The sequence below is a fragment of the Microbacterium sp. A20 genome (assembly GCF_004794515.1).
In the GTDB taxonomy this organism is placed as follows: domain Bacteria; phylum Actinomycetota; class Actinomycetes; order Actinomycetales; family Microbacteriaceae; genus Microbacterium.
Map to the genome: position 1 here is coordinate 57,672 of NZ_SSDF01000091.1, position 56,358 is coordinate 114,029.

Below are 56,358 nucleotides of genomic sequence, written 5' to 3' on the forward strand. Positions count from 1 at the left end.
GGGTGCGCTCGGAGCCTTCGGCCTGTCACCGGAGCGCCTGGTCGAGGCGCGGATCCTCGCCTCGGCCGGTTACCCGCGCATCCAGGTGATCGATGCGCCGTACAACCTCATCCGTCGTCAGCCGTTCGAGGGAGACCTGCGCCTCGTCGCCGGCGCTCAGAACCTCGCGGTCACTCCGTCGCATGCCCTCGAGCACGGCTTCCTCTCAGGGCGCCACCGCAACAAGGCGCTCACCTCGCGTGGTGTGCGCGGCGAGCAGCTGCGTGGGCACCTGAATCGGCGGGGAATCAAGATCTTGCGTGCGCTCGACCAGGTGGCCGAAGAGCTGGCCGTTCCCGTCGCAGCGGTCTCGATCGCCTGGTTGCTCGCTCAGCGCACGATCGCGGCTCCGATCGTGAACACCTTCGCGACCGATCACGTCGACGAGCTCATGCAGGGTGCGGGAGTCTCGCTCTCGCGGAGCCACGTCGCCGAGTTGACCCGGGCCGGCAACTGAGCATCGTCCCACCCGTGACATAGGGTGGGAGGGAGGCCCGGCGGATGCTGGCGATGAAGCGAGCGAGTTGTGACGCACTACATATATCTGGTCAGACATGGTGAACATCAGGATGCGGAGCATGGTCTCGCCGACGGACCCCTCTCTCCTCGAGGGCAGCGTCAAGCCGAGTTGATCGCCGACCGGCTGTCCGGGCTTCCGCTCGACGCAGTGTGGCATTCGCCGTTGCTCCGCGCCAACGAGACGGCTCGAGCGATCGCGGCTCGTCTGCCGTCGGTCGACCCGGAGCCCACCGCGCTGCTGTTCGATTGCGTGCCCACCGGGATGACCGAAGAGACTCCCGCCGTATTCGAACCGTTCTTCGGCTCGGTCACCGAAGCGGAGATCGAAGCGGGGCGCGCACAGATGTCGGATGCGGTCGAGGAGTTCCTCGTGCGCAAGACCGGGGATGTGCACGAGGTCCTCATCACGCACAACTTCGTGATCTCCTGGTTCGTCCGCGAGGTGCTCGCCGCACCCGAATGGCGGTGGATGACGCTGAACCAGTCGCATTGCGGCCTGACGGTGATCGCGCAGAAGCAGGGGCGGCCGTGGACCCTGCTCACCCACAACGACACCGGCCACCTTCCGGTGGAGCTCCGCACGGGCATTCCCGACGCGTTGCTCGTCTGAGATCTCTCAGGTCCGGGATGGGGTGTGATCCACCCCGCGCGCCCCGGCCGGAGGGAGTCGCCGCCGAAATAGACTGGACGCATGACCACGCAGGTAGCCCTCGTCGGCGGAACCGGGAAGCTCGGCACGATCATCGGTGCGGTGATCGATGAGCTCGAGGGCTTCGAGGTGAGCCGTGTGCTGACCTCGTCGAGCGATCTCTCCGAGCTGGATGGCGCCGACCTGGTCGTCGATGCCTCGACACCGCAGGTCAGCATCGAGGTCGTCCGAGCCGCCGTCGAACGAGGCATCAACGTTCTCGTCGCGACGTCCGGGTGGTCCTCGGAACGGATCGCTCTCGTGCGCCCGCTCGTCGAAGCCGCCGGCACCGGCGTGGTCTTCATCCCGAACTTCTCGCTCGGCTCGGTGCTCGGATCGGCACTGGCCGCCGCCGCCGCCCCGTTCTTCGGCTCCGCCGAGATCATCGAAGCGCACCGCGAGACCAAGATCGATTCGCCGAGCGGCACCGCTGTGCGCACGGCCGAGCTCATCGCAGCGGCACGGGCGGAGCAGGGGCCGGTCAGCGCTCCGCACGCCGATCAGCGCGCGCGGGGGCAGCAGGTGGGCAGCGTGCCGATCCATTCGCTGCGGCGCCCCGGAGTCGTCGCCAAGCAGGAGGTCATCCTCTCGGGACCCGGCGAGTCGCTGACCTTCACACACGACACCACGGACTCTGCGCTCGCGTACGCGCCGGGGATCCGTCTCGCCGTCCCCTTCGCCGCTCAGGCCAGCGGCGTGATCGTCGGCCTCGAGCACATGATCGATATCGGCATCCGCTCGTGATGTCACGGATCGGCGTCGGGCTGATGGCCGCGGCGCTCCTGGTCTACCTCGCCGTCGCGATCTGGCTTGCCGTGATGTTCATCTCGGTCGGCTCTCCGGTCTCGATCGGCATGGGCATCACGCTGCTGGTGCTGGCACCGATCGGGGCCTGGGCGCTGGTCCGGGAGATGATGTTCGGCTTCGGAGCGGATCGCCTCGGACGGCTCCTCGACAGCGAAGGCGGGATGCCTCCGGTGGAGACGGAGCTGACGCCGAGCGGTCGCATCGCACGGGCCGACGCGGATCCGCTCATCGCGCGATACGCCGCAGAGGCCGATGCGGCCGGCGACGACTGGCGCGCACGCTACCGACTGGGGGTCGTGCAGGACGCCGCCGGGCGTCGGAAGGATGCCAGGGCCAGCATCCGCGAGGCCATCCGCCTCTCGCGTCGCTGACCCCAGCCTCGTCCCTCAGGCGAGGGTGGCCTCGAGCGTGATCTCGATCCCTGCAAGCGCCTGAGACACCGGGCAGCCGGTCTTGGCGCCGGCCGCGATCTCCTGGAACGCCTCGGGCGTGAGGTTCGGCACCGTCGCGTTGACGTTCAAGTGACTGCCCGTGATGCCGACACCCGGCTTGAACGTGACCGACGCGGTCGTGTTGACGCGCTCCGGCGGGGTGCCGTTCTCGGCGAGCGCGTGTGAGAGCGCCATGCTGAAGCACGCGGAGTGGGCTGCCGCGATGAGTTCCTCGGGCGTGGTCGTGGTGTCGCTGCCCTCGCTGCGGGCCTTCCAGTTGATCGGGAAGGTGCCGAGGTTCGACGACGAGAACGCGACCGTGCCCGATCCCTCCATGAGCGATCCGGTCCAGGTGCTGGCGGCTTCGCTGGTGACGGGCATGATTCCTCCGCTTCTCGGGCCCCGCTCGGTGTGCGGGTCACGTAGCGGCCAGCCTACCGACGGGCCGGTCGGGACGGAACAGGAATCAGGCGGACGCGGCGCGACCGACGATGCCGGCGCGCTGCAACAGGAGGTAGAGCTGGCACCCCAGGCAGAAGGCGAACGCCGCGTTGAGGAAAGCGGCGATGAAAGCCGCTGCGGTGGCGATCGGAAGCGCCCACGGAACGCCGGCGAGATGCAGCAGGAGGCCGATGCCGACGACGAACAGCCCCACCCCCTGGGAGAACCGGGGCGGGCGCGGGTCTTCGAGCTCTGCCGGCGGGGAGAGTCGCGGGCGGACCAGCGTGCGGAAGACGACGCTCCACGGCGCGGTGCGCGGGGAGACGACACCCCACAGGAACAGGAGGGCGATCACGACCGCGAGCAGGAAGCCCGGGTCGAGCGCGCGTGCTCCCACGCTTGCGGAAGAGATGGCCCAGTCCCGGCCGGCGACGAATGCGAAGTCTGACGAGGGAGTGAGCGCGAACCAGCTGCCGGGGAGGCGAGCGGTCGATATCCCGATCAGCGCCAGGAACGTCGCCACGAGCAGCAGCAACGCGGTGATCGTCGCGGCGAAGCGCGGACCACGGGGATCGATGCCTGCGGGAGTGCTCATTTGTGTGCTCCGGTCTTCGCGCGTCAGACGGCGGCGAGGGCTTCTGCGAGGGCGTGCCGGTGAGGAACGCCATGGAATCGTGCGCGGACCGCGCCGGTGCCGTCGACGAGGAAGGTCGTCGGTGTCTGCAGCACGCGGTAGCGCGTCGAGAGATCGGGACGATGGGTCAGGTCGACCTCGACGTGCGTGAGCCCGTCCTGGTCGGAGACGTAGTCGCGCAGCAGTCGGCGCACCTGCGGGCACCGTGCGCACATCTCGGTACTGAACTGCACGAGGGTGGCACGATCACCGAGTCCGTTCGATGCCGCGTCGGCGGGATCGAATCGGAGGTTCCCGCCTCCGAGGCGTCTTCCGTCGCGACGCCGCAGCACGATGCCCACGACCGTCGCGAGCGCGAGGAGCGCAGCGGCGACGGCGAGAGCGAGGGCGGGCGACATGTGTCGAGATTACGTGCTCGGTCGGGGTGCGAGGCCGATGTTTCCGAGCATGACGAACCCTGATCCGCCCGGGGCGGTTCCGCCCGTGGCCCGGGGTGGGACGGTATCGTGGCTGTCATGAGCGCAGCCGTCCCGACTCCCTACGAAGACCTGCTCCGCGACGTCCTGGAGACGGGCACGCACAAGTCGGATCGGACGGGAACCGGGACCACGAGCGTCTTCGGCCGACAGATCCGCTTCGACCTGTCGAAGGGGTTCCCGCTCATCACCACGAAACGCGTGCACTTCAAGTCCATCGCCTACGAGTTGCTCTGGTTCCTCCAGGGCGACTCCAACGTCGGATGGCTGCGGGAGAACGGCGTCACGATCTGGGACGAGTGGGCGGATGAGTCGGGCGATCTGGGTCCCGTCTACGGTGTGCAGTGGCGGTCGTGGCCGACGCCCGACGGCGGCAGCATCGACCAGCTGTCCGAGGTGATCGAGCAGATCCGCCGCTCGCCCGATTCGCGCAGGCTGATCGTGTCGGCGTGGAACCCGGCCGACATCCCCGACATGGCCCTCGCGCCCTGCCATGCGCTCTTCCAGTTCTACGTGGCCGACGGCAAGCTCTCGTGCCAGCTGTATCAGCGCAGCGCCGACATGTTCCTCGGGGTGCCGTTCAACATCGCCTCCTACGCACTGCTCACGATGATGATCGCCCAGCAGGTCGGGCTCGAGCCCGGTGACTTCGTGTGGACCGGCGGCGACTGCCACGTCTACGACAACCATGTCGACCAGGTGCGCGAGCAGCTGAGCCGCGAGCCTTTCGAGTACCCGACGCTGCGCTTCGCTCGGAAGCCGGAGTCGATCTCGGACTACCGCTACGAGGACTTCGTCGTGGAGGACTATCAGCACCACGCCCCCATCCGCGCGGCGGTGGCGGTATGACCTGGGTCGGGCTCATCTGGGCCGAGGCTCACGGCGGCGTGATCGGCGCCGAGGGCGGCATGCCCTGGCACGTGCCCGAAGACCTGGCGCATTTCAAGGACGTCACCCTCGGAGCGCCGGTGGTGATGGGCCGCAAGACCTGGGACTCGCTGCCTGAACGGTTCCGGCCGCTCGCGGGGCGCGACAACATCGTGGTGACCCGACAGCAGGACTGGTCGGAGGATGGTGCTCGCCGTGCCGCCACCGTCGCCGAAGCCGTCCGCGGCCTGGACCGGGTGTGGATCATCGGCGGTGCGGAGATCTTCCGCCAGGTGATCGGGGACGCCGACCGACTCGAGGTGACCGAGCTCGATCTCGCTGTCGACGGTGACGCCTACGCGCCCGCCAAGACCGCGTGGCGACTCGTCGACGAGGGGGAGTGGCGGACTTCGCGCACCGGCATCCGCTATCGCTTCCTCGGATACGAGCGCTGATGCCCACCGCTCTTATCACGGGAGCCAGCGCCGGACTGGGGGCGGAGTTCGCCCGCCAACTCGCCAGGCGCCGAGCCGACCTCATCCTCGTCGCGCGATCCGAGGACGCGCTGCAGCAGCTGGCAGCCGAGTTGCGCAGTGAGTACGGGGTGGCGGTCGAGGTGCTCCCCGCAGATCTGGCCGATGAAGCCGGGGTCGAGGGCATCGCCGCACGGCTGCGCGACACTTCCGACCCGGTCGACCTGCTCGTGAACAATGCCGGGTTCGGGTTGCCGCTCCAGTTCGCCGACAACGACATCGACGACGAGGTCCGGCACCTCCGGGTGCACGTCGAGGCGTCGATGCGTCTCATGCATGCTGCTCTGCAGTCGATGCGCGGACGCGGAGGCCGCATCATCAACGTGGCCTCCGTCGCCGGCTTCATCTCCCGCTCCACCTATTCCGCATGCAAGTCCTGGCTGATCGGCTTCAGCCGCTGGGCGAACGCGGAGTACGCGCGCGACGGAGTGAGCGTCACCGCCCTCTGCCCGGGGTTCACACACACCTCATTCCACGAGCGGATGGGCTTGGCGGTGGGCGAGGAGGGCGTGCCGGGGTTCATGTGGTTGAACGCGCGCGACGTCGTCCGCACGGGGTTGCGTGATGCGGCCCGCGGCAAGTCCGTGTCCATCCCGTCGCTGCGATACAAGGCGATCGTGGGGTTGACGCGTGTGCTGCCCAGTTCGCTGACGTCGGGCGTCGCCCGTCGTGGTCGCGTCTGACGAGCGTCACCGCGTCCGCATGACGGTGACCCGAACCGATACGCTGGGTCTATGACGCACTCGGGCAACCCTTTCGGACAGGTTCTCGTCGCGCTCGTCACTCCGATGACGGCCGACGGAGAAGTCGATTGGCCCGCCGTCGAGAAGCACATCGATGACGTGATCACCGCAGGTGCGGACGGCATCGTCGTGACGGGAACGACCGGCGAGACCTCGACTCTGACGGACCCCGAGAAGCTCAAGCTCGTCGAGGTCGGCAAGTCGGTCTCGGCAGGCCGCGCCAAGATCATCACCGGTGGTGGCTCGAACGAGACGGCACACGCGATCGAGCTCTACAAGGCCAGCGAGAAGGCCGGCGCCGACGGCATCATGATCGTCACGCCGTACTACAACAAGCCCACGCAGGCCGGAATCCTCACGCACTTCCGCCTCGTCGCCGACGCCACCGACCTGCCCGTCATCCTGTACGACATTCCTGGCCGAACCGGTGTGCCGATCAAGTACGAGACGATCCTGCGCCTCGCGAAGCACCCGAACATCCTCGCGGTGAAAGACGCCAAGGGCGACTTCTCCGAGGTGAGTCGCGTGCTCAACCAGACCGATCTGATGTACTTCTCCGGCGACGATGCGAACGTGCTGCCGCACCTCGCGATCGGGGCCACCGGCCTCATCGGCGTCACGGCGAACGTCGCCGCCGCGCCGTACCGCACGATCATCGACGCGGTGAACGCCGGCGATCTGGCCACGGCGACAGCCGAACACAAGCGCCTCGAGCCGCTCGTACGCGCTGTCATGACGCATGTCCCGGGAACCGTCGCGGCGAAGTACATCCTGCACGGGCTGGGACGCATCTCGAGCCCGCGCGTCCGCCTTCCCCTGGTCGGTCCCGAGGAATGGGAGGCTGCGCTCATCGAGGATGAGCTCGACCTCGTCAAGAACGTTCCCGGAGCCGATTTCTCGAACTTCCGACCCGACCGCAACGCGGCTGCGGGTGGTGCCCTGCCGAAGGTGCACGGCACGACGCGCTGAGTCGCGTCCCCATGAACGAACGGACGCGCGGAGTGTCCGACTGAGGAGACAGCATGTCCATTCCCCTGGTAGAACCGGCCCCTCTCGCTGAAGGGACGCTGCGGGTCATCCCGATCGGCGGGCTCGGCGAGATCGGTCGCAACATGACCGCTTTCGAGTACGACGGCAAGATCCTGATCGTCGATTGCGGTGTGCTTTTCCCCGAGGAGCATCAGCCGGGCGTCGATCTGATCCTTCCGGACTTCGAGCCCATTCGTGACCGGCTCGACGACATCGTCGGTGTCGTTCTGACGCACGGACACGAGGACCACATCGGCGCCGTTCCGTACCTGCTGCGCCTGAAGAGCGACATTCCGCTGATCGGTTCGGGCCTCACGCTCGCGCTGGTCGAGGCGAAGCTCAAGGAGCACCGGATCAAGGCCTTCACCCTCACGGTGAAGGAAGGGCAGCAGGAGCGGGTCGGGCCGTTCGATCTCGAGTTCGTCGCCGTCAACCACTCGATTCCCGACGCTCTGGCTGTCGCCATCCGCACCCCCGCCGGCATGGTGCTCGCCACGGGTGACTTCAAGATGGACCAGCTGCCGCTGGACGGCCGGATCACGGATCTGCGGGCCTTCGCACGCCTCGGTGAGGAGGGCGTGGACCTGTTCCTCGTCGACTCGACCAACGCCGACGTCCCCGGCTTCACACCGACCGAGCGCTCGATCGGTCCCGTTCTCGATCAGGTCATCGCCAAGGCGCCTCGCCGCGTCATCGTCGCGAGCTTCTCCAGCCACGTCCACCGTGTGCAGCAGGTCATCGACGCCGCGTACGCCAATGGTCGCCGCGTCGCGTTCCTCGGTCGGAGCATGGTGCGCAACATGACGATCGCCGAGCAACTCGGCTACCTGAAGGTCCCCGACGGGGTCCTCATCGACTTCAAGAAGGCGCGCGACCTCCCCGACGAGCAGATCGTCTACATGTCGACCGGTTCCCAGGGTGAGCCCATGGCGGTGCTGAGCCGCATGGCGAACATGGACCACGCGATCGAGATCAGCGAGGGCGACACCGTCATCCTCGCCTCCAGCCTCATCCCGGGCAACGAGAACGCTGTCTACCGCGTGATCGACGGTCTGACCAAGCTCGGCGCGAACGTCGTGCACAAGGCGAACGCGAGGGTGCACGTCTCCGGACACGCTGCCGCCGGCGAGCTGATCTACTGCTACAACATCCTGAAGCCGAAGAACGTCCTTCCGGTGCACGGCGAATACCGGCATCTGATCGCGAACGCCAAGCTCGCGCAGGACACGGGTGTCCCGGAGGCGAACACGATCATCGCCTCCAACGGCACGGTGATCGACCTGAAGGACGGCGTCGCGAACGTCGTCGGGCAGCTGGATCTCGGGTTCGTCTACGTGGACGGCTCCTCGGTCGGAGCTATCACCGATGCGGACCTGAAGGACCGACGCATCCTCGCCGAAGAGGGCTTCATCTCCGTGATCGTCGTCGTGGATGCCGCGACGGGCCGCATCATCTCCGGGCCCGAGATCCACGCGCGTGGTGTGGCCGAAGACGACTCCGTCTTCGACGACGTCGCGCCGAAGATCGTCGCGGCGCTCAAGGAGGCGGCGGGCAACGGAGTGCGCGACACGCACTCGCTGTCGCAGGTCGTGCGACGCACGATCGGTCGCTGGGTCAACCAGCGACTCCGCCGTCGGCCGATGATCGTCCCGCTCGTCATCGAGGCGTGACGGCAGGGAAGACCTCTTCCCATTCTCGGCTGCCCGACATCCCGGCGTAACACCGTCGTCCTAGGCTCGCGTCATGGACAGGGGCATTGCCCTTCGCAGGGCTGCGCAGACGGATGCGAAGTTCCTCGGCGACATGCTCGTCGAGGCCGCCAACTGGCGCGCCGGGGGAGTGCGTCCGCGCCACGAGGTGCTGACGTCCCCGGAGCATCGACGGTATCTCGCGGGCTGGAAGCGGATGTCCGACGACGGTCTGGTCGCCACCGACGGCGATGACGTCCCCGTCGGTGCCGCCTGGTATCGGTTGCTGCCGCAGAATGCCCCGGGATTCGGCTTCGTCGGTGCCGCTGTCCCTGAGCTGATCATCGGAGTGCACCCGCTCTGGCGTGCTCGTGGGGTCGGACGCTCTCTCCTGCGCGGCGTCGTGCAGCTCGCGGGCGCGGAGGGGCACCTGCGGATCAGCCTGAGCGTCGAGCGAGACAACTTCGCGCGCAACCTGTACCGCGCCGAAGGATTCACGGTCGTGGGGGAGGGGCCGATCCGCGACACGATGGCACGTCGCACCCGATAGCTGGCGTTGCCCGGATCGGTGGAAAGCCGCGTCATTACGCGGAGATGTCGGCTGTTGGACGTAACGTGAGAACCATGGCCAGGAGTACCACGAAGACAGAGCGCGCCTCGACCAGCGCGCCGTCGCGCCCGAAGCGGCAGACCGCTACCAAGGCCCAACCCGCTCCCAAGAAGTACATCGACGAAGCCGACAAGCCTCCGGTAGCCGCCCGGGCCTGGGTCGGGTTGGCGCACGGCGTCGGCGGCCTCTTCCGCGCCTTCGGTCCGGAGACTCTCGAGAAGGACGATCGTCGCGACGGGTTCCCGTTCCTCCTGGTGATCCTGGCGGTGCTCGGTGCGGTCAACGAGTGGTTCTTCATCGGCAACGAGGTTGCCACCAACATCAGTGCGTACTCCGTCGGGCTCTTCGTCGGTCGCGTGGCGTTCATCATGCCTGTGCTGCTGCTCCTGTTGGCGGGCTGGTTGTTCCGCCATCCTTCGTCGGTCCACGACAACGGCCGCATCGGTATCGGCTTCGGCATGTTCGTTCTCGCACTCGCGGGGATTTTCCACGTCGCCGGTCCGCGTCCGCATCCGAGTCAGGGGATGCCCGCACTCAGCGAGTCCGGAGGGCTCCTGGGCTGGCTGGTCGGGCAGCCGCTCACGTATCTGACCGACATCCCCGCCTACATCGTGCTGTCGCTCCTCGTAGTGCTCAGCATCCTGATCCTCACCAAGACTCCGCCTAACCGCATCGGCGCCCGCCTCGGCGACCTCTACGCCTGGATGTTCGACGCCGAGCGCCCGGAGAAGCCTGCGAAGGACGTCGCTGCGATCGACGACGCCGACAAGGTCGACGACCCCGACGTGCTGCCATGGTGGCGACGCAACAAGACCGGGCGTGAAGAAGACCCCGACGAGGGCAATCTCGGCTCCGATGACATCACGGCTCTCCTCACGACCTCCGACCCGACTCCGGCCTACGACCAGGCTGTCGTCGTCGAGAATCCCTACGACGCCGCCACCGAGGTGCTGTCCGATGTCCGGTCGGTCGCCGATTCGCTCGCTGAGCAGCAGACCACGGCTCTGCTCGATGATTCCTCCGACACCGGAGAGGTGCCGGAGCTTCCCGGCCTCGACGGTTTCGGCACGGAGGGTCCGGGCGACCGTGGGCCGCAGGCCCCCGTCACGCCCTACATCCTTCCCTCGCCGGGCCTCCTGGTCGAGGGACCGCCGCCGGTCATGCGCTCCGAGGCCACCGACAAGGTGATCGAGCAGATCACGAGCGTGCTGTCGCAGTTCAAGGTCGACGCGAAGGTCACCGGCTTCTCGCGCGGGCCGACGGTCACGCAGTACGAGGTCGAGGTCGGACACGGCGTCAAGGTCGAGAAGATCCTGCAGCTGAGCAACAACTTCGCCTACGCCGTGGCGTCGAACGACGTCCGCATCCTCTCGCCGATCCCGGGCAAGAGCGCGATCGGCATCGAGATCCCCAACGCCGACAAGGAGATGGTCGCGCTCGGCGATGTGCTGCGCTCGCCCGCCGCCCAGAAGAGCACACACCCCATGACGATCGGTGTCGGCAAGGACGTCGGCGGCAACATCGTCATCGCGAACCTCGCCAAGATGCCGCACCTCCTGGTCGCCGGTTCGACGGGCTCCGGTAAGTCGAGCTTCGTGAACTCCATGATCACGAGCCTGCTGATGCGGGCGCGCCCCGCTGACGTACGTATGGTCCTGATCGACCCGAAGCGCGTGGAGCTCACCAGCTACGCCGGCGTCCCGCACCTCATCACGCCCATCATCACGAACCCGAAGAAGGCAGCCGAGGCGCTGCAGTGGGTCGTGAAGGAGATGGACATGCGGTACGACGACCTCGCATCGTTCGGCTTCCGCCACATCGATGATTTCAACCGGGCCGTGCGTGCGGGCGAGGTCGAGGTGCCGGTGGGCAGCGAGCGGGTGCTCAAGCCGTACCCGTACCTCCTGGTCGTGGTCGATGAGTTGGCCGACCTCATGATGGTCGCCCCGCGCGACGTCGAGGATTCGATCGTCCGCATCACTCAGCTTGCTCGTGCTTCCGGCATCCACCTGGTCCTCGCGACGCAGCGCCCGAGCGTCGACGTGGTCACCGGTCTCATCAAGGCCAACGTCCCGTCGCGGCTCGCGTTCGCCGTCACCAGCGTCACAGACAGCCGCGTCATCCTCGACAGCCCCGGTGCCGACAAGCTGATCGGGCAAGGTGACGCGCTGTTCTCGCCGATGGGCTCCTCGAAGCCGTTCCGTCTGCAGGGTGCGTGGGTCGACGAGAAGGAGATCGACGCGGTCGTCAAGCACGTCACCCGCCAGGCTCGTCCGGACTACCGTCCCGACGTCCAGGAGGCGATGGAGCCGACGAAGAAGAAGGAAGTCGACGAAGACATCGGCGACGATCTGGAGCTGCTGCTCGCGGCAGCCGAGCTCATCGTCTCCTCGCAGTTCGGGTCGACGTCGATGCTCCAGCGAAAGCTGCGTGTCGGCTTCGCCAAGGCGGGTCGTCTCATGGACCTTCTGGAATCGCGCGAGATCGTCGGACCCTCCGAGGGGTCAAAGGCCCGCGATGTGCTGGCCACGGCTGAGCAGCTCCCGCAGGTGATGGCGAAGCTGCGCGGAGAGGATGCTCCCGCGTCGTCCCCGGCTCCGTCTGCTCCGGCGGCCCCTCCGGTTCCGCCCATGCCTCAGACGCACGATCCGATCGCCGCCCAGTACGAAGGTCTCCCCGAGGTGGAGGCCGAGGGCGGCGACGAAGACGCCTGGGGCCTGACGGGGCGCGACTGATGGCGATTCCTCGGCAGTTGCCCAACGCCATCACCGTCGCGCGCATCCCGCTGGCGGTCATCTTCTTCGTGCTGCTGCTGCTGGGCGGTACCTACGGTCTCCCCGAGCCCGGCCTCCGCTGGGCGGCCGCCATCATCTTCATCGTCGGGATCTCCACGGACTGGGTCGACGGTTACCTCGCACGCAAGTACGACATCGTCAGTGACTTCGGAAAACTCTGGGACCCGATCGCCGACAAGATGCTCACCGGAGCGGGCTTCATCGGTCTTGCCATCCTCGGCGAGGTCAGCTGGTGGATCGTCGCGGTCATCCTCGTCCGTGAATGGGGGATCACGATCCACCGTCTGATGGTCGCGAGCGAGCATGTCGTGGCAGCAGCCTGGATGGGCAAGATCAAGACGGCCTTCCAGGGCGTCGCCCTCGGCTGGGCGCTGCTGCCGCTGCATGTCCTCATCGGCCTCGAGGCCTGGACGATCATCACGTTCGTCCTGATGCTCATCGTGCTGGTCCTCACGGTGGCCAGCGGTATCGACTACGTCGTCGCGCAGATGCGTGGATCGCGCCAGAAGCGAGCATGAGCGAAGCGGTCACCGTCGCACTGCTGTCGGCACTGACTCGCCGCGGCTGGACTCTGGGAGTCGCGGAGTCACTCACGGGTGGTGCGCTGTGCGCCGAGTTCGTATCCGTTCCGGGAGCCTCCAAGGTCCTGCTCGGCGGCGTTGTGGCCTATGCGACCCCGGTCAAGGCAACGGTCCTCGACGTGGGCACCGAGCTTCTCGCCGCACACGGACCGGTTCATCCGCAGGTCGCCCGGCAGATGGCCGACGGCGTGCGCCGTGTCGTGAGTGTGGACGGTCTCGCGGCCGATGTCGGGCTGTCGACGACCGGTATCGCCGGCCCGGATTCTCCCGACGGCCAGCCGGTGGGAACGGTTCACATCGGGATCGTGACGCCGGAAGGCTCCTCGACGAAGGCACTGCACCTGAGCGGTGACCGCGATGCGATCCGTACGCACACGGTGACGGCGGCTCTGGCGGCGTTGCTCGAGATGGTCTCGGAATAGCGACGGCCCGATGACGGTTGTTACCGATGTGCTCACATTCAAACCACAGAGTGCAGGGGTAGATTTCGTGCAGACCAGGAGTACTAGACTGGCTGTCTCATCGGGGGAGACCTCGAACGATCACACGGGGAGGAGGTTCCGATGATTCTTGTACGGCAGGAAATCGGCGATGTGCTGAGGGACTTCCGCCTGCAGAAGGGGCGCACGCTCCGGCAGGTCGCAAGCAAGGCGTCGGTGGCGCTCGGCTACCTCAGTGAGGTCGAGCGGGGCCAGAAGGAGGCATCGAGCGAGATCCTCGCATCCGTCGCCGATGCCCTCGACGTCCCCATCTCGACGATCATGCGCGAGGTCGGAGATCGCATCTCCGTTCTCGAGGGCATCCAGGTGTTCCCGGACGTCGTTCCCGACGACCTCGTGGCGTCGATCGAGCCCCAGCTCTCGCTGCACTGAGCGCAGCGTGCGTGTGAGCAATGCGTCGTAGCGAGTTCATTCGCGCCGTCGACACCGAGTTCCAAGCCCGAGCTTCTTCGCTGGTGAACGATCTCGGGTTGTCGGCCTTGCATGGCCGCACGGCACTCGAAGCGCTGGAGGACGGTACGCCGCCGCGGGAGATCTGGCTGGCGCTGTGCGCCGAGATGGACGTTCCCGAGAGCCGGCGACACGGTGTCGGACGGCAGGAGCCGCGCGGGCGCTGAACCCCGGCGGAATGTCCGCAGGTTACGGGACATGGCGTGCGATCTTCGGCGTGTCGTCGAAGATGTGTTCGAAACGGGCGTAGTCTTCTGCACAAGTGGTTCAGAGCTTCTGCTCTCCACCGAATGCGGGTTCACCGAGACGATGTCGGTGGCCTCTCGTACGGTGGAAAACAAGCCGAAGAGCCATACGCCTTGTCGGAGAGTTCTTCCCAACCGGGACGAGCCGCGACAGCCTACAGGCGGCACCACGCGCGCAGAAGGAGCACATCATGCCATCACCCGCCGACCGCGAGAAGTCCCTCGAGACCGCCCTCGCTCAGATCGATCGCCAGTTCGGAAAGGGCTCGGTCATGCGGCTGGGCAGCGATGAGCGCGCCCCCGTGGCCGTCATCCCCACCGGCTCCATCGCCCTCGACGTCGCCCTCGGCGTCGGAGGTCTCCCGCGTGGCCGTATCGTCGAGATCTACGGACCCGAGTCCTCGGGTAAGACGACCCTCACGCTGCACGCGATCGCCAACGCCCAGCGCGCCGGCGGCATCGCGGCTTTCATCGACGCGGAACACGCGCTCGACCCCGACTACGCGGCGAAGCTCGGCGTCGACATCGATGCACTTCTGGTGTCGCAGCCCGACACCGGTGAGCAGGCGCTGGAGATCGCCGACATGCTCGTGCGCTCGGGCGCCATCGACCTCATCGTCATCGACTCCGTCGCAGCGCTCGTGCCTCGCGCCGAGATCGAGGGAGAGATGGGTGATTCCCACGTGGGTCTGCAGGCGCGACTCATGTCGCAGGCGCTGCGCAAGCTGACCGGTGGTCTCAACCAGACCAACACCACCATGATCTTCATCAACCAGCTCCGTGAGAAGATCGGCGTCTTCTTCGGCTCGCCCGAGACCACAGCCGGTGGTAAGGCGCTGAAGTTCTACGCGTCGGTCCGCATGGACATCCGTCGTATCGAGACGCTGAAAGACGGAACCGATGCGGTCGGAAACCGCACCAGGGTCAAGGTCGTGAAGAACAAGATGGCCCCGCCCTTCAAGCAGGCGGAGTTCGACATCCTCTACGGTGTCGGCATCTCGCGCGAGGGCAGCCTGATCGACTTCGGCGTCGAGCACGCCATCGTGAAGAAGTCGGGTTCGTGGTACACCTACGACGGCGACCAGCTGGGTCAGGGCAAGGAGAACGCACGCACGTTCTTGCTCAACAACCCCGACATCGCGCTCGCGATCGAGACGCAGATCAAGCAGAAGCTCGGCATTGGCGGACCGGCGGCCGTGCCTGCTGCGGCAGACGAGCTCGCTGAGCGTCGTCCGGCCTGATGAATGACACTCGTGGGGGCGATCCTGACCGGATCGCCCCCATCATTCCCCTTTTCGGGCGGGCCACGAAGAATGTCGACCCGGTTTCGATAACCGCGAGCGTTGGTGACGACAACTCTGGTGACTCTCCCGAGCGCGCAGCCGATGTAGGCCTGTGGCGGTCGACGTGGCATTCGCCCGACGGTGCCGCTCCCGCGGCGAACCGGGCCGAATCCGGTAGTCCGAGCGATCGTCATCCCGCGCGAGGGGCATCCGCCAGATCGGGTTCGCCGACATCGAGTTCCACGCCCCGACTTCATGCCCTCGGGGCTCTGACCGCGTCTCAGGACGATATCGAGGAGTCGGTCGATTCCGACGAGATTCGAACCGCAGCCGAGGAATCCCTCGTGCGAAAGCTGCGGACCCGGTCCCTCTCGGTCTCCGAAGCCCGTCAGGCTCTCCGAGGGCACGGTCTGGAGAACGGCGTGATCGATGACGTGATCGAGGATTTCTGTCGTCGTGCCTACCTCGACGATGCTGCACTCGCCAGCTCTCTGGTGGCGTCCGGTGTCGAGCGGAAGGGTCAGGGGAGGGTTGCGCTCGCGCGCGCGCTCGCTCAACGAGGTATTCCGCGGGACGTGATCGACGGTGCACTCGACGAGCTGCCGGACGACGACGATGAGCGCGCTCTGGAATTTGCGCGCATCAAGGCGCGTTCTCTGAGCCGACTCGACAATGACACCGCCCTCCGGCGTCTGGTGGGACAGCTCTCACGACGCGGATACAACGGGTCCGTGGCGATGAAGGCGGCCAAGCAGGCGCTGCGGGAGACAGGCTCGAATGCGTCGAGCTCCGGCGTCCGGTTCGTCGATTCGGAGTGAGTAGGCGACGCAGCAACCGCACCCGCACGGCTCGTAGAATGGGTCGATCATGACTATTCCGCGCAGTGAACCGACGATCATCAGCGCTTCGTCGGCAGCCGTCGACGAAGACGGCCGCCAGCGCTCGTACGAGGTGCGCACTTTCGGGTGCCAGATGAACGTGCACGACTCCGAACGGCTGTCCGGCTCGCTGGAGAGCGCCGGTTACGTCCGTGCTCTGGACGGGGCCGAAGCGGACGTCGTGATCATCAACACGTGCGCAGTTCGCGACAATGCCGCAGGAAAGCTCTACGGCACGCTCGGGCATCTCGCCTCCGTCAAGCGTCGCAAGGAGGGAATGCAGATCGCGGTCGGCGGCTGCCTTGCCCAGATGGACAAGCAGGCGGTCCTCGACAAGGCGCCCTGGGTCGACGTCGTGTTCGGCACGCACAACATGGGGTCGCTGCCCGGGCTGCTGGAGCGCGCGCGTCACAACGGCGATGCAGAGCTGGAGATCCTCGAGTCGCTCGAGGTCTTCCCGTCGACTCTTCCGACGAAGCGCGATTCGGCGCATAGCGGATGGGTGTCGATCTCGGTCGGCTGCAACAACACGTGCACGTTCTGCATCGTCCCGAGCCTGCGTGGCAAGGAGAAGGATCGGCGCCCCGGTGACATTCTGAACGAGATCCGGCTTCTGGTCGAAGACGGCGCCATCGAGGTCACGCTCCTCGGGCAGAACGTGAATTCCTACGGTGTGGAATTCGGCGACCGGCAGGCGTTCGGAAAGCTGCTGCGTGCGTCTGGCGAGATCGAGGGGCTCGAGCGCATCCGCTTCACGAGCCCTCACCCCGCTGCGTTCACCGACGACGTGATCGATGCCATGGCTGAGACCCCGAGTGTGATGCCGCAACTGCACATGCCGCTGCAGTCCGGCAGCGATCGAATCCTCAAAGCGATGCGACGGTCGTACCGCAGCGAGCGCTTCCTCGGGATTCTCGATCGTGTTCGCGCGCGCATCCCGAACGCCTCGATCACGACCGACATCATCGTCGGTTTCCCTGGTGAGACGGATGAGGACTTCGAAGACACGATGCGCGTCGTCGAACAGTCCCGCTTCGCGTCGGCCTTCACCTTCCAGTACTCGATCCGAGAGGGCACTCCCGCCGCGACGATGGAGGAGCAGGTGCCCAAGGAGGTCGTCCAGGAACGGTACAACCGTCTGATCGCACTCCAGGAGCGAATCTCCCTGGAAGAGAACCAGAAGCAGGTCGGGCGCCAGGTCGAGGTGCTCGTCTCGACCGGCGAAGGTAAGAAGGACGCCGAGACGCACCGCCTCACCGGCCGCGCCGAAGACAATCGCCTGGTCCACTTCGAGGTCACGGCCGGCTCAGACCTGCCGCGCCCCGGCGACATCGTGACCGTGACCGTCACGCGTGCGGCCCCCTTCCACCTGCTCGCGGATGACTCGACCGGAGCACCGTTGCAGATCCGTCGGACGCGCGGGGGCGACGCCTGGGATCGCTCGCAGGCGGAGTCGTGTGCGGTTCCGACGCCGGCGTCGGATGGCGGCCCTCGTGCCGTGTCGCTCGGCCTGCCCACACTTCGTGTCGGGGTGTGAGCGAACCGCGCCTCTGGGCGATCGTCGGAGCAACCGGGACAGGGAAGAGCGACCTCGCGCTCGACCTGGCGGAAGCGCTCCGTGCTCGCGGCAATCCGGCCGAGGTGGTGAACGCCGACGCGATGCAGCTGTATCGCGGGATGGACATCGGCACCGCGAAGCTGCCCCTGGCTGAGCGACGCGGAATCCCGCACCATCTCTTCGACGTGCGCGAGGTCTACGAGGAGGCCGCAGTCGCGTGGTATCAGCCGGTGGCTCGAGAAGCGATCGACGCGATCCATCGGCGAGGCGGCGACGCGATCCTCGTCGGAGGCTCCGGTCTGTACGTGTCGAGCGTCGTGTACGAGTTCCACTTCCCGCCGCGCGACGCCGCGATCCGGGAACGTCTCGAGCGCGAGTTGGAATCCGAGGGTCTCGAGGGCCTGCTCGAACGTCTCCGCGCGCAAGACCCTGCGGCTGCGGCGAAGGTCGACCCGCGCAACAGCCGGCGCGTCATCAGAGCGCTCGAGGTTCTCGAGCAGGGAAGCAGCACGCACGGCGCCGCGCTCCCCGAACGCCCCGTCCTGTGGCATCCTCGGACACGCGTGATCGGCCTGCACGTCGAACGGCAGGACCTGGTGGCGCGCCTCGATGCCCGTGTAGAGCGGATGTGGGAGGCAGGTCTCGTCGCGGAGGTCGCCGATCTGCGCGCGCAGGGCCTCGAACGCGGTATCACGGCTCCGCGGGCCATCGGCTACGCCCAGGCGCTGGGGCAGCTCGACGGCGCCCTCACCGAAGCCGACGCCATCGCACAGACACAGGCACTCACCCGCCGTTACGCGCGGCGGCAGGTGTCGTGGTTCAAGCGGTATCCGGAGCTGGAGTGGTGGTCCGCACCCGCCGATGCGGAGGCGCTGCTTCGCACCGGAACCGCCTCGGACTGACCGAACTTCCGCGATGTCGGTGAGGGCTGCGAGGCTGGGTGCATGACCACGCACTTCTTCACCGCCTCCAGCCTCGACGGCTTCATCGCGACGGACGAGCACTCGCTCGACTGGCTGCTGACGCAAGACGTCGATCCCGATGGCCCGATGGGCTACAACGCGTTCGAGAAGAACATCGGCGCGCTGGCGATGGGTTCGTCGACGTACGAATGGGTGATGCGTCATGAACACGGGCGGTGGGGCTATACCCAGCCCACCTGGGTGTTCACGCACCGTGAGATCCCGCTCCCTGGTGGTGCCGATGTGCGGCTGACACACGACGACGTGAGAAGTGTGCACGCCGAGATGCTCGCTGCTGCCGCGGATAAAGACATCTGGGTCGTCGGTGGGGGAGACCTCGCTGGGCAGTTCGCCGACGCGGGACTGCTGGATGAAATCTGGGTGCAGTATGCGCCCGTGACGCTGGGGTCCGGCGCGCCGCTGCTCCCGCGCAGGCTCGATCTGGAGCTCCTGGAGGTCGCACGCAACCGGAATTTCCTCTGTGGACGCTACGCCGTCGTCTCGACGGGAGCTACGGCGTGAGCGGGTCGGCCGAGCCGCGGGAAGACGCGGCCGCCGAATGGACGGTTCGTGCTTTCGAGGAGGCTGACACGGAGGCTGTCGTCGTGCTCTGGGAAGAAGCAGGACTCACGCGGCCGTGGAACGATCCGCACCTCGACATCGAACGCAAGCTCGCGGTGCAGCCGGACGGCTTCCTCGTCGCCACGACGCAGGACGCTGAAGTGGTCGGATCGGTGATGGCCGGATACGACGGTCATCGCGGGTGGCTGTACTATCTCGCCACGGCAAGTTCGCACCGTGGCCTCGGAATCGCACGGGCACTCGTGGGGGAGGCCGAGCGTGTGCTTGAGGCGATGGGATGCCCGAAGGTGCAGCTCATGGTCAGGGAGGGAAATGAGGGTGTTCTCGGCTTCTACGACTCGCTCGGCTACGAGCGCTTCACTGTATTGAACACGGGCAAGCGCCTCGTCTCCGACCAGTAGTCGCCTTCTCTAGACTGGGGGGATGGTCGCATTCACCAAGGGTCACGGCACGGGCAACGACTTCATCATCATCGCCGATCCCGACGGGGCGCTCGATCTGACGGTGGAGCAGGTCGCGGTGCTGTGCGATCGCCACTTCGGAATCGGCGCCGATGGCATCCTTCGGGTCGTCCGCTCTGCGGCCATCCCCGACGGCGCGGCTGCGCTCGCGGAGGAACCCGCGGCCGAGTGGTTCATGGACTACCGCAACGCCGACGGCTCGATCGCAGAGATGTGCGGCAACGGCATCCGGGTGTTCGCGCACTACCTCGTGCGTGCAGGACTCGCGACCATCGAACCGGGATCGACGTTGCCGATCGGTACTCGAGCCGGTGTGCGCGACGTGACCCGTGGCGCCGCGGGATATCAGGTCGACCTCGGCCTGTGGAAGCTCTCCGGAGACGATCCGCTGGTGCGCGTCGACGGACTGCCGGTCACCCGCCCCGGTCTCGGAATCAACGTCGGCAACCCTCACGTGATCGTGGCGATCGCGTCCGAACACGAACTCGCGTCGCTCGAGTTGCATCGCACGCCGGACCTCGACCCCGTTCTGCCTGCTGGCTCCAACGTCGAGTTCGTCGTTCCGGGCGAGCCGTTGGTGCGCGACGGAGTCGGGCACGTCCGCATGCGTGTGTTCGAGCGTGGCGTCGGTGAGACCTTGAGCTGTGGCACCGGTGTGGCCGCCACCGCACTCGCCGTGCGGTACTGGGCGGGGGAGAATGCGCCGAACAACTGGCAGGTCGAGGTGCCAGGCGGAACTCTCGGAGTGCGCATGTTCCCGGCAGAAGACGGAGAGCACGTCGCCCTGTCGGGTCCGGCGCAACTCGTCTACAGCGGAGAGATCGACCTGCTCTGACGGGAGCCTGACGCGGCCGACGCCAATAGCGAGCCGCCGACGAAGCGGTCAGAGTCCGGATAGCGCGATCGGCTCGGTCGGCGGTGTCCCATGCTTGCGTACCTTGAGGATGCGGTAGCCCTTGCCGGTGGCAGTGCGGAAGACGCTGTAGCCGGGGTGGAAGGTCGAGCCGATCCAGCGCTGCAGCGAATCGGCACCGAGATTGCGCTGGACCACGAGCCAGGCATCGCTGCGCTCGTCGAGCCTCGGTATCCACCGTTCAAGCAGGCCGTGCAGCTCGTTCTTGCCGACGCGGATGGGCGGGTTCGAGCGGATCGTGCGGAACGTGATGTGCTCGGGAACATCGTCGGGCAGAGATGCGTTGATATTGGTGAGCCCGAGGGAGGCGGCATTGCGCCGAACCAGATCGAGGGCACGCTCGTTCACATCGACGGCCCAGATCGTCGCATGCGGTGCGGCGAGGGCCATCGAGATGCTGACGGGGCCCCAACCGCTGCCGAGGTCGAGAAGGTTGCCTCCCGGGGGAACCGGGGGCATGTTGGCGAGGAGCACTGCAGTGCCGGCATCCAGCCGATCCGGGCTGAAGACGCCACCCGCGGTGGTGACTTCCAGCTCTCGGCCTGCGAGCGATACACGGATCCTGCGCAGATTCTCGGGGCTTGCCGGGGCCGCAGTGAAGTAGTGGTCAGACCCCATACGGTGAGCGTACCGGACAGCGCGGGCTAAGGTTAAGGCTCGCTACAAAACCCCAGAGACAAGGAACGGATGACGGATACCACGACACCCTCCAACGGCGACAACACCGTCGATCGCGTGCTCGCGAACGCAGAGAAGCGCTCGGACCTCCACGTGTTCGGAGCAGCACAGGCGCTGCAGGACGAGTCGACCGCCGCGCACGCCAGCACGGACGGGGCGCAATGGGACCTCGAGGACCGTCACGCGCTCCGTCGCGTGGGCGGACTCTCGACCGAGCTCGAAGACGTCACCGAGGTCGAGTACCGCCAGCTGCGCCTGGAGAACGTCGTGCTCGTCGGCGTGTACCCGCAGGGTGCTCAGGAGGATGCCGAGAATTCGTTGCGCGAGCTCGCCGCGTTGGCGGAGACCGCGGGTGCTGTCGTTCTCGACGGTGTCCTGCAGCGCCGCCCGCACCCCGATGCGGCCACGTATCTCGGGCGTGGCAAGGCTCAGGAGCTCAAGGACATCGTCGCCGCGGTCGGGGCCGACACCGTCATCGCCGACACAGAACTGGCACCGAGCCAACGACGCGCGCTCGAGGATGTCGTCAAAGTGAAGGTCATCGACCGCACGACCGTGATCCTCGACATCTTCAGCCAGCATGCGAAGAGCCGCGAGGGCAAGGCCCAGGTCGAACTCGCTCAGCTCGAGTATCTGCTCCCTCGTCTTCGCGGCTGGGGTGACTCCATGAGCCGCCAGGCCGGTGGCCAGGTCGGTGCCGGCGGTGCGGGCATGGGCTCCCGCGGCCCCGGTGAGACCAAGATCGAGCTCGACCGGCGACGGATCCGCACCAAGATGGCTCTCCTGCGTCGACAGATCCGTGACTTCGGGCCGGCTCGGGAGGCGAAGCGTGCTGAGCGCAAGCGCAACACGATCCCTTCGGTGGCGATCGCGGGTTACACCAACGCGGGCAAGTCGAGTCTGCTCAACGCGCTCACCAGCGCCGGCGTCCTGGTCGAGAACGCCCTGTTCGCGACGCTGGACGCGACCGTGCGCCGTTCGGAGACCGAAGACGGCCGTGTCTACACGCTGACCGACACCGTCGGTTTCGTCCGCAACCTCCCGCATCAGCTCGTCGAGGCCTTCCGGTCGACGCTGGAGGAGGTCGGAGAGGCTGACGTCGTGCTGCACGTCGTCGATGCGTCGCACCCCGACCCGGCCGGTCAACTGCAGACGGTGCGCGATGTGCTGGGCGATGTCGGCGTGCGGGACCTCCCGGAAATCATCGTCTTCAACAAGGCCGACCTGATCGACGACGACGAGCGACTGGTGCTCCGCGGTCTGCAACCGCATGCGCACTTCGTGTCGTCACGGTCCGGCGAGGGCATCGCAGAACTGCGGGCCGTCATCGAAGAAGCCCTCCCGAAGCCGGCGATCGAGGTTCACGCGGTGATCCCCTACGATCGCGGCGACCTCGTGGCGGCCATCCATGAGACAGGGATGCTCCTCGGGGTGGAGCATCAGGAGGCCGGCACGGCTGTGCACGCACGGGTGTCCGAACGCCTCGCGGCAGAACTCGCCCCCTTCACAGTCGGCAGCTGACGCGCCTCAGCGGGCGAGGAAGCGCGCCTCGACTGTCGCGGAGATGACGATCTCCTCCGGCTCGTATTCCATGGCCGGGGCCGCGTCGGCGGCGAATCCCACCCCTCCACGGGCTTTCATCATGGGTGCACCCGGCATCGGCTGCCCGCTCGAGATGAGGCCGACATCGGCGATCTCGAGCGGCGTGACCTCGTCGAGGCCGAGAGCCCCCGCATAGGCTTTGGCGCGAGTCACGGCGGCGCTGACGGCCTCGGCGGCCACCTCCCGCTCGACCTGAGTTCGCGTCACGGGGGTGAGGTGCCAATCCACCCACCCCACATCGACGCCGTCCCACGGAGAGATGTCGGACACCCAGATCGAGAGCTCGGATGCTTCGGCGAACGTCGCGGTGAAGTCGATGCTCGCGTAATAGACGGGTGCGAGGCGCTTGCCGTCGTTGTTCCACGGGCGCTCGGCTCGCACGGAGAGTCGCTTGCTGGTCCAGTCGACGATGCTGCCCGCGTCTGCCCTCTCGGTGATGCTGCCGCGCACGGGCTCGGCCAGCCGCATCACGTGTTCGACGACGGTCGTTCGCTCGGAACCCTCCGCCCGCACGCTCACACGGATGGTGGCGCGCTCGGGGGCGATACGCGCCTCGTGCTCGCCGCGGACGGTGACGGTGACTTCGCTCATGGGCCGACTCTACGCCAGCAGTTCCGACCTCCACGGAATGGCGGAGAGCCGGGGAACGTTGTAGTCTGTGATGCTCGGGTGTTCGTCGCTCGAGATGGTAATTCCACAGTGTGACAGCGGCTCCTTCGAGAGAAGGACCACGGGGCTGATCGGTTTCGACAGCGCCTGTGAATCCACGAGAAGCGGGCCGAGGATGCAGAGTTATCTCGTTAACGCTCTCTGCAAAAAAATAGTTGCCGAAACCAAGCGCAACGACTTCGCCCTCGCTGCATAAGCGAGCCCGATAGTCCGTCAGGCCGTATGTGATTCCGATACGGATCCTGGCGTCATTTAGGAATCTTGCTGCGTGATGGCGTCTGGACGTCACGTGGGACTCTTCCCAGGCTGGGCTCGTCGACTTAGGTGTCTGTGACAAAGGTCGGAGCCGAGTAGAACGTCTTCACAGACTGCGCCCGGAGAAGGCGTGGAGACTCAGCGTTGGACGGGGGTTCGATTCCCCCCAGCTCCACCAAGCCGTTGTCACAGAAGAAGCCCCGTGCTCTCCTTTTCAAGGAGGTCACGGGGCTTCTTCGTGTGCGGGAAAGGGGGTCATTCCACCGTCTGCGTGTAGGGCACCGTGAGAACGGCGTCCGCATAGCCCGCCGCGGAGAAGCGGATCGTGATGATGCCGTCCCAGAAGGCGCTCCCGCCGTTCGGCGTCTCCGCGCCATACATGATGGGTTTCGATGTGTCACCGTCGTAGATCGACACAGTCGGAATCGACGTCGTCCCTGCCGCCGCGGAATTGCCGAGGACGACGGTGGGGTGGAGCTGGTTGTCGGGTGCTCCCTGCAGGTAGGTCCAGCCGGTGACACCGGCGTCGATGGGCGGGGTGCCTCCACCATAGACATACATACCCTGTGCACCCGCGTTGTCTCCCGTGCCCTGCCAGGTGATCGTCGCCGTCACATCGGTCGGGGCCGGAGCAGCGGGGGAGAGCACGAGCTGACCGGACAGGGTGAATTCCGAACTCCACTGCGGACCGGTGAAAGTGAGGACGACACCGGTCGCGTCGAGCGCGCCGCCACTCGCCGCGTGGGCCGGCGTGGCGACGGTGAGGGCGACAACGGGAACCGACCACGCTGCGGCACCGATCACGGTGCGGCGAGAGATTGCGGGACGGGCCGGGAGAGAAGGTTCGTCGAGCACGGAGCATCCTTGGGGAGAGATGAAGCGTCCGACAGCAGAGGGCCTCGGTGCGTGCAAGAGAGTAGCAGAGACGAGCGGATGGGGAAGCGCGAGGGGCCTCCGCTGGTTTCGACGGGGGACCTATATTGAGGTCTGTGGAATCGACCCCCGAAACCGACTCGACCGGTCTCACCCGAGCCGAGGTCGTCGAGCGCGTCGCGTCCGGGAGGACGAACGCCTTCGTGGCGGACACGAGCCGAAGCGCGTGGAGCATCGTGCGCGCGAACGTGTTCACACTTTTCAACGGCATCGTCTTCGCGTGCTTCTTCGTCCTCTTCCTGGTCGGGCGTTGGCAGGATGCGCTCTTCGGGCTCGCGGCCTTCGCGAACGCGATCATCGGCTGTGTTCAGGAGTTCCGAGCGAAGTCGGCCCTCGATCGCCTCGCGCTGATGAACGCGCCGCGTGCGCTGGTGCTCAGGGACGGTGCCGAGGAGGAGATCGCCCCCATCGAGGTGGTGCTCGATGAGGTGCTCGTCTTCCGCGCCGGTGAGCAGGTGCCGGCCGACGCTCGGATCTTGACGGCGCGTGGGCTGCAGATCGATGAGTCGATGCTGACCGGCGAGTCGGACCCGGTGGAGAAACAGCCGGGCGACGAGGCGCTTTCGGGCGCGGTGGTCGTCGCGGGCGAGGGCACCGCGCAGGCGACCCGCGTGGGCGCCGACTCTTATGCCAACCACTTCGCGGGTGAAGCGAAGCGCTTCTCGCTCGTCTCCAGCGAGCTCCGTTCGTCGGTCAACCGGGTCCTGAAGTGGGTGAGCTGGGTGATCGGGCCGGTGGGGCTTCTCGTCCTGAACGCGCAGATCATCGTCACCGGCGGGTACGCCACCGTCTTCTCCAGCGGCGCCTGGGTACAGGCCGTCGTGAACACCATCGCCGCATTGACAGCCATGATCCCGCTCGGGCTGGTGCTCATGACGAGCATCGCCTTCGCCGTCGGCGCATCGAAGCTGGCGCGCAGGCAGGTTCTCGTGAATGAACTCCCCGCGGTCGAAGGACTCGCCCGGGTCGATGTCGTCTGCCTCGACAAGACGGGCACGCTCACGGTGGGGGAGATCGGGTTCGACGAAGCTCACGAACTCGCCGGCCTCACATCGGAGCGTGCGGCGGCGGCAGCTTTGGCGCTGGGCTGGTATGCCGCGTCTCCGGATGCGAATGCCACGGCACGATCGATGCGAGCGGCGTATCCGGCCGGGTCACCGCTCACGGTCGCGGAGTACATTCCCTTCTCTTCCGCGCGCAAGTGGAGTGCGGTCTCCTTCGCGGAGATCCCCGGCACCTGGGTGATGGGTGCTCCGGAGATGGTGTTCGGCGATGCCGCGACCTCGGATGAGACCGAGCTCGGGCGGACCGTCACCGCCCTCGCAGAGACCGGACGTCGCACGCTGGTCCTCGGACACGCGGAAACGGCGCTGTCCGAGGCGGATGTCGATGCCGAGCGGCTTCCCGATGCTGTGGCCGCTTCCATCGTCCTGACCTTCCGCGAGCAGGTCCGCCCCGACGCCGCCCAGACGCTCGAGTACTTCGCGCGGCAGGATGTGGGCATCCGGATCATCTCGGGCGATAACCCGCGCACTGTCGCGGCGATCGCGCGCGAGGTGGGATTGGACGTCGCCGAGGGCTTCGATGCACGTCGCCTTCCCGACGACGACGTCGAACTCGCAGACGTGCTCGAGACGCACACGGTGTTCGGACGCGTCTCACCCGAGCAGAAGAAGCGTATGGTCTCGGCCTTGCAGAGCCGCGGGCACACCGTGGCGATGACCGGAGACGGTGTCAACGATGCTCTCGCGATCAAAGCGGCCGACATCGGCATCGCGATGAACTCGGGGTCGCCCGCCACGAAGGCGGTGGCGCGGCTCGTGCTGCTCGACGGTCAGTTCTCTCACCTGCCCGATGTCGTCGCCGAAGGGCGTCAGGTCATCGCGAACATCGAACGCGTCTCGATGCTCTTCCTGAACAAGACCGTGTACGCCACGCTGCTCGCGATCATCTTCGGGGTGTTCGTGCTCGAGTTCCCGTTCCTCCCGCGTCAGCTCTCCATCACCGACGGCCTCACGATCGGCATCCCGGCGTTCTTCCTCGCGCTCATGCCCAACGCGGCGCGCTATGTGCCCGGGTTCCTCCGGCGGTCGTTGAGCTTCGCCATCCCCTCGGGGATCGTCGTGGCGCTCGGCCTCACGTGGTTCACCTTCGTCGCGCGCGGGCTCGGGGCAGACGAGGAGCAGCTGCGCACCGGAGCGACCGTCATCCTCGCCGTCGTCGGCATCTGGGTGCTGGCTGTCCTCGCCCGCCCCCTCAACCGTTTCAAGGTGCTCGTCGTGGGAGCGATGTTCGTCTTGCTCATCGCCGTGTTCTCGCTTCCCCTCGCGCGACGGTTCTTCGTCCTCGTCGATCCGGGGGAAGACGTCGCGATCGCGCTCACCGGGATCACGATCGTGATGGTCGCTGCGATCGAGCTGGTGCGCATCGTGCATCGCCGGCTCGTCCTGAGGGAGGAGCCGACAACGGTGCCTGCACCGGCGGCCGAGCCGGGCGTCGGTGCCGATCGTGGGCTGGCGACGGTCATCACGACGGCGGTCGCGGTGCTCTCCTACGTGTTCGGGATCCTCGCGACGGGCTTCGGCATCGTGGTCTTCCTCGGACGCTACGATCCGGACGTGAGCGCCTCCGCGTTCTCGCTCGCGGGCGCGGCCATCGCGCTGTTCGGCCTGCTGGTGTTCGCGGTCGCCGCCGGTGTCCGCCGGGGAAGTGGGCTCTCGCGGCTGCTGCTCACCATCTTCCTCGGGGTCGTGATCGCGCTCAGTGCGGTCGTCCTCGTCTTCGGAGATCGGTGGGACTGGGGGGCAGCCGTCACCGCCGTGGTCGCTGCCCTCATCGTCGTCCTGCTGTGGACGCCACCGGTCGCCCGGGGGTTCCGGCCCGTCCTCGAGAGCTCGATGGGGAGGGCAGCGCCGTAGCGACGTCGCGAGCTCGAGTGGAGCTCAGCCGGTCCACTCGATGAGGATCAAGCCCTGACGCGTGTCCGCGAACCGGACCCAGCCGTCTCCGAAAAGATAGGTCATCCCGTAGCCGTCTTCATCGAGTCCCATCGCGTATCGCGGGTCCTCTGTGAAGTAGACGCCGTCGGAGCCGTCTTCCCGTTTCCAGCCCTCGGCGAGGAGACCGGCCTGAGCCTGTGCGGCATCCTCCGTGCTCAGGGCCGACCAACCATAGAGCTGCCCGTGGTCGGACGCGACGCTGTAGTCGGCCCAGAAGCACAGCAGCCCGTCGGTCAACTCCTCGCCCCCGACGACGAACTCCTTCGGCTGTGCCGTCCATCCCATATCGGTGAACGCCGAGACTGTTCCCGCCGAGATCATGGATTCGCACGTGAGCTCCGCGGGACGCTCCGGCGCGCTCGAGCTCGCGGGTTCGGGCGTCGCAACGGGGCTGGGGGCGACGGCCTCTGCCGTGGGTGTGGGTGTGGCCGGCGGCTCCGCAGGTGCTCCGCACGCCGTCAGTGCCACCAGAAGCAACAGGACGCCGGCAGCGGCGGACATGTTGCGGGGGGTCATGGTGCGTCTCGTGATTCGGGTCAGTCGTGCAAGAGGTTCAGGAACTCGTCGTGGAGAGTGCCGTTGGTGGCGAGTGTCGAGCGCGCCGATATCGTCTCGGCGCCGTCGACGGCGGTCATCCGTCCTCCGGCCTCCCGGACGATCGGCACCGCTGCGGCGATGTCGTACTCCTTGACGTCGAACTCGGCGACCATATCGATGCGCCCCTCGGCGAGAAGCATGTAGGAGTACACATCGCCATACGCTCGGTCGCGCCAGACGCGCGCCGCGACTCTGAGGAGAGTGTCGAGTCGTCCCGCGTCGGACCACTGTGCGATGCTCTGGAAGCTCACGCTGGCATCGTCGAGTGATGACACGGCGGAGACCTGGAGTCGGCGGGGCTCGCCGTCGGCGGCCGTCCAGGAGCCTTGGCCGGCGGCTCCCCACCAGCGTCTGCCGAGTGCCGGCATGCTGACGACACCGACCTGGGGAACGCCATCGATCGAAAGAGCGATCATCGTGCCCCACAGGGGAACGCCGCGGAGGAAGTTCGCCGTGCCGTCGATGGGGTCGATGATCCACTGGCGGTGCGTCCCGCCCTGCGCGCCGAACTCCTCGCCGAAGATTCCGTCGTCGGGTCGCTCGGTCTCGAGGATGGCGCGGATCGCACGCTCCGTGGCGAGGTCGGCGTCGGTCACATGCGACTTGTCGGCCTTGGTCGAGACCTCGAGGTCGGCGGCGTCGAACCGCGGGAGCGACTGGGCGTCGGCGGCGTCGGCGAGGCGGAGAGCGAGGGCGAGATCGCTGCGCAGGTCATTGGCGTGAGGGGAGGCGGTCACGCTCCCAGGATAGTCGGCGGAAGAACGGGCGCTGAGGGCCGAACGGCCATGTTTCCGAGCGCGACGGGGACCGGCACGCCCGGGCCCGGCTCGATTTCGCATGGGGCCGGTCGGCTGGTAATGTAATTCCTCGGTCGGGGTTATCCCGGGCCACGCACCTCTAGCTCAATCGGCAGAGCAACTGACTCTTAATCAGTGGGTTCTCGGTTCAAGTCCGAGGGGGTGCACGGATCAGCCTCGGAAACTCTCGCCAGTTTTCGGGGCTTTTCTGCTTTCTTGTGGATGTGGGTGCGTTCGCCGATCCGGTCGGCCCCGAAACCGCGATTCTGGGGACTCGCAGAGAATGCCGTTATATCGCGTAATGGGTCCTCTTCAGGGCCGTCTCTCACACGGGGACAACCGCGTCGCCGTCATCGAATGGGCCGCTGTGAAGCAGCGCATCCGAGGCGGTGGGGCTTCGACAAGAAAACTGGGGAACACCGTGTATAGAAGAGACCGACGCGCTCGCGCGCGACGCACATCCATCACATTCGTCGCTGCCGCTGCGGCAGCACTCATCGGTTCGATCGCGATCGGGGGAGCGGGAACAGCTGTCGCTGCCGAATACGACCATCCTGCAGCGATAGATCCGGCATCGATCACGGTCACCACCGTGGACGGCGATGAAACCTTGGCGCAGTACGACCAGATCCGCGTCGACGCCGACTGGTCGGTGCCGGACGGTTCGCTCGGCGGCGAAACGTTCGGGTTCACGCTCCCGAGCCAATTCGCCCGAGCCGGCCTGACGTTCTCGGTGCCCTCCACCGAGGACCCGAGCAAGATCGTCGCCGAATGCGCCGTCAGCAGCGACGCGGCACCGGTCGTCACCTGCACGCTCACGGACTATGTGAACGGGCGCACCGACGTCAACGGTTCGCTGTGGTTCCTCGCCAGCGCGGACGAGCAGACCACGCAGACGACGCTGGAGTTCGTCGTCAACGGCCAGATCACCCGCGTCGAGACTCCCGGCGGCGGGATCGTGCCCCCGGCGTCGCCGCCGACGGACCCACGGAAAGTCTCCTGGCAGACGGACGACGGCAACATCGCGTGGCAGCTCGATCTCCCGGGCGCGAAGTTCCCGGGAGCAGAGTCGATCATCATCGACGACGTGTTGACCGCACCTGGCGGCGGGTTCGCCGAACACCACAACGAAGACGGCAAGCTCGTGGTGTGGAGCACGGACGCCGACAACGGTGACTACCGGACGATCACGAACTGGACCGGCTCCTGGAACGAGGCGGGCACCGCGTTCCACCTGGAGATCCCCGGCGCGATCGACACCGCGCGGACGTACTCCGTCAGTTACCTCACGGTACCGAGCTCGCAGGCCGACGGTACCTCGTTCAGCAACGTCGCCAACGTCAACGGAATCGTCCTGCAGGACCGCGAGGTCTGGCAGGTCACCGGTGGCGGTGACGGAGACGGAACCGCGACCGGCGCATTCACCCTGACCAAGGCCGTCGCCGGCTCCGGAGCGACGGACGTGCCTGCTGGCACCGAGTACACGGTCCGCTACAGCTACGGTGACCCGGCGGTGGAGAACACCGTCGCCGTGACCACAGGAGCGGCGACCGCTCCTGTGCGCCTCCCCGCCGGCACCGTCGTCACGCTCGAAGAGCTGACCCCGCCGGCCATCGACGGCATCGACTGGGGCACCCCGGCGTTCTCGGGCACGGGAGTACGTGTGACTGAGGATGGCGGTGCACAGGTCACCGTCGGCGAGGGCTCGACGCTCGCGATCACTCTCACCAACACCGCGACCGAGAAGCCGCCGGTAGTCCCGCCGACCGTGCCTCCCACACCGGAGACTCCCGTGACACCGCCGACGGACGTGACGCCGCCGACGGAGCTGCCGCTGACCGGCGAGTCGCTCGCCACGACCGGTGGCGATGTGCCCGCCGTCATGCTCTGGAGTGCCGGTGCCGCGCTCGTTCTCGGTGTCGCACTCACCACCCTGGCCGCCGTGCGCGCCCGGCGTCGGGCGATGCAGGGCTGATCCACGCATCGGGGTCGACGCCGTCAGAGAATTCGCTTCGCGGTGTCAGCCCCGCAGCGTGCGCGGGGCTCCCTGCGCACGCTGAACGCGCTCAGGTCCGGAGAAGCCCTCAGGCCACGGCGATGACCGTGCCCTCGGTGAGGAGGCGCAGCTGGTCGAACGTGAGCGGCATGACGGTGTGCGGGTGGCCGGCCGCCGCCCACAGCTCGTCATGGTGCTGGAGGGTGTCGTCGAGGAAGGTGCGCAGGGGCGCCGGGTGCCCGACCGGTGCGACCCCGCCGATGGCCTGACCTGTCGCCGAACGGACGACGGCCGCCGGTGCCATCGCCACATCGCGTGCGCCGATGCTCGCGGTGAGAACCGCGAGTTCCGCACGGTGGCCGCCGCTGGTCATGACGAGGACGGGCTCTCCGTCTGCGACGAACACGAGGCTGTTCGCGATCGCGGCGACGTCGCACCCGATCGCTGCCGCCGCCTCCGCTGCGGTGCGAGCCGAGTCCGGCAGGACCCGGATGGAGGTATCGACGCCCGCGGCCTCGAGGTGCCGTTGCACGGCTCGGCTGCGTTCGGGAAGGGGCGTCTCTTCACTCATCGCACCACGATATCCGAGCGTGGTGGTGCCGGATCGGGCGTCGATGACCGATCCGGCACGGAAGGGGTGCTCAGGCGGCGTCACCTACGAGGATCGCTGCGGCGTCCTCGGTCGCGGCATCCTCCGGCTCGTCGTCGATGTGTGCGAGCGCGCGACGCCCGAGGAACACCGTCAGCGCCGCGAGGAGGACCGATGCCGCCGCGAACAGGTACGGGACGGTCGCGTTGAACGCGTGCCAGAGCAGCGCCGCGATGGGAGGCGCCATCGCGCCACCGAGGAATCGCACCGCGGAGTACGCGGACGATGCCACGGACCGGGGGAGATCCGTCGCCTCCATGACGGCCTCGGTGAGCACGGTGTTCATCACCCCGAGCAACAGCCCGCCGATGACGATGCAGACCACGAGGGCGGCTGCGCTCTCGACCACGAGCCCCGCGGCGACGAGATCGAGCGCGAGCAGCGGCAGCACCACGAGGATGATCCGCGTGCGCGGCATGCGCCGCATCAGCACCGGCGCCACCCAGACACTCGTGACCGCGAGAGCGACGCCCCAGCCGAAGAACGTGAATCCGATGCCCATGGCGCCGAAACCCAGCGGGAACGGCGAGAAGGCCAGCAGCACGAAGAACCCGATGTTGTAGAACAGGGCGGCGATCGCGAGGATCGCGAGGGCGGGGCGGCGAAGGGCCGTGAACGGGGCGGAGAAGGGCACGGGGACCCGTTTCTCGCCCGGCCCGCGCAGGAGCACGAGCACGGCGACGAACGCGATCGCCATCAGCACGACGACGCCGAAGAAGGGGCCGCGCCAGCTCTGCTCGCCGAGGAGGCCGCCGAGCAGTGGCCCCACCGCGATGCCGAGGCCGAGCGCTGCTTCGTACAGGATGATCGCGGCACTGCTCCCACCGGACGCGGCACCGACGATCGTCGCGAGCGCGGTCGAGATGAACAGCGCGTTGCCGAGTCCCCAGCCTGCTCGGAAGCCGATGACGGCATCGACGCTGCCGCTGAGCGCGCACAGGAGAGCGAACACGACGATGAGTGCGAGGCCGATGAGCAATGTGGCCTTGGCGCCGATACGGCTGGAGATCCAGCTTGTCACCAGCATCGCGAGGCCGGTCACCAGGAGGTAACTGGTGAAGAGCAGTTCCGTCTCCACCGGCGAGGCCTGAAGCGACTCAGCGATCGCGGGGAGGATCGGATCGACGAGTCCGATTCCCATGAAGGCGACGACGCATGCGAAGGCGACGGCCCAGACCTGCGCCGGCTGTTTCCACACCGAGGGGGTGGCGGTGGTGTTCACCGAGATTCTCCTGTTCGTTCCGTAGTGGTGTGCGCGGCGAGGATCTCGGCCGCGCGGGTGAGCGTGGACCAGTCGTCGTCGCTCAGCGCGGCGAACCGGGGCGCGAGGGTCTCTCGGAACTCGGCGCGCCAGGCCGCGACGGCGGTGGCCCCCTTCGGGGTGATGTCGACGACGGTCGCTCGCGAGTCGTCCGGGTCGGGGGAGCGCCGCACGAGCCCGTCCTTCTCCAGCATGCCGAGGAGGCGGGTCATGCCGGGTTGGGTGGTGCGCGCAGCGGCGGCCAGTTCGCCTACGCGCCTGGCGCCTTCCTGCTCGAGGAGGCTCAGCACCCGCCATTGCGCGGCGGGTGCGTCGTTGCCGGCATCCTGCGCCGCGATGCGGCCCAGCGCGTAGCCGGATAGCACCAGCGACGCGATAACGTCCGAACGATTCATACCAAAGAGTATATACCTCGCGGTATGTAATTGTCGGTTAGCGTCGCGCGTTCGCTATCCGTGCAGAGAGTTGATGGGCGTGTGCGAGCAGAGTGCGACCGAGCTCGGCCATGCGATCCGGACCGAAGCGGAACTCGACACCGGTCAGACTCAACGCCCACTCCGGGCGACCGGAGCGATCGAAGACCGCGGCGCCGATGCCCCAGCTGCCCTCGACGATCAAGCCGGGATTGACGGCGTATCCGCGCTCCTTGGTCTCGGTCAGTCGGGCGCGCAGTGCGCGCGGGCGGTGCGTCGGCCCCCACGCGCTCTCGAGGTCGGGATGCCGCTCCAGATAAGCGTCCACATCATGGTCAGGCAGGAAAGCCAGGATCGCGAGCCCCGCACTCGCGACACCGAGGGGGAACCTCACCCCCTCGCTCAGGACGAAGGAGCGGATCGGGAAGGAGCCTTCCTCCCGAAGCAGGCACACCGTCTCGTCGCCCCGACGCACGGAGAAGAATGCGCTCTCCTCGGTCTTGACCGCCAGTGACCGGACGATGTCCCGTGCGAGCGCGGTCACGTCGTAGCGCGCGGCGGCGACCGAACCCATCAGAAACAGCTCGGGGCCGGGCATCCACCGGGTGCTGTCCTCGTCGCGGTCGACCAGCCCCTCGAACTTGAGCGCGCTGAGCAGGCGATGAGTGGTCGAGCGCGACAGCTCGGCTGCCCGGGCGAGGTCCTGGAGGCTGGCGCCCTCCGCGCCGGCGGCGGTCACCAATCGGAGCAGGCGAGCCGCGCGAGCGATGGCCTGCGCGCCGGGGATGGAGCGGGCCGTGGATTCCATATCGTGGACGCTACCTCCGGATCTGACCACATCGCAAGACTTGATCGTTGCGCCGAGGGCCGAAGAGCGGATGCTGGAGGGAGGCACGAATTCGAAGGAGCAGACGTGATCGACAAGCAATGGGACTCGGCAGCGCACGCCGTGTCCGACATTCCGGACGGAGCCTCGTTGGCGGTCGGCGGGTTCGGGCTGTCAGGCAACCCGATCGCGCTCATCGAAGCCCTGCTGGCCCAGGGCACGACAGACCTCAGTGTCGTGAGCAACAACTGCGGCGTGGACGACTGGGGGCTCGGCGTCCTGCTCGCGGCGCAGCGCATCCGCAAGATGACATCGTCGTACGTGGGGGAGAACAAGGAGTTCGAGCGCCAGTTCCTGAGCGGCGAGCTCGAGCTCGAGCTCACTCCCCAGGGGACTCTGGCCGAGAAGCTCCGGGCAGGAGGATCGGGGATCGCGGCCTTCTACACGCAGACGGGTGTGGGCACCCAGGTCGCAGAAGGCGGGCTGCCCCGCCGTTACAACGCGGACGGTACGATCGCCGTCGCCTCCCCGGTGAAAGACGTCCGTTCCTTCGATGTCGACGGCAACTCTGCGGACTTCGTGCTCGAGGAGGCGATCACCACGGACTTCTCGCTCGTGCACGCCGCTCGCGGCGATCGCCACGGGAACCTCGTCTTCAACAAGGCGGCGCGCAACTTCAACCCGCTCGCCGCGATGGCCGGACGCATCTGCATCGCTCAGGTCGAACAGCTCGTGGAGCCGGGGGAGCTCGACCCGGACAGCATCCATCTTCCCGGTGTCTTCGTGCACCGCATCGTCGAGTTGGGCACCGACATCCCCAAGCGCATCGAGCGACGCACCGTCGCCGTGGAAGGAGCCTGAGATGGCACTCACGCGAGACCAGATGGCGGCCCGCGCGGCAGCCGAGCTGCAGGACGGCTCCTACGTCAACCTCGGAATCGGATTGCCGACGCTCGTGCCCAACCACGTGCCCGGCGACGTCACGGTGGTCCTCCAGTCCGAGAACGGGATCCTCGGCGTCGGGCCCTACCCGCGCGAAGACGCCGTGGACCCCGACCTCATCAACGCGGGCAAGGAGACGGTCACGACCCTGCCCGGCGCGGCGTTCTTCGACTCCGCCACCAGTTTCGGGATGATCCGCGGCGGCAAGATCGATGCCGCGATCCTCGGCGCGATGCAGGTCTCGACGAGCGGGGATCTCGCGAACTGGATGATCCCGGGCAAGATGGTGAAGGGCCCCGGCGGTGCCATGGATCTCGTGCACGGCGCCGCTCGGGTGATCGTCCTGATGGAGCACGTGGCCAGGGACGGGTCGGCCAAGATCGTGGGCGAGTGCTCGCTCCCTCTGACCGGTCGCGGAGTGGTCGACCGGATCATCACCGACCTGGCCGTGATCGACGTCACGCCAGAGGGGCTGACACTCGTCGAGACGGCCCCGGGAGTGAGCGTGGACGAGGTCATCGCCGCGACCGAGTCGCCGCTCACCATCCACCCGGATCTCCTGCACGAAAGGACCTCGCACCATGAATGACAACGACATCGTCATCGTCGCCGCCGCCCGTACACCGCAGGGGCGGCTGAAGGGCCAGCTGGCGGCCTTCACTGCGCCTCAGCTCGGATCCTTCGCGATCCGGGGCGCACTGGAGCAGGGCGCCGTCGATCCGGGGGACGTCGACGCGGTGATCGTCGGACAGGTGCTGGCCGCCGGCTCCGGTCAGAACGCCGCGCGGCAGGCGGCCATCGGGGCCGGCATCGGCTGGGACGTCCCGGCCCACTCCGTGAACAAGGTCTGCCTGTCGGGTTTGACTGCGATCATCGACGCCGCCCGGATGATCCGCACCGGCGACGCGGACGTCGTCGTCGCCGCGGGGATGGAGTCGATGACGCGGGCCCCGCACATGCTGATGGGATCCCGCGACGGCTGGGCGTACGGAAGCGTCGAGGTGCTCGACCACATGGCGTACGACGGTCTGACCGACGCCTACGACCGGGAGAGCATGGGCGCGTCGACGGAGCGCCACAACGCGCGTTACGAGCTCACGCGGGAGGCGCAGGACCACGTCGCCGCGCTGTCGCACCAACGAGCGGCCGCCGCGCAGGAAGCAGGTGTGTTCGAGGCCGAGATCGTCGCCGTCGACGTGCCCCAGCGTCGGGGTGAACCGGTTCGCGTGACGAAGGACGAGGGTGTGCGCCCCGACACGACGGTCGAGACTCTCGGCGGCCTGCGCGCGGCCTTCGCGGAGGGTGGATCGATCACCGCGGGGAACTCGTCCCAGATCTCCGACGGCGCATCGGCCGTGGTCGTCACCACGCGGCGCACGGCCGAGACCAAGGGCTGGTCGGTGCTCGCGTCGGTCGGAGCCAGCGGCCAGACGGCCGGCCCGGACAACTCCCTGCAGGCGCAGCCGGCACGCGCGATCGAGCGCGCGTGCGAGAAGCAGGGGATCGCACCCTCAGAGCTCGATCTCGTGGAGATCAACGAAGCATTCGGCGCGGTCGTCGCCCGCTCGCAGGTCGAGCTCGGGCTGGACGAGGGCATCGTGAACATCCACGGCGGAGGGATCGCGATCGGACACCCGATCGGTGCATCCGGCAACAGACTCGTGGTGCACGCCGTTCACGAGCTCGTGCGTCGCGGCGGCGGAACGGCTGCCGTCGGCCTGTGCGGCGGTGGCGGTCAGGGCGAAGCGCTGATCCTCACTCGGTGAACGATGCGCTCGGGGCGCGCGGCGTCAGCGCCGTGCGTCCTTGGCGTGATCCTGCGTGTCGGCGAGGGCCTTTTGCGAACGGAACTGGAGTCGCTGGGCCTTCTTCGCCTTCTTGACCGACTGCGGCGAGTCGGCATCGACGAGCACACCGCGTCGTTCGCGGTTCATGTCGATCACCGCGCCGACAGCGAGCGCCATCGTGATGCCCCAGCTCAGCCAGGACAGCAGGGAGCGCCAGGTGATCGGCTGCTCGCGGGTGCCGCGGAGCAGCGAGACCCCTGCAGAGATCGCAGCGACGAGTCCGGTGCTGAAGAGGTAGCGCATGCCCCCACGCTACCTTCCCGTGCCCCAGGTCGTCCCGAGCCTTGACAACCCCTCCCTGATCCTGTCAGGGGAGTACGTCGTGAACGACAGGCGGAGCGTCCGTCGATCGGGCGTCCCGGAGTAGAACGAGACGCCGGGCACGTAGGCGACATCGTTGGTCAGCGCGCGCCCGAGCGACTCGGCGGCATCCATCCCCTCAGGCAGCCGTGCCCAGACGAACATGCCGCCGTCGGGCCGATTCCACGTACTGCCGCTCGGCAGCGCGGCAGGCAGGGCTTCGAGCATCGCGTCGCGCCGGGCGGCGTAGGCGTCGCGGATGCGCGTAAGCGCGGGCTCGCCGCGACCTGAGAGGAGGTAGTGGGCGGCCGCGGCCTGGTCGATGGTGGAGGTGTGGAGGTCGGCGGCCTGCTTCGCGATCGTGACGGTAGGGCGGATATCCGCAGTCGTGCGTATCCATCCGATGCGCAGCCCGGGTGCGATCACCTTCGAGAAGCTGCCGAGACTGATGACGTGCTCCGGTGCCAGCTCGGCCAGCGAGGGGAGGGCCTCACCCGAGTACCGGAGCTGGCGGTAGGGCTCGTCCTCGATGATGCGGAATCCCCGCCGCTGTGCCACGGCGGCGATGTCGTGGCGCGCCTCGAGTCCGTGGGTGCGGCCGGTGGGGTTCTGGAAGGTGGGCACCGTGTAGAAGAACTTCGGGCTGTGCTCGGCGGCCAGCCGGTCCAGCGCTTCGAGATCCAGCTCGTCCCCGTCGTAAGGGACGCCGATGACGCGCGCCCCGGCCAGCGCGAAGGTCTGCAGCGCCGCGAGGTAGCACGGCTCTTCGACCAGGATCGTGTCGCCCGGGTCGAGGAGCGTCGTCGAGATCAGACCGAGCCCCTGCTGCGAACCCGTCGTGATGATGAGCTCGGACGCGGTGGTCGACAACCCGTCCTCCGAGTACCGTCGGGCGACTTCCTCACGGAGTCGAGCGTCGCCCTCGGATGCCGAGTACTGCAGCACACCGGGGGAGTCGAGCACGGCGTCGAATGCTGCGCGGATGCCGTCGACGTCGAAGAGCTCGGGTGCGGGAAGGCCGCCCGCGAACGAGATGACCTCCGGACGCTCGGTCAGCGCGAGAAGGTCGCGCACGGGGGAGGTCTTCGCGGTGCCCGCGCGCTGCGAGCGCGGGGGCAGAGAGAGTGCGGCGGCGGCGTGCGGGGCAGTGGGCAACGGGGGTCCTCTCGAGGAGCGAGGTGCGGGGGTGTCGCCCAGGATAGACCCGTCGCGAACCGCTCGTCTCTCGGCAGATGCCCTGGCACATCCGCTATCCTGGGGGCGTCGCGGCTCGCCGCGGCCGCAAAAACCGTGTATCTACCGGCCGTCGGCATCCCGGCGGACAGCGGCGGCACCCGACTTCGCGTCTTCGACGCGCGAGAGCCATGACACGCGAATCAGCACCCCCACAGATCATCGAGCCGAGCCCGAGTCTTCTGCGTCTCGCCGGACTTCCCTACTTCCTCATCGCCTTCGTCGCGCGACTTCCGTTCGCCATGATGGTCGTCGGCGTCCTGACCGTCGTCGTCTCGGCCCGAGGGTCGCTCTCGCTGGGCGGGCTCACGTCGGCGGCCGTCGGCCTCGGGACGGCGTGCTTCGGTCCCCTTCTCGGTGCCGCCGCCGACCGGTTCGGCCAGCGGGTGGTCCTGGTCGTGCTCGCACTGGCGAACGGCGCCATGCTCCTGCTCTTCACCTTCGTGGTCTACGGGGATGCCGCAGACGGCTTCGTGCTGCTGGCGGCGGTCGGCATCGGCGCCACGGCGCCGCAGGTCGCTCCGCTCTCGCGTTCGCGTCTGGTGACCATCATCGCCGATCGGATGCCGGAGGCGCGTCGCGCCAAGACGGTGTCCGGGACGATGGCGTACGAGTCCGCGGCCGATGAGACCGTGTTCGTCTTCGGGCCCTTCCTGGTCGGCATCCTGGCGTCCGCGTTCGCACCCTGGGCTCCGCTGGTGGGCGCTGCCGTGCTCACCGTCGTCTTCGTCGGCGCTTTCGCGTTGCACCCCAGCGGACGTCACGTCTCGCAGGACCGCGACGCGGATGGGCGGGCGCCGTCTGCGGTCTCGGAACTGTTCCGGCCACAGCTGCTCATCGTCGTCCTCGGAATCCTCGGCGTGGGAATCTTCTTCGGGACGATGCTCACGTCGCTGACGTCGTTCATGGCCGACCGCGGTGCGCCCGAGCAGGCCGGTCTGCTCTACGGAGTGATGGGTGTCGGTTCGGCGGTGCTCGCGCTGGGTGTCGCGTGGCTTCCTCCGTCCTTCTCGATGCGGGCACGGTGGCTCGTCTTCGCCGGCATCCTGCTCGCCGGAACGCTTCTGCTCGGCTTCGTCGACTCGCCGGGAACGATGATGCTCGCGCTGGCGATCATGGGGATCGGCATCGGCCCCACCCTGGTCACGCAGTACAGCTTCGGGGCCGCACGCAGCCCGCGTGGACGCTCGGCGACGGTCATGACGATGCTGGGCTCCGGCGTCGTGGTCGGGCAGTCCATCGGCGCGGCCGTGGCCGGGGAGATCGCCGAGAACATCGGAACGTCAGCCGCGCTCCTGTTGCCGATGATCGCGGCATTCATCGCCTTCGGTGCAGGCGTGGCGAACTGGGCTCTCAGCAGTGAGAGGCGCCCCCGTTCGTCGGTGACGGTCTGACCTCCGGCAACGGTATTCCGCGATCCTGGGTAGGTTTGATTCCATCGCTGATGTGAGGAGTCCCCCTTGACCGCCGCAGATTTCGTCGTCGTCGCCAATCGCCTCCCGGTCGACCGGGTGGAGGGCCCTGACGGCGAGGAGGTCTGGCGCACGTCTCCCGGTGGGCTCGTAGCCGCTCTCGAGCCGATGATGCGCAACGTGCACGGTGCGTGGGTGGGCTGGGCGGGGCAGGCGGATGTCGAGCTGGAGCCGTTCGAAGCCGGTGGCATCGAATTGGTTCCCGTCGCGCTGAGCGCGCAAGAGGTTGCGGAGTACTACGAGGGCTTCGCGAACGACACGATCTGGCCGCTGTACCACGACGTGATCGCGCCGCCGCAGTACCACCGCGAATGGTGGGATGCGTACGTCCGGGTCAACCGCCGGTTCGCCGAGTCCGCCGCTGCGTCCGTCGCGAAGGAGGGCACCGTCTGGGTTCACGACTACCAGCTGCAGCTCGTCCCGCAGATGCTGCGCGAACTGCGGCCGGATGTGACCATCGGCTACTTCCACCACATCCCGTTCCCGGCTCACGGCCTCTACGCCCAGCTGCCATGGCGCGATCAGGTGCTGCGCGGACTGCTCGGTGCCGATGTCATCGGCTTCCAGCGGGCTCAGGACGCCACTTACTTCCTGACGGCAGTGCGCCGCAGACTTCGCTACGAGGTCAAGGGGCCCCACGTGTCTGTCCCAGAGGGCGAGGGGTCACGCACCGCGCTGGCACGGGCGTTCCCGATCTCCATCGACACGACGCCGTACATCGAGCTCGCAGCGCGCGAGGATGTCCGCGCGCGCGCCGCCGAGATCCGCGCGAGCCTCGGCAACCCGAAGCGCATCCTGCTCGGCGTCGACCGACTCGACTACACCAAGGGCATCCGCCACCGCATCAAGGCCTACGGGGAGCTGCTCGCGGAGGGACGGCTCAATGTCGAAGACGTCACGCTCGTCCAGGTCGCGAGCCCCAGCCGGGAGCGCGTCGACGCCTACGTGCACCTGCGTGACGAGATCGAGCTCGCGGTCAGCCGCATCAACGGCGACACCGACACGATGGGCCACTCCGCCATCCGATATCTGCACCAGGGCTATCCGCGCGAGGAGATGGTCGCGCTCTACCTGGCCGCCGACGTGATGCTGGTCACTGCGCTGCGCGACGGCATGAATCTCGTCGCCAAGGAGTACGTCGCCACGCGCGTCGACGATCGCGGCGTCCTCGTGCTCAGCGAGTTCACCGGTGCGGCGGACGAGCTGCGGCAGGCGGTGCGGGTCAACCCGCACGACATCGAAGGGCTCAAGGACGCGATCATGACCGCGGTGGAGATGCCCCCGGCCGAGCAGGGGCGGCGCATGAGGTCGCTGCGTCGTCGCGTGCTGGACAACGACGTGAACGCCTGGTCCTCCTCGTTCCTCACCGCCCTCTCCGAGGTGCGCGGACGCTGAGCATCCGCGGGGCCGCGATACTGGGAACGAACCCCCTGCGATTGGAGAACCTGTGACGCGCCCCTGGATCCCCGGAACCGCCGACGACGACCTGAGCGCCCTGGCGGCGACGCCGCGCCTGGTCGTGGCACTCGACTTCGACGGCACCGCCTCACCGCTGGTGCCCGACCCGATGGCTGCGCGCGCGCTTCCGGAGGTCGCCATCCAGGTGGAGCGCCTCGCGTCGCTTCCCGACACTGTCGTGGCCTACGTCTCCGGACGCAGCATGCACGACCTGCGTGTGATCACCGAGCACACCGACGACTCCGCGATCGCGCTGGCGGGTTCGCACGGCGCGCAGTACTGGTTCCCCGGCGAGGGGGACGCCGACATCGCGGGCGACGTCACCGAGGACGGCTCGCGCGAAGAGCTGTGGGCGGCCGCGAAGCCGATCATCGAGCGCTACGAGGGTGCCGAGTTCGAGCCGAAGACCTTCGGCATGGGCGTGCACACTCGCCGCGCGGACCCTGCGACCGAGGAGCGCGTCTTCGCCGAGATCGACGCTCTCGTCGCCGAACGGTTCCCGCACTGGCGCCGTCGAGCCGGACACCGCGTGCTGGAGTTCTCCTCGCGCGCGGAGGGCAAGGACGCGGCGATGTCCGCGCTCCGGGAGCGCTTCGACGCCACCGGAATCCTGTTCGCCGGCGACGATGTCACGGACGAGGACGCGATGCGCGTGCTCGGGCCCGGTGACCTCGGAGTGCGTGTCGGCCCGGGGGAGAGCGCCGCGGCGCTTCGTGTGGACACTCCACAACAGATCGCCGCGCTTCTGGAGGCGCTGGCGGACGAACGCACCTCCGCGCAGCAATAGACTTCCGTCATGTCCTCGCATGATCCCTCCAATAGCGCGCCCATCGACATCAAGCCCCGTAGCCGCGTCGTCACCGACGGCATCGAGGCCACGACCTCCCGAGGCATGCTCCGTGCCGTCGGGATGGGAGACGCCGACTGGGACAAACCGCAGATCGGCATCGCGTCCAGCTGGAACGAGATCACGCCCTGCAACCTGAGCCTCGACCGGCTCGCGCAGGGCGCCAAAGAGGGCGTGCACTCGGGCGGCGGCTACCCGCTGCAGTTCGGCACGATCTCCGTCTCGGACGGCATCTCCATGGGTCACGAGGGGATGCACTTCTCGCTGGTGTCGCGTGAGGTCATCGCGGACTCCGTCGAGACCGTGATGATGGCCGAGCGCCTCGACGGCTCTGTCCTGCTCGCCGGCTGCGACAAGTCGATCCCGGGCATGCTCATGGCGAGCGCCCGCCTCGACCTCTCGAGCGTGTTCCTGTACGCCGGCTCGATCGCACCGGGGTGGGTCAAGCTCTCCGACGGCACCGAGAAGGATGTCACCATCATCGACTCGTTCGAGGCGGTCGGCGCCTGCCGTGCCGGTCTCATGAGCGAAGAGGACCTCAAGCGCATCGAGTGCGCGATCGCTCCGGGTGAGGGTGCCTGTGGCGGTATGTACACCGCGAACACGATGGCATCCGTGGCCGAGGCACTCGGTCTCAGCCTCCCGGGCTCGGCCGCGCCGCCCGCTGCAGACCGTCGCCGCGACTACTTCGCGCACCGCTCGGGCGAGGCGGTCGTGAACCTGCTCCGTCAGGGGATCACGACGCGCGACATCCTCACCAAGGAGGCGTTCGAGAACGCGATCGCCCTGGCGATGGCCCTCGGCGGCTCCACCAATGTCGTGCTGCACCTGCTGGCGATCGCCCGCGAGGCCGACGTCGAGCTGAGCCTGCACGACTTCAACCGCATCGGCGACAAGGTTCCCCACGTCGCCGACATGAAGCCGTTCGGCAAGTACGTCATGAACGACGTCGACCGTCACGGCGGCATCCCCGTGATCATGAAGGCGATGCTCGACGAGGGCCTCCTGCACGGCGATGCACTCACCGTCACGGGCAAGACGCTCGCCGAGAACCTCGCCGACCTCGACCCGCAGCCGATCGACGGCGAGGTCATCCACACGTTCGACAACCCCATCCACGCGACGGGCGGACTCACGATCCTGCACGGCTCGCTGGCTCCCGAGGGCGCCGTCGTGAAGACGGCCGGCTTCGACGCCGCCGTCTTCGAGGGCCCTGCCCGGGTGTTCGAGCGCGAGCGTGCCGCCATGGACGCCGTCGCCGAGGGCGAGATCGAGCCCGGCACCGTCATCGTCATCCGCTACGAAGGCCCCAAGGGCGGACCGGGTATGCGCGAGATGCTCGCCATCACGGCGGCCATCAAGGGCGCGGGGCTCGGAAAAGATGTACTACTCTTGACTGACGGACGATTCTCAGGCGGCACAACCGGCCTGTGCATCGGCCACATAGCACCCGAAGCGGTGGACGCAGGTCCCATCGCCTTCGTGCGCGATGGTGATCTGATACGGGTCGATATCGCAGCTCGCTCTCTCGATCTACTCGTCGACGACGCAGAGCTCGCCTCCCGCCGTTCCGGCTGGGAGCCGCTTCCCCCGCGCTACACCCGAGGCGTTCTTGCCAAGTACTCGCGCCTCGTGCGGTCCGCCGCCGAGGGAGCGACCACCGGCTGACCCGGCCGCCCGGCGTCCGGTGTCCTCCACAGATCATCAGAAGGAAAGTCATGACTGCTGACTCCGCCCCGGCTGTGCCGAGGCCGCCCGCCCGTCAATCCTCTGCTCCGGAGATCACCGGCGCCGAGGCCGTCGTCCGCTCGCTCGAGCTGCTCGGTGTCACCGATGTCTTCGGTCTTCCCGGCGGCGCGATCCTCCCGGTGTACGACCCGCTGATGGATGCCGAGGATCTGCGGCACATCCTGGTGCGGCACGAGCAGGGGGCCGGGCACGCGGCCGAGGGCTACGCCTCGGCTTCGGGCAAGGTGGGCGTGTGCATCGCGACCTCCGGTCCCGGTGCCACGAACCTCGTCACCGCGATCGCCGACGCCTACATGGACTCGGTGCCGATGCTGGCCATCACCGGCCAGGTGTTCTCGACGCTGATGGGAACCGATGCGTTCCAGGAAGCCGACATCGTGGGCATCACGATGCCGATCACCAAGCACTCGTTCCTGGTGAAGGACGCTGCCGACATCCCGGGCGCGATCGCCGCGGCCTACGAGATCGCCGGCACCGGTCGTCCCGGTCCCGTGCTGGTCGACATCACGAAGGATGCGCAGCAGGCCACCGCGCCGTTCGTGTGGCCGCCCAAGATCGATCTCCCCGGCTACCGACCGGTGACCAAGGCGCACGGCAAGCAGATCCAGGCCGCCGCGACCCTGCTCGCCGAGGCCAAGAAGCCGGTGCTGTACGTCGGCGGCGGCGTGATCCGCGGCAAGGCGTCGGCGGAGCTCCTCGAACTCGCGGAGTCCACTGGTGCGCCCGTGGTCACCACGCTGATGGCTCGCGGCGCGTTCCCGGACTCCCACCCGCAGCACCTCGGGATGCCCGGCATGCACGGCACCGTTCCCGCCGTGCTGGCGCTCCAGGAGGCCGACCTCCTCGTCTCCCTCGGTGCACGGTTCGATGACCGCGTGACAGGCAAGGCGGCGCTCTTCGCCCCGAACGCCAAGGTCGTGCACGTCGACATCGACCCGGCGGAGATCTCGAAGATCCGCACCGCGGATGTGCCGATCGTGGGCGACGTCCGCGACGTGCTGACGGACTTGGACGCCGCGTTCCGCGGTGCGACGGCCAGCGCGAAGCCCGACATCGAGGAGTGGTGGTCGTACCTCGATGGCCTCCGCACCGAGTTCCCGCTCGGCTACGCGCCGACGACCGACGGGCTCCTCGCCCCGCAGTACGTGATCCAGCGCATCGGCGAGCTCACGGGCCCCGAGGGCATCTATGCCTCGGGCGTCGGCCAGCACCAGATGTGGGCGGCGCAGTTCATCAAGTACGAGCGCCCCAACGCCTGGCTGAACTCCGGCGGCGCCGGCACCATGGGCTACTCGGTCCCTGCGGCGATGGGTGCGAAGGTCGCAGAGCCCGGGCGGCACGTCTGGGCGATCGACGGCGACGGCTGCTTCCAGATGACCAATCAGGAGCTCGCGACCTGCGCGATCAACAACATCCCGATCAAGGTCGCGATCATCAACAACTCCTCGCTGGGCATGGTGCGCCAGTGGCAGACGCTGTTCTACGACGGCCGCCACTCGAACACCGACCTCAACACCGGGCACGGGACCGTTCGCATCCCCGACTTCGTGAAGCTCGCCGAGGCCTACGGGTGCCTGGCGATCCGCGTGGAGAAGGAGGAAGAGGTGGATGCCGCCATCCAGCTCGCGCTCGAGACGAACGACCGCCCCGTGGTGATCGACTTCGTCGTCAGCGCCGACTCCATGGTGTGGCCTATGGTCCCGCAGGGAGTCAGCAACAGCTATGTCCAGTACGCCCGCGAGCACGCGCCCGCCTTCGACGAGGAGGACTGATCCATGTCGACCCACGTGCTGAGCCTGCTGGTGGAGAACACCCCCGGTCTCCTCACCCGCGTCGCCGGGCTGTTCGCCCGTCGCGGCTTCAACATCGATTCCCTCGCCGTCGGCGTGACCGAGGTGCCCGGGATCTCCCGGATCACGGTCGTCGTCGACGTCGATGAGCTGCCGCTCGAGCAGGTCACGAAGCAGCTCAACAAGCTGATCAACGTGATCAAGATCGTCGAGCTCGACTTCTCGACCTCGGTCCAGCGCGAGCACATGCTCGTGAAGGTCCGCACCGACAACGCCACGCGCTCGAACGTGATCGAGGTGGTGAACCTCTTCCGCGCATCCGTGGTGGACTACGCCTCGGACGCGCTCGTGATCGAGGTGACCGGCGACAAGGGCAAGGTCGACGCGATGCTCCGTGCGCTGGAGCCCTTCGGCATCAAGGAGATCGCGCAGTCGGGTCTCCTCGCCATCGGGCGCGGCGGCAAGAGCATCACCGAGCGCGTCCTGCGCGGCTGACCGACCCGAGTACCCACTTTTCGCCGCTCATCGAGCACGCGAAGCCAGACGAAACGCAAAGAACAAGGAGAAACACACCGTGAGCACCGAGATCTTCTACGACGCCGACGCAGACCTGTCCCTGATCCAGGGCAAGAAGGTCGCGATCGTCGGCTACGGCTCGCAGGGCCACGCCCACGCGCAGAACCTGCGCGACTCGGGCGTCGAGGTCGCCATCGCGCTGAAGGAGGGCTCCAAGTCCGCCGCGAAGGCCGAAGAGGCGGGCTTCCCCGTGAAGACCGTCGCCGAGGCCACCGAGTGGGCCGACGTGATCATGATCCTCGCGCCGGACCAGCACCAGCGCATCATCTACAGCGAGTCCATCGCGCCGAACCTCACGGCCGGCAAGACGCTCGCCTTCGCGCACGGCTTCAACATCCGCTTCGGCTACATCGACGCACCCGAGGGTGTCGACGTGATCCTGGTCGCCCCGAAGGCGCCGGGCCACACCGTTCGCCGTGAGTTCGTCGCCGGCCGTGGCATCCCGGACATCATCGCTGTCGAGCGCGACGCATCGGGTCACGCCTGGGACCTCGCCCTCTCGTACGCGAAGGCCATCGGCGGCACCCGCGCCGGCGTCATCAAGACGACCTTCACGGAAGAGACCGAGACCGACCTGTTCGGCGAGCAGGCCGTGCTCTGCGGTGGCGTGAGCCACCTGGTGCAGGCCGGCTTCGAGACGCTGACCGAGGCGGGCTACCAGCCGCAGATCGCGTACTTCGAGGTGCTGCACGAGCTCAAGCTCATCGTCGACCTGATGTGGGAGGGCGGCATCGCCAAGCAGCGCTGGTCGATCTCCGACACCGCCGAGTTCGGCGACTACGTCTCGGGCCCGCGCGTCATCGACGAGCGCGTCAAGGAGAGCATGAAGGGCGTGCTGGCCGACATCCAGTCGGGCGCCTTCGCCAAGCGCTTCATCGACGACCAGGACAACGGAGCCGAGGAGTTCCTCGCGCTGCGTGCCAAGGAGGAGCAGCACCCGATCGAGGTCACCGGCAAGGAGCTGCGTTCGCTCTTCGCCTGGAAGCAGCAGGACGAGGACTACGTCGACGGCAGTGCTGCGCGCTGATCTGAGTCAAGCCTGACCTGAGTCAGCAAAGAACGGGCGTCCCCTCGGGGGCGCCCGTTCTTCGTTTGCCGGGGGTCAGGGTCGTGTGAGTTCCGCGAGGATCTCGATCACGTGCCGGTATGGGCGGCCGGTGGCCCTGGTCATCCCGATCTCGCACGTCCGGTTCGCCGAGACGAAGGCATCGAATCCGCCGCGCTCGCCCTCCGCCGCCGCGATCTCGGCCGATTCCTGCGCGGTCGCGCTGGCGGTGAGTTCCGGATGCAGCATCCCGCGGTCGCCGGCGAAGGCGCAGCATCCCCAGCCCTCCGGGATGAACACGTCATCCGCGACGGCGTGCGCGATCGCGGTCAGGGCTCCGGTCGCGCCGAGGGCGGTCGTCGAGCACGTCGGGTGCACGGCAACCGTCGGGAGCTTCGCAGACACGGTCAGCCGGGGCAGCACCTCACGGGCGACGTAGGTCGTGGCATCCTCGATCCGGAGCCCTGCGTACTTCGGGTTGTTCGCCACGGACTGCGCGAGCATCACATCGAGGCCCTCGGTGCAGGACGCGGCGTCGCACACGACGGGCAGCTCGCCCTGGCGGCTCGCCTCCCAGAGGGAGTCCAGCACGCGGTCCGACATGAGGCGGTAGCCGTCCAGGTGGCCCTTCGACTTCCAGGGCGTGCCGCAGCAGAGGCCGCCGTTCTCCTCCGGGATCACGACGGGGATCCCGGCGCGGTCCAGCAGCTCTCGCAGCGCGTCCCTCGATCCCTGACCTTCGGCCTCCCCGCCGAACATCGTGCCGATGCACGCTCCGAAGAACACGGCCTGCGCGTCGCTCGGGGCTTCGGGGCGCGGAGGTTTCGACCCGCCGCGGGGGAGCCCACCGTCGTAGAGAGGGAGTGTGTCGGCGCCCAGCACCGCCCGTCCCACCTGGGTCACACCGCGGACCAGCGGCGCCGGGAGCGCGTCGGCGACCGTGAGGGCGACGCCACCGGCTCGGGTGACCGTGCTCCAGTGCTTCGCCGCCGTGCCCCACAGGGCGCCCTCGATCGCGTTGGACTGCTCCGCCCGCAGTCGGCGCACGAGGTCACCGGTGTTGATGTCCACGGGGCACGCCACGCCGCACATGCCGTCGACGGCGCAGGTCTGCACTCCGTCGTAGTCGTAGTCCTTCTGCAGGTCGCGTAGCAGCTCGGTATCGCCTTGCTCTTCCGCCCAGGCCATGTCGCGGCGGATCACGATGCGCTGACGCGGGGTGAGCGTGATGCTCTTGCTCGGACACGTCGGCTCGCAGTATCCGCACTCCACGCAGCGGTCGACCTCGTTCTCGACCGTGGGGACGCGCTTGAGGTCGTGCAGGTACGAGTCGGGATCATCCGAGAGCACGACGCCCGGGTTGAGGATGCCGTCGGGATCGAGCAGCCGCTTGATCTCCCACATCATGTCCGTCAGCTCGTCGCCGTACTGGCGGCGCACGAACGGCGCCATGATGCGACCGGTTCCGTGCTCGGCCTTCAGCGAACCCTGCTGGGACAGCACCAGGTCGACCAGGTCGTCCGTGAACCGGCGGTAGCGGGCCACGCTGTCGGCGTCGTCGAAGCGCTCGTTGAGCAGGAAGTGGACGTTCCCGTCCTTCGCATGACCGAAGATGACCGAGCCCTCGTAGCCGTGCTCGGCGAACAGCTCGATCAGACGTTCACAGGTCGCGAGCAGGCGGGGGACAGGGACGACGATGTCTTCGAGCAGAGCGGTCGTGCCGGAGGGACGCGCTCCGGCCACCGCGGTGTAGAGGCCCTTGCGCACGTGCCACAGGGCGGCACGTTCGCCCGCATCCGTCGTGAGCCGGGGCGCCACGGCCAGCGGCAGCTCCTCGAAATGCACCTGGGCGGCGGCACTCGCCTCCGCGAGGGACGCGGCATCGGACGCGTGGACTTCGACGAGGAGGGCCGCATGCCCCTGCACGTCGATCTCCGCGATGGCCGCCGGGACATCGCTCAGCCCCTGTGCGACGCGGAGCGATGCCGCATCCATCAGTTCGATCGTCGCGAGGCCGAGACGTGTCAGATCGGGGAGCGCGGTCATGGCCGCGGACAGGGTCTCGAACACCAACAGCCCGGTCGCGATCGCCGGACGCACCTCGATCGTGCGGAACCGTGCCTCGGCGACGAACGCGAGGGTGCCTTCGGAGCCGATGATGAGGTGTTCGAGGATGCGCACCGGATCATCGAAGTCGAGTAGGGCGTTGAGGCCGTAGCCCATGGTGTTCTTCATCGAGAACTGCTGCCGGAGGAAGGCGACCTGCTCGGGTGAGGCCAGCAGGCGCGCCCGCAGGCTTAGGAGCCCGTCGGCGATCTCCGGTTCCGCGGCGCGGAGCAGCTCGTTCGCGTCCGGGCGTCCGGTGTCGAGGATGGTTCCGCTGGGGAGCACGATCGTCATCGATTCGATGGTCTGGTACGAGTTCTCGGTGATGCCGCAGGCCATGCCGCTGGAGTTGTTGGCCACGACCCCGCCGATCGTGCAGGCGATCTCACTCGCCGGGTCCGGGCCGAGTTTGCGGCGGTGGCGTGTCAGACGGGTGTTGACCTGGCGGACCGTGGCTCCGGGACCGACGCGGACGAGTGCGCCGTCGTCCTCCACGCGGATGTCGCGGAAGTGACTGCGCGTATCGACGAGGATGTCGCCGCTGACGCTCTGACCGGAGAGGCTCGTCCCGCCGGAGCGGAAGGTCATCGTGCGCCCCGCGGCCCGCACCGCGCCGAATGCGCGGGCGACGCCCTCGGCATCCGCGGGGGAGAGCACCGCATCGGGGATGAGCAGGTAGTGGGAGGCGTCGTGTGCGCGGGCGAACCGATCGATGGACCGAGAGTGCACCTCGGTCGCGGGGCCCAGCAGCGCGGGGTCCAGCGGTTCGGCGAGTGTGGTCGGCACGATGCTCCTCTGCTTCGTCGAAAGATTGTCAGACAAGTGTACCGAGGGGCGGAGCGTTTCGTTAGACTGACCGGATGACCACGACCTCGGACGCGCCGCTCGGCATCGTCGGCGTGGTCGATGCCGTCACCGTTCAGCTGCGCGGACGCATCCTCAGCGGCGAGATCCGCTCCGGTGAGCCGCTCACGGAGGCGGCGGTCTCGCAGACGTTCGGTGTGGCCAGGCCGAGCGCGAAAGCGGCGATCGAACAGCTCGTCGCCACCGGCCTCCTGGTGCGCACCGCGCATCGAAGTGCGCGCGTCGTCGGGATCGACGCCGATACCGTGCGCGACGTCTATCGCACGAGGGTGAGGCTGGAGAGTGCGGCGCTGCGAGAACTCGCTGCGACCGGGACGGTTCCCGATGCCGCCCGCGACGCCAACGCCGAGATCCTCGCGATGCCGGGCGGCCCCGACCCGGCGACCGTCGACCCCGATCTGCGCTTCCACACCGCGCTCATCGACGCGCTCCAGAGCGAGCGGACCGGTCGCATGTACCGCAGCGTCCTCGACGAGGTGCGGCTGTGCATGGCGCAGGTGCAGGGACGCCGGCTGCTCGACGCTACGGTGATCGCCGCGCAGCACGCCGACATCCTCGACGCGGTCGAGTCAGGGGAGGGCGAGCGTGCGGCCGCCCTTCTCAACGCGCATCTCTCGTCGGCCGAGGAGAGGCTCGTCGAAACGCTCGACGCCGACTAGCGCCGACCGGCCGTCACTCGGCCGGGGCCTCCTCGACCACGATGGGTGCTTCGGTGGAATCCGCCCACTCCGGTGCGGGCAGGACGGTGTCGACCTGCCCCGCCTGGATCGCCCGCAGCGCCTCGGTGATCTCCTCGTCGTTCTCGGGAACGGGAAGGTCGCACGCGCGTAGCTCGGAGGCGAACTGCAGCGTCAGTCGGTTCTTGCCCGCTTCCACGGCCTCCGCCGTCGTGCCGGTGATGATCTCGCTGCCGGTCTGGATCGCCGAAACCTCGTCGCAGACGTGATAGACCTTGCCGCCCTCGACCCAGACGACCTCGTCCTTGCCGAGCAGCTGGATCACGGCGGACTGGTCGGCCGTGTACTGCTCGACCGACGGCGGAGCGAAGTCCACGCCGAGGACGACGGCGAGAGCCGCGAGGGCCACTCCGACGATGCCGGCCGTCGTCTTCTGTCCCTTGTCCATGTCCTTGTTGAGGAAGATCAGGATGACGAGCGGGAGGAAGGCGACGATCGCGATGATCGCACCGAGCTGGTTCTGCACGAAGAACCGAGTCTTGTCGGACTTGCGCGCTGGGTCGAGGCGGTTGGCCTTCTTCCAGAGCACCGATCCGGTGATCGAGAGTGCGGCGATCACGACCAGCAGCACGAGGAGGGCGATGAACGCCCACTGCGGGAACGTCGCGGTGACGCCTTGCTCTTCCAACAGGCCGGTATCGGGGTCACGGACGAGCTTCCCGTCCTCACCGACGAACTCCCGCTGACGCAGCAGCCAGAAGATGCCGACGGCTTCGCCGACGATCGCGATGGCCCACAGCACGGCGGCGATCCAGCGGAAACGGGTCGCCTTCGCCTTGCTCTCAGGAGTGGGGACCCATCCGGCGGGCGGCTCGGTATTCGTGCTGCTCGCCGCAGGCTGCTCGACGTCGGCGTTCTTCTTGTCGCTGTCGGCCACGGTGCTCCCCTTTTCCCTCCGATGCCCGCCATACCGGCTCGAGGCAACCCCGAGCATAGTGGACCGGGTGTCCTACTCTGGGGAGATGACTTCCGATTCCGACGACGCCCTCAACTGGGAGGGCGACGAGGCCGCAGCGCCGAAGGATCGCGCGCTTCCGCACGGCTGGAACGCCGTGGGCAGGGGCAGCGAAGACGTGGGGAGGGTCGAGGAAGACGGCACCGTCACCGCCGCTGCGCCTGACGAGCCCGCCGGCCTGAGCACGCCGATGCTCCTGATCCTCGGGATCGTCGGCGGCGTCTATCTCCTGTACACGATCGGCTGGATCGTCGGCGGGCTACGTCTGAAGCCGCTGGCCTCCTTCCTCGTCGACGACGCGATGTTCCTGCCGTGGTTCATGTTGGCGATCGCCGCGCCGGCGCTGTGGTTCCTCGCGACCTGGGTCCTGACCCGGGGGAGGGCCGCGTGGGTCCGCGTCGCCGTGCTGCTCGCGGGCGTGGTCCTCCTCGTTCCCTGGCCCTTCGTCACCGTGGGGGTGATCGGATCGTGAGTGCGTCTTCCGCTCCTCAGCAGGTCTCGGCGGGTTCGCCTCGCTGGCTCGTCGGACTCGTCATCGGTCTGGCCGGGCTCTTCTACGCCTACGCGGTGTGGAACGCCGTCGCGCACCTGATCACGATGGCGCAGACCGGATTGACCGGAGGGGGATGGGCGACACTTCTGTTCGGCGTCGCGTTTCCCGCCATCGTCTTCGCCTTCGCCTACGTGATCGGCCGACGACGTGGTGTGGGAGAGCTCGCGCTGGTGTTCCTCGCGGGACTCGGCGTCGTCGCGGTCTTCTGGATGAGCCTCATCGCGCTCAGCCTGACGATGCCGAGCGCCTGAGTCGCTCACGGTCACACGGCACGGAGGCCCTCGAGCGCTCGGGTAGAGTTGACGCGATCGCGCCCCCATGGTGTGCGGCGCATCGGCCACTCCCGCCTGCCGCGCTGCCCCGAAGGATCCACTGTGCCGAAGCCCGTCGTGCTCATCGCCGAAGTACTCTCTCCCGCCACCATCGAGGCCCTGGGCCCCGACTTCGACGTCCGTGACGTCGATGGCACCGACCGCGAGGCGCTGTTTGCGGCGCTGGCGGATGCCGATGCCGTGCTCGTCCGCTCGGCGACCCGCATCGACGAGGAAGCGCTCACGCACGCGCCGAAGCTCAAGGTCGTCGCCCGTGCCGGAGTCGGCCTCGACAACGTCGACATCAAGGCGGCCACGGCTGCCGGCGTCATGGTCGTCAACGCGCCGACCTCCAACATCGTCTCCGCCGCCGAGCTCACGGTCGGCCACATCCTGAGCCTCGCCCGCCGCATCCCGGCCGCGCACGCCTCGCTCTCCGCAGGTGCGTGGAAGCGCAGCTCCTTCACCGGAGCCGAGCTCTTCGAGAAGACGGTCGGCATCGTGGGTCTCGGCCGCATCGGTGCGCTCGTGGCAGCGCGCCTCGCGGCGTTCGACATGCGCGTCGTCGCATACGACCCCTACGTCACCTCGGCGCGCGCCCAGCAGCTGGGCGTGCAGCTCCTCTCGCTCGATGAGCTCGTCGCCGAGTCCGACTTCCTCACGATCCACATGCCCAAGACGCCGGAGACCACCGGCATGATCGGCGCCGAGCAGTTCAAGGCCATGAAGCCGACCGCCTTCGTCGTCAACGTCGCGCGCGGCGGCCTCATCGACGAAGAGGCGCTGCACGCCGCCCTCGTCGCGGGGGAGATCGCCGGTGCGGGTCTCGACGTCTTCACCTCCGAGCCCCCGGCTGAGGGCGGTACCGCTCGTCCGCTGCTCGAGCTTCCCAACGTGGTCGTCACGCCTCACCTCGGCGCGAGCACCGAGGAGGCGCAGGAGAAGGCCGGCGTCTCGGTCGCCCGTTCCGTGCGTCTCGCGCTCGGCGGAGACCTGGTGCCCGACGCGGTCAACGTGGCCGGCGGCGTCATCGATCCGTACGTGCGCCCTGGCATCTCGCTGGTCGAGAAGCTCGGTCAGATCTTCGCCTCGCTGGCGACCTCGCCGCTCACGAGCCTCGACGTCGAGGTGCACGGCGAGCTCAACGACTACGACGTGAGCGTGCTCAAGCTCGCCGCGCTCAAGGGCGTCTTCACGAACATCGTCAGCGAGACGGTGTCGTATGTGAACGCGCCGCTCCTCGCCGACCAGCGCGGCATCGCCGTGCGTCTGCTCAAGGACGACGTGAGCGACGAGTACCGCAACGTCATCACGCTCACCGGCGCCCTGTCCGACGGCTCGCAGCTCTCGGTCTCCGGCACGCTCACCGGTCCGAAGCAGACGGAGAAGCTCGTGGGCATCAACGACCACACGCTCGAGCTGCCGATCGAGAAGCACCACGTCGTGATGCTCTACACCGACCGCCCCGGCATCGTCGCGGTCTACGGTCAGAAGTTCGGCGAGGCGGGCATCAACATCGCCGGTATGCAGATCGCCCGCAAGGCGGCCGGCGCGCAGGCGCTCAGCGTGCTGACGCTGGACTCCCCGGTGTCCGATGAACTGCTCGACGATGTGCGCGACGCGATCGACGCCGACCTGTTCCGTCAGATCGAGATCACCGAGGTCTGATCGGCGGCTTCAGACAAGAGGGCGGGAGCGTGATGCTCCCGCCCTCTCGCGCGTATGCCGGCGGGGTCAGGCGGTCGCCTTCAGGATCAGTGCGATCAGCTCGGAGAGCTCGTCGCTGCGGGGGACCAATCGATCGGGTCCGTGCACGTCGAGCGAGTTGTTGAAGTAGAGGCCGTCGCTGACCAGCATCACGAGGTCGAGGCTCGCGGTGTCCCGCACGTGCGGACGGATCGTCTCCGCCCAGCGGCGTCGGGTGTCGCGAAGCATGTCGGCTGCCGGCACGGATCCGCCCTGGGCGAGTCGGGTCGCGGCGATGAGCGCGCGGTCGAGCGCATCGTCCTCCATGACCGATGTGCGCACGTAGTAGGCGACGGGTCCTTCCTCGGCGGCAGACATCCGTTCCAGATCCAGAGTCGTCAGGCGGTCGAGGCGCTCCATCAGCCCGGCTTCGAGTTCGTCCTTCGAGCCGAAGTGATAGAGCAGGCCCCCCTTGGAGACCCCCGCCGCCTTGGCCGTCGCGTCGAGCGTCGCGGCGCGTTCGCCGTCTTCGATGAGGATCGCTTCGAAGGCGTCGAGCACCTTCTCGCGGGCGAGGGGAGGTCGGGGCATCGTGGATCCTCTGCACAGGGAAGGGGCGGGAACTCTGTTACTATACCATCCGGACGGTTCACTAACCGTGCGATCAAGATTCTGAGAGGTGTTCCATGACCCGTACTGCGTCGATCCCGACGACAGAGACGGATGCTCCCCGCGTCGGAGCCCGAGGCTGGGCGGCGCTCATCGTCCTCATGCTGCCGGTGCTTCTGGTGTCGGTGGACAACACGGTGCTGAGCTTCGCGCTCCCGGAGATCTCCATCGCGCTCGCTCCCACCGGGGCCGAGCAGCTGTGGATCATCGACGTGTACCCGCTGGTGCTCGCCGGCCTCCTGGTGACGATGGGAACCTTGGGTGACCGCTTCGGTCGTCGGAAGATGCTGCTGATCGGCGCCACCGGGTTCGCCGCGGTCTCGGCCCTCGCCGCCTTCGCGCCGACGGCGGGGCTGCTCATCGCCGCTCGTGCACTCCTCGGTTTCTTCGGCGCCATGCTGATGCCATCGACCCTCTCGCTGCTGCGCTCGATCTTCCAGAACCGCGACCAGCGCCGCATGGCGATCGCGGTGTGGGCGTCGGCGTTCTCCGCCGGGTCCGCGCTCGGCCCGATCGTGGGCGGATTCCTCCTGGAGCACTTCGCCTGGGGATCGGTGTTCCTCATCGCCGTCCCGGTGCTCATCCCGCTCCTGATCGCGGCCCCCCTGCTCGTCCCGGAGAGCCGCGACCCGAACCCGGGCCGTATCGACCTGATCAGCATCGCGCTGTCGATGGCGACCATGATCCCCGTCGTCTACGCGATCAAGTCGCTGGCCGTCGACGGACCGAGTCTCACGGCCGGCGCCTGGGCTCTGCTCGGCTTCGGGATGGGGTACCTGTTCGTCCGTCGCCAGTTGCGCTCCCGGACGCCGATGCTCGACATGGCGCTG

The 56,358-nt window shown here is 67.7% G+C and carries 57 protein-coding genes, 1 tRNA gene and 1 other RNA gene (2 of these 59 running past the window's edge); 42 read left to right on the forward strand and 17 right to left on the reverse strand.

The window, feature by feature from the left end; translation table 11 throughout:
• The 4 genes from DW298_RS17285 to DW298_RS17300 form a co-directional block, all read left to right on the forward strand.
• On the forward strand, window positions 1-496 hold the final stretch of the coding sequence (locus DW298_RS17285) for an aldo/keto reductase (RefSeq protein ID WP_136043709.1). It extends 530 nt beyond the left edge of the window; only the last 496 of its 1,026 coding nucleotides appear in the window; its start codon lies beyond the left edge, outside the window; its stop codon occupies window positions 494-496.
• Between the two features lie 69 nt (window positions 497-565).
• Complete coding sequence (locus DW298_RS17290) at window positions 566-1,168, forward strand: histidine phosphatase family protein (RefSeq protein ID WP_136043710.1); 603 nt, start codon at window positions 566-568, stop codon at window positions 1,166-1,168.
• Window positions 1,169-1,249: 81 nt separating this feature from the next.
• Window positions 1,250-1,990, forward strand: a complete 741-nt coding sequence (gene dapB / locus DW298_RS17295; protein WP_136043711.1) for a 4-hydroxy-tetrahydrodipicolinate reductase — start codon at window positions 1,250-1,252, stop codon at window positions 1,988-1,990.
• Window positions 1,990-2,424 (forward strand): hypothetical protein, encoded by a 435-nt coding sequence (locus tag DW298_RS17300; RefSeq protein ID WP_136044035.1) that lies wholly within the window; start codon window positions 1,990-1,992, stop codon window positions 2,422-2,424. The genes dapB and DW298_RS17300 overlap by 1 nt, the downstream gene beginning before the upstream one ends.
• Window positions 2,425-2,439: 15 nt before the next feature.
• On the opposite strand, the gene DW298_RS17305 is transcribed toward DW298_RS17300, so the two are convergent.
• The 3 genes from DW298_RS17305 to DW298_RS17315 all read right to left on the reverse strand — a co-directional run bounded on the left by DW298_RS17305 (window position 2,440) and on the right by DW298_RS17315 (window position 3,957).
• Window positions 2,440-2,865: an OsmC family peroxiredoxin gene (locus tag DW298_RS17305; protein ID WP_136043712.1), complete on the reverse strand. Its 426-nt coding sequence runs from the start codon at window positions 2,863-2,865 to the stop codon at window positions 2,440-2,442.
• Window positions 2,866-2,950: 85 nt separating this feature from the next.
• Window positions 2,951-3,520, reverse strand: coding sequence for a DUF4395 domain-containing protein (locus DW298_RS17310; protein ID WP_136043713.1), 570 nt, complete (start codon window positions 3,518-3,520; stop codon window positions 2,951-2,953).
• Window positions 3,521-3,543: 23 nt separating this feature from the next.
• Complete coding sequence (locus DW298_RS17315) at window positions 3,544-3,957, reverse strand: thioredoxin family protein (protein ID WP_136043714.1); 414 nt, start codon at window positions 3,955-3,957, stop codon at window positions 3,544-3,546.
• 117 nt (window positions 3,958-4,074) lie between these two features.
• Between DW298_RS17315 and DW298_RS17320 the strand changes: the two genes are divergently transcribed.
• The 18 genes from DW298_RS17320 (at window position 4,075) to dapF (ending at window position 20,635) form a co-directional block, all read left to right on the forward strand.
• Window positions 4,075-4,884, forward strand: coding sequence for a thymidylate synthase (locus tag DW298_RS17320; protein ID WP_136043715.1), 810 nt, complete (start codon window positions 4,075-4,077; stop codon window positions 4,882-4,884).
• Window positions 4,881-5,357, forward strand: coding sequence for a dihydrofolate reductase (locus DW298_RS17325; protein WP_136043716.1), 477 nt, complete (start codon window positions 4,881-4,883; stop codon window positions 5,355-5,357). Before DW298_RS17320 ends, DW298_RS17325 begins: the two co-directional genes overlap by 4 nt.
• Entirely contained in the window at window positions 5,357-6,118 is a 762-nt protein-coding gene (locus DW298_RS17330; protein WP_136043717.1) for an SDR family oxidoreductase, read from the forward strand. Before DW298_RS17325 ends, DW298_RS17330 begins: the two co-directional genes overlap by 1 nt.
• Before the next feature lie 51 nt (window positions 6,119-6,169).
• The gene (dapA, locus tag DW298_RS17335) at window positions 6,170-7,147 is read left to right on the forward strand and encodes a 4-hydroxy-tetrahydrodipicolinate synthase (protein WP_029263611.1); all 978 of its coding nucleotides are present in this window, start codon (window positions 6,170-6,172) and stop codon (window positions 7,145-7,147) included.
• A gap of 53 nt (window positions 7,148-7,200) precedes the next feature.
• A complete protein-coding gene (locus DW298_RS17340) occupies window positions 7,201-8,877 on the forward strand; it encodes a ribonuclease J (protein WP_136043718.1) in 1,677 nt (558 codons plus the stop codon).
• A 73-nt stretch (window positions 8,878-8,950) separates the two neighbouring features.
• Complete coding sequence (locus DW298_RS17345; RefSeq protein WP_136043719.1) at window positions 8,951-9,445, forward strand: GNAT family N-acetyltransferase; 495 nt, start codon at window positions 8,951-8,953, stop codon at window positions 9,443-9,445.
• A 74-nt stretch (window positions 9,446-9,519) separates the two neighbouring features.
• A complete protein-coding gene (locus DW298_RS17350; RefSeq protein WP_136043720.1) occupies window positions 9,520-12,240 on the forward strand; it encodes a DNA translocase FtsK in 2,721 nt (906 codons plus the stop codon).
• A complete protein-coding gene (gene pgsA, locus DW298_RS17355) occupies window positions 12,240-12,818 on the forward strand; it encodes a CDP-diacylglycerol--glycerol-3-phosphate 3-phosphatidyltransferase (RefSeq protein ID WP_136043721.1) in 579 nt (192 codons plus the stop codon). The genes DW298_RS17350 and pgsA overlap by 1 nt, the downstream gene beginning before the upstream one ends.
• Window positions 12,815-13,303 (forward strand): nicotinamide-nucleotide amidohydrolase family protein, encoded by a 489-nt coding sequence (locus DW298_RS17360; protein WP_136043722.1) that lies wholly within the window; start codon window positions 12,815-12,817, stop codon window positions 13,301-13,303. The genes pgsA and DW298_RS17360 overlap by 4 nt, the downstream gene beginning before the upstream one ends.
• Before the next feature lie 141 nt (window positions 13,304-13,444).
• Entirely contained in the window at window positions 13,445-13,753 is a 309-nt protein-coding gene (locus tag DW298_RS17365) for a helix-turn-helix transcriptional regulator (protein ID WP_017830901.1), read from the forward strand.
• A 20-nt stretch (window positions 13,754-13,773) separates the two neighbouring features.
• Complete coding sequence (locus tag DW298_RS17370) at window positions 13,774-13,998, forward strand: DUF3046 domain-containing protein (RefSeq protein ID WP_136043723.1); 225 nt, start codon at window positions 13,774-13,776, stop codon at window positions 13,996-13,998.
• A 269-nt stretch (window positions 13,999-14,267) separates the two neighbouring features.
• The gene (gene recA, locus DW298_RS17375) at window positions 14,268-15,317 is read left to right on the forward strand and encodes a recombinase RecA (protein ID WP_105668419.1); all 1,050 of its coding nucleotides are present in this window, start codon (window positions 14,268-14,270) and stop codon (window positions 15,315-15,317) included.
• A 386-nt stretch (window positions 15,318-15,703) separates the two neighbouring features.
• On the forward strand, window positions 15,704-16,177 hold the full coding sequence (locus DW298_RS19680) for a regulatory protein RecX (RefSeq protein ID WP_240745182.1): 474 nt from the start codon (window positions 15,704-15,706) through the stop codon (window positions 16,175-16,177).
• 49 nt (window positions 16,178-16,226) lie between these two features.
• Window positions 16,227-17,774: a tRNA (N6-isopentenyl adenosine(37)-C2)-methylthiotransferase MiaB gene (gene miaB, locus DW298_RS17385; protein WP_136043725.1), complete on the forward strand. Its 1,548-nt coding sequence runs from the start codon at window positions 16,227-16,229 to the stop codon at window positions 17,772-17,774.
• On the forward strand, window positions 17,771-18,697 hold the full coding sequence (gene miaA / locus DW298_RS17390; RefSeq protein ID WP_136043726.1) for a tRNA (adenosine(37)-N6)-dimethylallyltransferase MiaA: 927 nt from the start codon (window positions 17,771-17,773) through the stop codon (window positions 18,695-18,697). Before miaB ends, miaA begins: the two co-directional genes overlap by 4 nt.
• Before the next feature lie 42 nt (window positions 18,698-18,739).
• Window positions 18,740-19,279 carry a dihydrofolate reductase family protein gene (locus DW298_RS17395; RefSeq protein ID WP_136043727.1) on the forward strand — a complete coding sequence of 180 codons (540 nt, stop codon included), beginning with the start codon at window positions 18,740-18,742 and terminating at the stop codon, window positions 19,277-19,279.
• On the forward strand, window positions 19,276-19,740 hold the full coding sequence (locus DW298_RS17400) for a GNAT family acetyltransferase (RefSeq protein ID WP_136043728.1): 465 nt from the start codon (window positions 19,276-19,278) through the stop codon (window positions 19,738-19,740). The genes DW298_RS17395 and DW298_RS17400 overlap by 4 nt, the downstream gene beginning before the upstream one ends.
• 22 nt (window positions 19,741-19,762) lie before the next feature.
• Complete coding sequence (dapF, locus tag DW298_RS17405; protein ID WP_136043729.1) at window positions 19,763-20,635, forward strand: diaminopimelate epimerase; 873 nt, start codon at window positions 19,763-19,765, stop codon at window positions 20,633-20,635.
• Window positions 20,636-20,683: 48 nt separating this feature from the next.
• On the opposite strand, the gene DW298_RS17410 is transcribed toward dapF, so the two are convergent.
• Window positions 20,684-21,331, reverse strand: a complete 648-nt coding sequence (locus tag DW298_RS17410; RefSeq protein WP_136043730.1) for a methyltransferase — start codon at window positions 21,329-21,331, stop codon at window positions 20,684-20,686.
• Window positions 21,332-21,400: 69 nt separating this feature from the next.
• Between DW298_RS17410 and hflX the strand changes: the two genes are divergently transcribed.
• Complete coding sequence (hflX, locus tag DW298_RS17415) at window positions 21,401-22,912, forward strand: GTPase HflX (RefSeq protein WP_136043731.1); 1,512 nt, start codon at window positions 21,401-21,403, stop codon at window positions 22,910-22,912.
• 6 nt (window positions 22,913-22,918) lie between these two features.
• Here the strand turns inward: hflX and DW298_RS17420 are convergent, their stop codons facing one another.
• On the reverse strand, window positions 22,919-23,584 hold the full coding sequence (locus tag DW298_RS17420; RefSeq protein WP_136043732.1) for an SIMPL domain-containing protein: 666 nt from the start codon (window positions 23,582-23,584) through the stop codon (window positions 22,919-22,921).
• Between the two features lie 141 nt (window positions 23,585-23,725).
• On the opposite strand from DW298_RS17420, the gene ssrA reads away from it, so the two are divergent.
• Window positions 23,726-24,095, forward strand: a transfer-messenger RNA (tmRNA) gene (gene ssrA, locus DW298_RS17425).
• A gap of 77 nt (window positions 24,096-24,172) precedes the next feature.
• On the opposite strand, the gene DW298_RS17430 is transcribed toward ssrA, so the two are convergent.
• Window positions 24,173-24,772, reverse strand: coding sequence for a hypothetical protein (locus DW298_RS17430; RefSeq protein WP_136043733.1), 600 nt, complete (start codon window positions 24,770-24,772; stop codon window positions 24,173-24,175).
• Between the two features lie 134 nt (window positions 24,773-24,906).
• Between DW298_RS17430 and DW298_RS17435 the strand changes: the two genes are divergently transcribed.
• Window positions 24,907-27,768 (forward strand): HAD-IC family P-type ATPase, encoded by a 2,862-nt coding sequence (locus DW298_RS17435; protein WP_136043734.1) that lies wholly within the window; start codon window positions 24,907-24,909, stop codon window positions 27,766-27,768.
• Between the two features lie 24 nt (window positions 27,769-27,792).
• On the opposite strand, the gene DW298_RS17440 is transcribed toward DW298_RS17435, so the two are convergent.
• Together DW298_RS17440 and hisN are read right to left on the reverse strand one after the other, a co-directional pair.
• Window positions 27,793-28,365 carry a hypothetical protein gene (locus DW298_RS17440; protein ID WP_136043735.1) on the reverse strand — a complete coding sequence of 191 codons (573 nt, stop codon included), beginning with the start codon at window positions 28,363-28,365 and terminating at the stop codon, window positions 27,793-27,795.
• Between the two features lie 20 nt (window positions 28,366-28,385).
• Window positions 28,386-29,183, reverse strand: coding sequence for a histidinol-phosphatase (gene hisN / locus DW298_RS17445; RefSeq protein ID WP_240745183.1), 798 nt, complete (start codon window positions 29,181-29,183; stop codon window positions 28,386-28,388).
• 154 nt (window positions 29,184-29,337) lie between these two features.
• On the opposite strand from hisN, the gene DW298_RS17450 reads away from it, so the two are divergent.
• Window positions 29,338-29,410: transfer RNA gene (locus tag DW298_RS17450), tRNA-Lys, on the forward strand.
• Window positions 29,411-29,544: 134 nt separating this feature from the next.
• Entirely contained in the window at window positions 29,545-31,218 is a 1,674-nt protein-coding gene (locus DW298_RS17455) for an Ig-like domain-containing protein (protein WP_168443203.1), read from the forward strand.
• A gap of 109 nt (window positions 31,219-31,327) precedes the next feature.
• Here DW298_RS17455 and DW298_RS17460 read toward each other — a convergent pair whose 3' ends face one another.
• From DW298_RS17460 to DW298_RS17475, 4 genes are all read right to left on the reverse strand, one after another.
• A complete protein-coding gene (locus DW298_RS17460) occupies window positions 31,328-31,810 on the reverse strand; it encodes a YbaK/EbsC family protein (protein ID WP_136043738.1) in 483 nt (160 codons plus the stop codon).
• Between the two features lie 70 nt (window positions 31,811-31,880).
• Window positions 31,881-33,110, reverse strand: a complete 1,230-nt coding sequence (locus DW298_RS17465; RefSeq protein WP_136043739.1) for an MFS transporter — start codon at window positions 33,108-33,110, stop codon at window positions 31,881-31,883.
• Window positions 33,107-33,544 (reverse strand): MarR family transcriptional regulator, encoded by a 438-nt coding sequence (locus DW298_RS17470; RefSeq protein WP_136043740.1) that lies wholly within the window; start codon window positions 33,542-33,544, stop codon window positions 33,107-33,109. Before DW298_RS17470 ends, DW298_RS17465 begins: the two co-directional genes overlap by 4 nt.
• Window positions 33,545-33,581: 37 nt before the next feature.
• A complete protein-coding gene (locus DW298_RS17475; protein ID WP_136043741.1) occupies window positions 33,582-34,370 on the reverse strand; it encodes an IclR family transcriptional regulator in 789 nt (262 codons plus the stop codon).
• 105 nt (window positions 34,371-34,475) lie between these two features.
• Between DW298_RS17475 and DW298_RS17480 the strand changes: the two genes are divergently transcribed.
• The 3 genes from DW298_RS17480 to DW298_RS17490 are packed head-to-tail and all read left to right on the forward strand — an operon-like array spanning window position 34,476 to window position 37,096.
• Window positions 34,476-35,249 carry a CoA transferase subunit A gene (locus DW298_RS17480; RefSeq protein WP_136043742.1) on the forward strand — a complete coding sequence of 258 codons (774 nt, stop codon included), beginning with the start codon at window positions 34,476-34,478 and terminating at the stop codon, window positions 35,247-35,249.
• A gap of 1 nt (window position 35,250) precedes the next feature.
• On the forward strand, window positions 35,251-35,919 hold the full coding sequence (locus DW298_RS17485) for a CoA transferase subunit B (protein ID WP_205820436.1): 669 nt from the start codon (window positions 35,251-35,253) through the stop codon (window positions 35,917-35,919).
• Window positions 35,912-37,096, forward strand: a complete 1,185-nt coding sequence (locus DW298_RS17490) for an acetyl-CoA C-acetyltransferase (RefSeq protein ID WP_136043743.1) — start codon at window positions 35,912-35,914, stop codon at window positions 37,094-37,096. Before DW298_RS17485 ends, DW298_RS17490 begins: the two co-directional genes overlap by 8 nt.
• 24 nt (window positions 37,097-37,120) lie before the next feature.
• Here the strand turns inward: DW298_RS17490 and DW298_RS17495 are convergent, their stop codons facing one another.
• Together DW298_RS17495 and DW298_RS17500 are read right to left on the reverse strand one after the other, a co-directional pair.
• Window positions 37,121-37,420: a hypothetical protein gene (locus DW298_RS17495; protein WP_136043744.1), complete on the reverse strand. Its 300-nt coding sequence runs from the start codon at window positions 37,418-37,420 to the stop codon at window positions 37,121-37,123.
• Between the two features lie 9 nt (window positions 37,421-37,429).
• A complete protein-coding gene (locus DW298_RS17500; RefSeq protein ID WP_168429596.1) occupies window positions 37,430-38,632 on the reverse strand; it encodes a PLP-dependent aminotransferase family protein in 1,203 nt (400 codons plus the stop codon).
• A gap of 209 nt (window positions 38,633-38,841) precedes the next feature.
• On the opposite strand from DW298_RS17500, the gene DW298_RS17505 reads away from it, so the two are divergent.
• The 7 genes from DW298_RS17505 (at window position 38,842) to ilvC (ending at window position 47,629) form a co-directional block, all read left to right on the forward strand.
• Entirely contained in the window at window positions 38,842-40,104 is a 1,263-nt protein-coding gene (locus DW298_RS17505) for an MFS transporter (protein ID WP_136043745.1), read from the forward strand.
• A gap of 66 nt (window positions 40,105-40,170) precedes the next feature.
• Window positions 40,171-41,577 (forward strand): trehalose-6-phosphate synthase, encoded by a 1,407-nt coding sequence (locus DW298_RS17510; RefSeq protein WP_136043746.1) that lies wholly within the window; start codon window positions 40,171-40,173, stop codon window positions 41,575-41,577.
• A 52-nt stretch (window positions 41,578-41,629) separates the two neighbouring features.
• A complete protein-coding gene (gene otsB / locus DW298_RS17515) occupies window positions 41,630-42,427 on the forward strand; it encodes a trehalose-phosphatase (RefSeq protein ID WP_136043747.1) in 798 nt (265 codons plus the stop codon).
• A 9-nt stretch (window positions 42,428-42,436) separates the two neighbouring features.
• Window positions 42,437-44,155, forward strand: coding sequence for a dihydroxy-acid dehydratase (ilvD, locus tag DW298_RS17520; RefSeq protein ID WP_091027444.1), 1,719 nt, complete (start codon window positions 42,437-42,439; stop codon window positions 44,153-44,155).
• Window positions 44,156-44,205: 50 nt separating this feature from the next.
• Window positions 44,206-46,008: an acetolactate synthase large subunit gene (locus DW298_RS17525; protein ID WP_136043748.1), complete on the forward strand. Its 1,803-nt coding sequence runs from the start codon at window positions 44,206-44,208 to the stop codon at window positions 46,006-46,008.
• 3 nt (window positions 46,009-46,011) lie between these two features.
• The gene (gene ilvN / locus DW298_RS17530; RefSeq protein ID WP_091027442.1) at window positions 46,012-46,521 is read left to right on the forward strand and encodes an acetolactate synthase small subunit; all 510 of its coding nucleotides are present in this window, start codon (window positions 46,012-46,014) and stop codon (window positions 46,519-46,521) included.
• Window positions 46,421-47,629: a ketol-acid reductoisomerase gene (gene ilvC / locus DW298_RS17535; protein ID WP_342589083.1), complete on the forward strand. Its 1,209-nt coding sequence runs from the start codon at window positions 46,421-46,423 to the stop codon at window positions 47,627-47,629. Before ilvN ends, ilvC begins: the two co-directional genes overlap by 101 nt.
• A 75-nt stretch (window positions 47,630-47,704) precedes the next feature.
• On the opposite strand, the gene DW298_RS17540 is transcribed toward ilvC, so the two are convergent.
• Entirely contained in the window at window positions 47,705-50,539 is a 2,835-nt protein-coding gene (locus tag DW298_RS17540; RefSeq protein ID WP_136043749.1) for an FAD-binding and (Fe-S)-binding domain-containing protein, read from the reverse strand.
• Window positions 50,540-50,613: 74 nt separating this feature from the next.
• On the opposite strand from DW298_RS17540, the gene DW298_RS17545 reads away from it, so the two are divergent.
• Window positions 50,614-51,276 carry a GntR family transcriptional regulator gene (locus DW298_RS17545; protein ID WP_136043750.1) on the forward strand — a complete coding sequence of 221 codons (663 nt, stop codon included), beginning with the start codon at window positions 50,614-50,616 and terminating at the stop codon, window positions 51,274-51,276.
• Between the two features lie 13 nt (window positions 51,277-51,289).
• Here DW298_RS17545 and DW298_RS17550 read toward each other — a convergent pair whose 3' ends face one another.
• The gene (locus tag DW298_RS17550) at window positions 51,290-52,231 is read right to left on the reverse strand and encodes a hypothetical protein (RefSeq protein WP_136043751.1); all 942 of its coding nucleotides are present in this window, start codon (window positions 52,229-52,231) and stop codon (window positions 51,290-51,292) included.
• 85 nt (window positions 52,232-52,316) lie between these two features.
• On the opposite strand from DW298_RS17550, the gene DW298_RS17555 reads away from it, so the two are divergent.
• The 3 genes from DW298_RS17555 to serA all read left to right on the forward strand — a co-directional run bounded on the left by DW298_RS17555 (window position 52,317) and on the right by serA (window position 54,841).
• Complete coding sequence (locus DW298_RS17555; RefSeq protein ID WP_136043752.1) at window positions 52,317-52,781, forward strand: hypothetical protein; 465 nt, start codon at window positions 52,317-52,319, stop codon at window positions 52,779-52,781.
• Window positions 52,778-53,113, forward strand: coding sequence for a hypothetical protein (locus DW298_RS17560; RefSeq protein ID WP_136043753.1), 336 nt, complete (start codon window positions 52,778-52,780; stop codon window positions 53,111-53,113). Before DW298_RS17555 ends, DW298_RS17560 begins: the two co-directional genes overlap by 4 nt.
• A gap of 123 nt (window positions 53,114-53,236) precedes the next feature.
• A complete protein-coding gene (serA, locus tag DW298_RS17565; RefSeq protein ID WP_136043754.1) occupies window positions 53,237-54,841 on the forward strand; it encodes a phosphoglycerate dehydrogenase in 1,605 nt (534 codons plus the stop codon).
• A gap of 66 nt (window positions 54,842-54,907) precedes the next feature.
• On the opposite strand, the gene DW298_RS17570 is transcribed toward serA, so the two are convergent.
• Window positions 54,908-55,450 (reverse strand): TetR/AcrR family transcriptional regulator, encoded by a 543-nt coding sequence (locus tag DW298_RS17570; protein WP_136043755.1) that lies wholly within the window; start codon window positions 55,448-55,450, stop codon window positions 54,908-54,910.
• 95 nt (window positions 55,451-55,545) lie between these two features.
• On the opposite strand from DW298_RS17570, the gene DW298_RS17575 reads away from it, so the two are divergent.
• Window positions 55,546-56,358 carry the 5' portion of an MFS transporter gene (locus DW298_RS17575; protein ID WP_136043756.1) on the forward strand. 723 nt of this gene lie beyond the right edge of the window, so only the first 813 of its 1,536 coding nucleotides appear in the window; the start codon lies at window positions 55,546-55,548; the stop codon falls past the right edge of the window.

Excerpts from the sequence above, each read along its gene's own strand:
- dapB (WP_136043711.1), top strand. The coding sequence starts at position 1,250 with ATGACCACGCAGGTAGCCCTCGTCGGCGGAACCGGGAAGCTCGGCACG.
- DW298_RS17300 (WP_136044035.1), top strand. The coding sequence starts at position 1,990 with ATGTCACGGATCGGCGTCGGGCTGATGGCCGCGGCGCTCCTGGTCTAC.
- DW298_RS17305 (WP_136043712.1), bottom strand. The coding sequence starts at position 2,865 with ATGCCCGTCACCAGCGAAGCCGCCAGCACCTGGACCGGATCGCTCATG.
- DW298_RS17310 (WP_136043713.1), bottom strand. The coding sequence starts at position 3,520 with ATGAGCACTCCCGCAGGCATCGATCCCCGTGGTCCGCGCTTCGCCGCG.
- DW298_RS17315 (WP_136043714.1), bottom strand. The coding sequence starts at position 3,957 with ATGTCGCCCGCCCTCGCTCTCGCCGTCGCCGCTGCGCTCCTCGCGCTC.
- DW298_RS17320 (WP_136043715.1), top strand. The coding sequence starts at position 4,075 with ATGAGCGCAGCCGTCCCGACTCCCTACGAAGACCTGCTCCGCGACGTC.
- DW298_RS17325 (WP_136043716.1), top strand. The coding sequence starts at position 4,881 with ATGACCTGGGTCGGGCTCATCTGGGCCGAGGCTCACGGCGGCGTGATC.
- DW298_RS17330 (WP_136043717.1), top strand. The coding sequence starts at position 5,357 with ATGCCCACCGCTCTTATCACGGGAGCCAGCGCCGGACTGGGGGCGGAG.
- dapA (WP_029263611.1), top strand. The coding sequence starts at position 6,170 with ATGACGCACTCGGGCAACCCTTTCGGACAGGTTCTCGTCGCGCTCGTC.
- DW298_RS17340 (WP_136043718.1), top strand. The coding sequence starts at position 7,201 with ATGTCCATTCCCCTGGTAGAACCGGCCCCTCTCGCTGAAGGGACGCTG.
- DW298_RS17345 (WP_136043719.1), top strand. The coding sequence starts at position 8,951 with ATGGACAGGGGCATTGCCCTTCGCAGGGCTGCGCAGACGGATGCGAAG.
- DW298_RS17350 (WP_136043720.1), top strand. The coding sequence starts at position 9,520 with ATGGCCAGGAGTACCACGAAGACAGAGCGCGCCTCGACCAGCGCGCCG.
- pgsA (WP_136043721.1), top strand. The coding sequence starts at position 12,240 with ATGGCGATTCCTCGGCAGTTGCCCAACGCCATCACCGTCGCGCGCATC.
- DW298_RS17360 (WP_136043722.1), top strand. The coding sequence starts at position 12,815 with ATGAGCGAAGCGGTCACCGTCGCACTGCTGTCGGCACTGACTCGCCGC.
- DW298_RS17365 (WP_017830901.1), top strand. The coding sequence starts at position 13,445 with ATGATTCTTGTACGGCAGGAAATCGGCGATGTGCTGAGGGACTTCCGC.
- DW298_RS17370 (WP_136043723.1), top strand. The coding sequence starts at position 13,774 with ATGCGTCGTAGCGAGTTCATTCGCGCCGTCGACACCGAGTTCCAAGCC.
- recA (WP_105668419.1), top strand. The coding sequence starts at position 14,268 with ATGCCATCACCCGCCGACCGCGAGAAGTCCCTCGAGACCGCCCTCGCT.
- miaB (WP_136043725.1), top strand. The coding sequence starts at position 16,227 with ATGACTATTCCGCGCAGTGAACCGACGATCATCAGCGCTTCGTCGGCA.
- DW298_RS17395 (WP_136043727.1), top strand. The coding sequence starts at position 18,740 with ATGACCACGCACTTCTTCACCGCCTCCAGCCTCGACGGCTTCATCGCG.
- dapF (WP_136043729.1), top strand. The coding sequence starts at position 19,763 with ATGGTCGCATTCACCAAGGGTCACGGCACGGGCAACGACTTCATCATC.
- DW298_RS17410 (WP_136043730.1), bottom strand. The coding sequence starts at position 21,331 with ATGGGGTCTGACCACTACTTCACTGCGGCCCCGGCAAGCCCCGAGAAT.
- hflX (WP_136043731.1), top strand. The coding sequence starts at position 21,401 with ATGACGGATACCACGACACCCTCCAACGGCGACAACACCGTCGATCGC.
- DW298_RS17420 (WP_136043732.1), bottom strand. The coding sequence starts at position 23,584 with ATGAGCGAAGTCACCGTCACCGTCCGCGGCGAGCACGAGGCGCGTATC.
- DW298_RS17440 (WP_136043735.1), bottom strand. The coding sequence starts at position 28,365 with ATGACCCCCCGCAACATGTCCGCCGCTGCCGGCGTCCTGTTGCTTCTG.
- DW298_RS17455 (WP_168443203.1), top strand. The coding sequence starts at position 29,545 with ATGGGTCCTCTTCAGGGCCGTCTCTCACACGGGGACAACCGCGTCGCC.
- DW298_RS17460 (WP_136043738.1), bottom strand. The coding sequence starts at position 31,810 with ATGAGTGAAGAGACGCCCCTTCCCGAACGCAGCCGAGCCGTGCAACGG.
- DW298_RS17470 (WP_136043740.1), bottom strand. The coding sequence starts at position 33,544 with ATGAATCGTTCGGACGTTATCGCGTCGCTGGTGCTATCCGGCTACGCG.
- DW298_RS17475 (WP_136043741.1), bottom strand. The coding sequence starts at position 34,370 with ATGGAATCCACGGCCCGCTCCATCCCCGGCGCGCAGGCCATCGCTCGC.
- DW298_RS17485 (WP_205820436.1), top strand. The coding sequence starts at position 35,251 with ATGGCACTCACGCGAGACCAGATGGCGGCCCGCGCGGCAGCCGAGCTG.
- DW298_RS17490 (WP_136043743.1), top strand. The coding sequence starts at position 35,912 with ATGAATGACAACGACATCGTCATCGTCGCCGCCGCCCGTACACCGCAG.
- DW298_RS17495 (WP_136043744.1), bottom strand. The coding sequence starts at position 37,420 with ATGCGCTACCTCTTCAGCACCGGACTCGTCGCTGCGATCTCTGCAGGG.
- DW298_RS17505 (WP_136043745.1), top strand. The coding sequence starts at position 38,842 with ATGACACGCGAATCAGCACCCCCACAGATCATCGAGCCGAGCCCGAGT.
- ilvD (WP_091027444.1), top strand. The coding sequence starts at position 42,437 with ATGTCCTCGCATGATCCCTCCAATAGCGCGCCCATCGACATCAAGCCC.
- DW298_RS17525 (WP_136043748.1), top strand. The coding sequence starts at position 44,206 with ATGACTGCTGACTCCGCCCCGGCTGTGCCGAGGCCGCCCGCCCGTCAA.
- ilvN (WP_091027442.1), top strand. The coding sequence starts at position 46,012 with ATGTCGACCCACGTGCTGAGCCTGCTGGTGGAGAACACCCCCGGTCTC.
- DW298_RS17545 (WP_136043750.1), top strand. The coding sequence starts at position 50,614 with ATGACCACGACCTCGGACGCGCCGCTCGGCATCGTCGGCGTGGTCGAT.
- DW298_RS17555 (WP_136043752.1), top strand. The coding sequence starts at position 52,317 with ATGACTTCCGATTCCGACGACGCCCTCAACTGGGAGGGCGACGAGGCC.
- DW298_RS17570 (WP_136043755.1), bottom strand. The coding sequence starts at position 55,450 with ATGCCCCGACCTCCCCTCGCCCGCGAGAAGGTGCTCGACGCCTTCGAA.